Here is a 56,122-nt window from a genome sequence, read left to right on the forward strand (position 1 = left end):
CTATGTAGTGGACTCATAAGTTCTTGTCCAAAGTCTGGCTGAAGCAAGGGCGACGGCCGCGAGATAGGTGACTGCGAGTTTCTCGAAACGGGTGGCGATGCGGCGGAAGTGCTTGAGCTTGTTGAAGTATCGCTCCACCAGGTTCCGTTGCCGATAGATCGCGCGGTCGACGGATCGCTGGACCTTTCGGTCGCGTTGGGTCGGAATGTGGGCAGCGGCGCCGCGCGCCTCGATCCGCGCGATCAGTGCCATCGCGTCATAGCCGCGGTCGGCCACGACATGATCCGTTCGCGTGAGGCTGTCGATCAAGGCAGGGGCCGCCGCCTTGTCGCTGGCCTGACCGGGACTAATCGACAGCCGGATCGGCAGACCCGCCTCGTCCACGACCGCGTTGATCTTGGTGCTCAGTCCGCCACGAGAGCGGCCAATGGCGTGATCCGCGCCCCCTTTTTTGCGCCCGCCGCGTGCTGGTGGGCCCGGATGATGGAGCTGTCGATGAAAGCCATGGATTCTGGGGACTGCGCCGCCAAGGTATTGAAGACATTGACCCAAACGCCAGCCTTGGCCCAGCGGTTGAAGCGGTTGTAGACTGTGGTGTAGGGGCCGTATCGCTCGGGCAGATCGCGCCAGGGCGAACCGGTGCGCAGGATGTGGAATATCCCGTTCAATACACGCCGGTCATCCACCCGCGCCACCCCGCGAGGCTTGTCCGGTAAGAGCGGTTCGATGATCCGCCACTCCACATCGCTCAAATCAAACCGCGCCATGATCCAACCTCCGTTTTGAAGAAGTGAATCACACCCAAAGCCCGATGAGAATCCTGTTTATGAGTACAGAGCCTAGGCGCCGGTCGCCTCCAGTGCTTTCGCGATGCCGCGCAGTTCCGCGAGACCGACGTGGCGACCGACCAGCGGGTAGCCTGGTTGTCCCTGGCGGGCACGGTCATCGGACATGTGCAGGCCATGATCGGGACGGAACGGGATGTCGTGGTCCGCACGGCCCGCATCGCGCCTGCGTTTTTCCTCTGCCCGGATGGCGGCGATGAGAGCGACCATGTCGACGTCACCGTCAATATGACCGCTTTCGTGGAAGGTGCAGGGGCGACCAGGCGTTTCACGATGGACATTGCGCAGATGGATGAAGTTCACACGGTCGCCGAGACGGGTCATCATGCCGGGAAGGTCGTTGTCCTCCCGGGCGCCGAGCGAGCCGGAGCAAAGGGTGATACCGTTGGCGGGGGTGTCCACAGCTTCCATGATGGCCGCATAATCCGCTTCAGTCGACATGACGCGGGGAAGGCCCAGCAGCGGGAACGGGGGATCGTCCGGATGACAGCAGAGGCGGACGCCAAGCTCCTGAGCCACGGGTGCGACTTCGGAGAGGAAATCGATCATATTCTGGCGAAGACGCTCGGGGCTGATACGATCATAGGCAGCGAGATGCGCCTTGACGTCATCGAGGGTCATGTTGTCCGCGGCACCAGGCAGGCCAAAAACGATGTTGCGGGTCAGGTCCGCTTTCTGCTGATCCGTGAGTTCCGCCGCCCGTGTGCCGGCGGCCTCCGTGACTTCCGGCGTAAAATCCGCACCCTCGCGTTTTAGAATGTGCAGATCGAACGCGGCGAAGTCGATCAGTTCGAACCGCATGCAGGTGGCCCCGCCGGAAAGAGCCCAGTCCAGATCCGTCCGGGTCCAGTCGAGAACGGGCATGAAATTGTAGCAAATGATTTCGATCCCAGCGGCGGCAACGTTTCGCATGCTCTCGATCCAGGTGGCGACGTGATCGCGCCACGGGCCTGTTTGACGCTTGATGTCCTCTGAAACGGGGAGGCTTTCGACAACATTCCAGGCGAGACCTGTCGGGCCATCAGGCCCGTTTTCAATGACACGCTGACGCTCCACGATATCCTCCGGTGTCCACAGTTGACCGGGGGGAACGTGATGAAGCGCAGTTACAACGCCGGAAATACCCGTCTGCTGAACTTCGGAAATCGAGATCGGATCTTTCGGCCCGAACCACCGCCAGCTTTCCTGCATTGATTTGTTTCCTCCACCTTTGGCACGGTATCCTTCGGGGGCCACCGTGCTTTTCATTGCCCACTCAGGCTTTATAGGAAATGGGCGCACCGCTGACTAGTATGGTAGCTGGGTTTTTGAATTTTCTGAAGGGACGTGCGGATGCTGGAATTGGCTGGCGACGAAAACCGCCTCGACGCAGGACAATCGATTGGGCCGCAAATTCATGCCCTTCTGCGGGCGCGAATCGTGCGGGGCGATCTTGAGCCGGGAGCTCGGCTCTCGGAATCCGGGATTGCGGCGCGGTTTGGTGTGAGCAGGCAACCGGTGCGTGAGGTGTTCATCAAGCTCGCCGATGAGGGCCTGCTGGAGATCCGGCCTCAACGGGGCAGCGTTGTGCCGCGCATATCGCGTGAAAAAGTTGAGAATGTGCGGTTTGTCCGCGAAGCGGTGGAGGCCGATGTGGTCAGGCTTGCCGCAATACTTTTTACGAATGAACAGAAGGACGTCCTCGACGGTATGTTGACCGAGCAGGAGAACGCCACCGATCAGAATGAGTTCATGGCGCTGGATGACGCATTTCACCGGTTTCTGGCCGAGGGCATTGGCCGCAGTCATGCCTGGAGTGTCGTCGAGGCACAAAAGGTTCAACTCGACCGCGTGCGGTATCTCAGTCTGCAAAGGTTTCCAACGGCGGCGCTAATCGAACAGCACGGAGCCATCATCCGGGCCATACAAGCGGGCAATGCTAAAGAGGCGGAAAAGATCATGCGCGAACATCTGCGCATGGTGTTGGATGATCTTCCCAAAATTGCGGAGCGGAACGCGGAATTCTTCGTTCCGTGAGCCCGGCCCGCCGAGACCGCGTTTACTCCAGGCCCAGCGCCGCGCGCCACTCGCGGGCATAGTTGGCGAGTGCAATCGCGTTGAGGGCCGGGGCGACCTCTTCGGGCTTCGCAAGTGCGTCAGTTGCGCCAAACAGGAGTGCGGCACCGAAGCTGGTGCCGGTAGCCGAACGACTGGCACGGACGGGGCGTCCCGTGGCGGCGGCAAGCATCGTGAGGTACCATGGGTTTTGAGCGAAAGGGCCTTCAACGATCGTGGGGCCGTTTGCGCCGGTGAGATCGAGACAGGTCCCGGTCATCAGGGCGAGATACCAGGACAGGGCAAGCGCGCGTCGGCCGGAGCCGGTCTCGGGTTCAGTTCCACCCGCCCAGCGCATTGGATGCCCCTGGAATGGGCCGGTCGAGGACTCGACGGCAGGCAGCAGCATGAGGCTGTCCACAAGGACGGAATTGACGTCTTCGGTGCTGATGCTGAAGGGGTGACCCTGTTGAATCAGTTCGAACTCACGCCCCCCCATGAAACGGGCCGAAGGTACTGCCTCACCACGGGCATTGACGTTCATGAGGGTGTCGCGGGCGGGATCAAGGGTAACGTCCCGTCCTCCCATGGCCATGACTATGACCCAGGTGCCGGTGGAGACGACGGAAAATGCCCCCTGCTGACCAAGGATGTGTGGATAGAGAGACGCGTTGGAGTCGTGGATACCGCAGGCGACGGGTGTATCCTGCGCAAGGCCGGTTGCGGCCGCAATGTCAGGCAGGATCGGACCGAGAATATCCGTGGATTTTCGCACGGGTGCTATCTTCCCTGAAATGTCCAGCGTATCGATCAGAGCCGAGAGATGGCCGTCGCGGGGAACCCAAAGGTCCGTGTGGCAGCCCATTGAGGTCACGTCGCTGGCGATCACACCGGTGAGACGGTGGGTCCAGTACTGTGGGTAGGTCAGGATATGGGCGGTGCGGGCGTGGAGCGACGGGTCCACCAGGAACTGCCAGTGAAGCTGCGCACCAACATTCAGGCCGTTGGTCAAACGCGGGGAACCGGTTTGAACGAAAGGCGGGCGGATGGCGTCATAGACGTCCGCGCAGGTGCCGGGTCCGTCATGTTCGTAGTCCAGAATCGGGGCAGCCAGATTGCCGTCCGGACCAAGGAGAGCCGCACTCGCGCCGTGGGTGGTGGCGGAAATGGCATCGACACGGTGGCCGCGGTGGAACTGCCGAAGGCCATCGAGCAGGAAGTTCCAGGTGCCCTCCGTATCGAAATGGGGCCACGGCGGTCCGGGCAGCACGTGATTGGGCCGGGTGACTACGGCTATTTCGGTCAAGGTCGGGAGGTCCACCAAAGCGAGCTTGGCATTGGTTTTGCCGATGTCGATGACGGCAATGTGGCGCGGCGCAGTCATGGCATGTGAAATACACGTGGCAGTGCCACTGCGACCGGCTCGTTGTTCGGCGCTGTTTCCGTAACGTCGGCCAATTGCGCCCACCATTTCTTCATAACGGGGTGGTTTGGCAGGTCGTCCATAGTATGACCATCGCTGCGGATCAGCACACCAATCAGCAGGTTGGTTTCCTCGTCGAAGTGGATCGAATAATCGCTGAGGCCCGCCTCGTGCAGCAGCTCGACGAGTTCGGGCCAGATCTCATCGTGGCGGCGTTGGTATTCTTCCCGGCACCCGGGGTTGAGGCGCATACGGAAGACATGCCGTTCGGTCATGGGCGGCTCCGTTTGTTTGCAATCATGCCCGCGATGCGGGGGATCGCGATGACACCAATCAGCAGAAGACCAATAAAAATGGACATGACGATGCCCGGCACGTTCAGGAGACCGAGACCGAACGTTACAAGGCCCATGACGAAAGCGGCAATGACCACGCCAGGGATTGAACCGGAACCACCGAGGATGTTGACACCTCCGAGAACCACCATGGTCACGACCTCAAGCTCCATGCCCTGAGCAATGGACGGCCTCGTGGACCCCAGACGTGAGGTCAGGCAGATGGCAGCGACGCCGGACATGAGGCCGGTCAACAGGAAGAGCATAAACTTCACGCGCTGGACACGGATGCCGGAGAAAAGTGCGCCGGTGGGATTGTTGCCGATGGCATAGACCGCACGGCCGAAATTCGTTTTGTGCAGGAGGATACCGTAGATAATTGCGATTATTGCGAAAAGCACCATTTCAACGGTGATCACCCACCAGACATAGCCCTGCCCGAACCATGAAAAACTGTCCGGGTAGCCGCGGAAGGCACCGTCGCCCAAGATGATGTAACTGATGCCACGGAAAAGGCTCATTGTGCCAATGGTCACCACAATGGAGGGCAGCCCAAGGATTGTGACAAAAACCGCGTTGAAGGCGCCACAAAGCAGGCCCACCGTGAGACCGACGATGACCAGTTCCGGTGTGCCTACTCCGTATTGCAGGGCGAGGCCCATCGCAGTCGAGGTCAACGCGATGATGGACGCGACGGAAAGGTCGATCTCGCCTGAGATTATCAGAAGCGCCATGGCGAAGGCGATCATGGCCTTCTCGGTAAAGTTGAAGGTCGCGTCGCTGAGGTTCCAGGCGTTGAGGAAGTAGGGCGAGGCAAAGCTGTTGAGAATGAAAATCGCCACGGCCACCAGGAGCAGCAGGGCCTCCCAACTGCGCAGGGTTCGGTGGAGGCTGCCATGGAGGCGGTCCGGGATATGGCGGGGCTGCGCGGCGGTGTCGGTCATGACGTGTGCTCCGCTGATTTAAGGATGATGCGGCCCCGGGTTTTGCCGGCGCGGGCATTGAAGGCAACGGCGATCAGGATGGCGCTGCCGGAGATCGCGAGTTGCCAGAAAGGCGAAATATCCACCACGGGCAGTGCGTTTTTGACGACGCCAAGAAAAAGCGCACCAAGGACTGCTCCTGCAACCGTACCGACGCCACCCGCAATGGAGATACCGCCGATGACGCAGGCCGCGACAACCTCAAGCTCAAAACCCCCAGCAATATCCACATAGGCCACGGCATACCGTGCGACCCAGAGATAGCCGGTAAGGCCCGCGAGGGCGCCAGAAAGGACGAAGGCCAAAAACTGCACCTTGCCGACATTGATGCCGGTGTAGACGGCTGCGTGTGGATTCCCACCGACTGCGAAGATCGACCGGCCCAGCGGAGTGCGAGACATCATCAGGCCGAAAACCGCAACTGCTACAACCGCGACCCATGAGAGGACGGGAAGGCCGATGATTTCAGCACGCGGAAAGGCAGTGAAGGACTCGCTCATTTCGTGCGCGTTAATCCATTTGCCGTCGGAAATCAGGAAGATGATGCCGCGGAATATGGTCATGGTCCCGAGTGTGACCACAATGGGCGGAATTGCGAGTTTCCAGACGAGAATGCCGTTGAACGCTCCCATGATGGCCCCAAGAGAGATGGCGATCATCACAATTAGCGGGATGGGCAGCCCCGGCACGGCAACATTGAGCATCGCCACGACCATGCCTGTGAGTGCAAGGTTGGCGGCAACTGAGAGGTCGATGCATCGGGTCAGGATCACAACCATCTGACCCAGGGCCAGGATCATCAAAGGCGCAGTATCATTGAACACGTTGGCCAGATTCGAGGGCGAGATAAACGCCGCGTGCCGGGTGGAGATGAGCAAAAGCAGGAGAAAGATGGCCGCGGCGAGAATGAACTCACGGACGGGGATGATGCGCAGGATCATGGCTCAGGCCCTTTCCAGCTGCGGTTCTGTGGAAATGCCGGCGGCATGACGTACGAGGGTTTCAGGCGTGAGGTCATCATCCTCAAGCTCTGCAACGATGCGTCCATCGCGCATGACGATGGCCCGGTCTGACATTCCGATGACTTCCGGAATTTCCGAACTGACCATAATGACCGAAAGCCCCTCGGCCGCCAGTTCGGCCATGAATTCGTGCACGGCGGCTTTGGAGCCAATGTCGATGCCCTTGGTCGGTTCGTCGAGAATGATAACCTGGGGTTTCGTGGCGAGCCACTTGGCAATGACAACCTTCTGTTGATTGCCACCTGAAAGATTGCCCACGTCCTGATCCAGGGAAGCCGCACGTAGATCCAGCCGGCTGGTGTATTCGCGGGCCAACGCAAATTCCTCCGCCAGTCGCAAAAACCCGTTTCGCGACGTCCGGGAGATGGATGGCAGGGTCACATTCTGGAAAATGGGCAGGCCAATAATGGCACCCTGTTTGCCGCGATCCTCGGGAACATAAACGATGCCGTTTGATACCGCATCCGCGGGGGAGCGGATGACGCGGATCTTGCCGTTGATTTTGCAGACGCCCTTGGAGGGTTTGGTGATGCCAATTAGGGACTGCATGAACTCCGAGCGCCCTGCCCCAACGAGACCATAGAACCCGAGGATCTCGCCGCGCCTGAGCGTGAAATTGATGTCCGCGAATTCGGTTGGGTGGTTGTAGCCGGTAACCTGAAGCACCTCCTCCGTCGCGGTGGAGTTTCGTTCGGGGAAGATGTGATAGATGGAACGGCCAACCATCATGCGGACCAGGTCGTCCTCTTTGATGTCAGCAATACGTCCGTCGCCTACAAATGCACCGTCCCGGAAAACGGTGTAGCGGTCAGCGATACGAAATATCTCGTCAAACTTGTGGCTGATGAAAAGGATGGCCTTGCCCTGGGATTTCAGGGTTTCAATCAACTCGTAAAGCTCGGTGATTTCCTTTTGCGAGAGGGCGGCGGTCGGCTCATCCATGATGACCACTCGGGCGTCCACGGACAATGCGCGGGCGATGGCGACGAGATGGCGGTTGGCGATGCCGAGGTCTTTAAGGCGGGTTCGGGGGTCAAAGGGTGCGCCAATGCTTTGAAGCAGTTTAACGGCCTCGCGCTGCATTTCAGCGCGGTCTATAAAGCCGAGCGGTGTGCGGGGGGCGTGGCCGATGAAGATATTTTCAGCAACGGACAATTCGTCAAACAGAACGGTTTCCTGGTGGATGGCCGTGATGCCTGCGTCTGAGGCGGCGTTGACGCCGTCGAAGGTGACCGGTTCGCCGTCAATCCGGATGGTGCCGCCGTCAGGCCGGTAGATGCCGGTCAGGATTTTTACGGTTGTGGACTTGCCCGCGCCGTTTTCACCGACGAGCGCGGTGACCTCACCGGCGTGGAGGTCGAGCCGGACCGCATCCAGCGCCCTGACGCCGGGGAAGGTTTTGGTGATGGCGTCCATCGATACGACGGGCGCAGTACGCTCGGCCATTGTTCCGGCTTCCATCAAATGGGTTGGATCTGTTTGGCCCGGTGCGCGGTGGCACCGGACCGGACGGGGAAGATCAGAAGATCGACTTGAACTCGTCGATATTGGTCTCATCGTAGATGAAGGGATCGGCCATTGCGCCTTCGGAGTTTTCGTCCAGCGTCAGGGTACCCATACGACCCATGGGAATTTCGGCGCCCGGACCAGCTTCGACACCGTTTGCCGCGAGTTCGTAGGCCAGGGTTGCCGCGGAATAACCGAGATCGATCGGGTTCCAGATCGCGAAGGACTTCGAGGCACCGGATTCAATTGCGCCGGCCATCTCGGATGGCAGACCAAGTCCGGTCACGTTGACCTCACCGACCTTGCCGGCATCTACCACGGCCTGGGCTGCGGCAACGATGCCGACGGATGTTGGTGCGATGATGGCGTCGAGGTCGGGATAGGTCTGCATCAGGCCGGTTGCCTCACGGTAGGACTTGTCGGCGAGGTCATCACCGTAAACCGTCGCCACCACGTCGATGCCGGGATAGTCGCCCATCACCTTGTTCATCTCGTCAATCCAGGTGTTCTGGTTGGTTGAAGTTGTTGTGGCGGACAGCACAGCGACTTCGCCGCCTTCAGGCAGATGGTCGGCGGCGAGTTTGATGATCATGTTGCCAATCAGCGAGTTCGAAGACGGAGCGAGGTGAAGCTGACGCCCTTCCGGGGCCACGCCGCTGTCCCAGCTGATGACGGTAATGCCACGGTTCATGGCCTTTTTGAGGGCTGGAACAAGCGCGTCAGTGTCGTTGGCCGAGATGGCGATCGCATCGACATTCTGGGCGATGAGGGAGTTGATCACTTCGATCTGACCCTCGGCCGTGGTGTCGGTTGGGCCGGTATAGATGATTTCGACGTTGCCGATTTCGGCGGCGGCCTCTTCGGCACCTTTAGCGGCCGCCTCGAAAAAGCCAATGCCCAACGCCTTTGCGACCAGTGCAATGCGAACATTGTCCTGGGCCATTACGGGCGACGCGATCATTGCCGCGGAAAGCGCGACCGACGCCAGCATTTTCTTAACTACACTCATGGTTTCCTCCCTGGAGTGGTTTGGGTTTATTCCGCGGCTCAGGAGACCGCGTCTTCCTTTTTGGACGCACTCGCCGGGACAACGACGAGCGTTATTTCAGCGGATTCGAGCATTGAGGCCGTACGGTCGTCGATGCCCTCGTCCGTAATGATGGTGTCGATCCGTTCAAGTGGACAAAGGATCAGACTGGAACGATTCCTGAATTTGGAGCTGTCGACCAGAACGATCAGTTCATCCGCCTGGCCCACCAGTTTCTGTTCAGCCTGAATAAGCAGCGGGTCCTGTTCCATCAGGCCCATAGGGCCGATACCCTGCGCGCCCATGAACATGCGTCTGGCATAGAAGTTGCGCGCCACATCGTTTTCGAACGGCGACAGGATGATGTTCTGTTCGCGATAGATTGCGCCGCCAGGAAGAACGACCGAGTTCCGACTGTTCTTCATCAGGTGTTCGGCGATGGGAAAGGAGTTGGTAAACACCTGCATCTGACGCGAAGCCAACAGGTGGACCATCTGAAAGGTGGTTGTACCGCCGTTGATGATAATGGGCTCACCATCGTTGCAAAGCTCGGCTGCAGCAGCGGCAATTGCCTGCTTCTCAGCGATGTTGATGGTTTCGTTGTAGGAGAAAGGACGGCCTGCCAGCCCGACAAACGGAGTGGGCTTTACCGGCTCGGCCCCGCCCCGAACGCGGCGCAGGCGCTTTTGCCGGTCCAGAGTGGCGATGTCTCGCCGGATCGTCGCCTCGGACGCACCGGTTAGGGCACAAAGGTCGGCCACCGTGACCAGAGACCGCCCCTGAACGGTCGACAGTATGACGCGATGCCGGTCCTTTTCGTGCATGGTTCCTCCCATTTCGTTGCCCGGAGGGTGACCCAAACCGCCCGCAGCTGTCAATCAACTTTTGTCACAAACCGTCAAAAAACCGCATTAGTGAGCAATTGTGACTGAAAATGATTGACTTCGAGAGGCACCTCCGACAGTTTCACGCACGGAAACGCCCTCATAATATCCTGAAATGGAGTCACCGATGAGCCTTACAGCTTCCCAACAACCTCTTGAAAAAAAATGGGACAGCGCACGCGCCGCCGGAATGGGCGAAGCGGAAAAGCTGCTCTACCGGTCAAACCTCTTGGGATCGGACAAGAGAATCACGAACTACGGTGGCGGCAACACTTCGGCCAAGGTGATGGAGAAAGATCCGCTCACCGGCGACACTGTCGAGGTACTCTGGGTAAAAGGGTCCGGAGGCGATGTCGGGTCCATCAAAATGGACGGATTCGCCACGCTCTATATGGACAAGCTGAACGCCCTGCGCGGGATTTACCGGGGCGTGGAGTATGAGGACGAGATGGTGGGCTACCTGCCCCACTGCACCTTCAACCTGAACCCGCGCGCGGCGTCCATCGACACGCCGCTACATGCCTATGTGCCGCGCAAGCATGTGGATCACATGCATCCCGACGCAATCATTGCAATTGCTGCGGCCAGGGACAGCAGGGCGCTGACGCAGGAGGTTTTTGGGGACGATATCGGCTGGCTGCCATGGAAGCGGCCGGGTTTCGAACTGGGGCTGTGGCTGTCTAACTTCTGCGAGGAAAACCCGAACACGAAGGGTGTGGTTCTGGAGAGTCACGGTCTGTTTACCTGGGACGACGATGCGGAGGCGTGCTACGCGCTGACACTCGAGATCATTCAGAAAGCGATGGACTGGTTTGCCGAGCGCACCGCGGGCAAATCCGCGTTTGGTGGTGCCAAACATGAAAGCCTTGGAGCGGAACAGCGTCGGGAAGTGGCCGGACGCCTGATGCCAGCAATCCGGGGCATGGTTTCCGACCAGCAGCACATGGTCGGGCATTTCACCGACAGCGACGCGGTTTTGGAGTTTGTAAACGCGAAGGACATGACGCGGCTGGCCGCGCTCGGCACGTCCTGTCCCGACCATTTTCTGCGCACCAAGATCCGCCCGCTGGTGGTGGACTTTGACCCCGCCAACCCGGATTTAGACGCGACGCTGGGCGGTTTGACCGGATCGGTAGCGGAGTATCGGGAAGGATACAAAGCGTATTACGAACGCTGCAAACACAATGACAGCCCGGCGATCCGCGACCCGAACGCAGTTGTGTACTTGGTGCCCGGCGTGGGCATGATCACATTTGCCAAGGACAAGGCGACGGCACGAATTTCAGGCGAGTTCTACGTAAACGCGATTAACGTGATGCGCGGCGCAGATGCGGTATCCGAATACCAGGGTCTGCCTGAGCAGGAAGCGTTTGATATCGAATACTGGCTTTTGGAGGAGGCCAAACTCCAAAGGATGCCAAAGCCTAAAACCATGGCCGGGCGTGTTGCGCTGATAACAGGCGGCGCGGGGGGCATTGGCTCAGCCACGGCGGAACGGTACTTGCGTGAAGGTGCCTGCGTGATGCTGGCTGACATAGACGCCGAGGCGATTGGAGAGACCGAGAAAAACCTCGCCGGCCGGTATTCGTCAGATGTTGTACGCACCGTCGTTATGGATGTGACCGATGAGGCCGCGGTGTCGGCGGCATTTGCCAGAACGTCCGTAGAATTTGGTGGTGTCGATCTGCTGGTGTCGAACGCGGGTATCGCAAGTTCGGCACCGATTGAGGACACCAGCCTTGATCTGTGGAACAAAAACATGGACATCCTGTCGACCGGGTATTTCCTTGTGAGCCGGGAAGCCTTCAGGGTGATGAAGGTTCAGGACATGGGCGGGTCCATTGTGTTTGTGGCCTCGAAAAACGGCTTGGCCGCGTCACCGAATGCGTCGGCCTACTGTACCGCAAAAGCGTCGGAGATTCATCTGGCACGGTGCCTCGCGCTGGAAGGCGCGCCACACGGTATTCGCGTGAATGTGGTCAATCCGGATGCGGTATTGCGCGGCTCGAAGATCTGGTCAGGCGACTGGCTGAAGGAGCGTGCCGCAACTTATGGTAAGGACAAGCAAGGCCTTGAAGCGCATTACCGCGAGCGTTCGATGCTGAAGCGCTCAGTGCTGCCTGAGGATATCGCGGAGGCCGCATATTTTCTCGCGTCGGACCTTTCAGCCAAGTCGACCGGCAACATTCTGAACGTGGATGCGGGCAATGTGCAGGCGTTTACGCGCTAAATCTACGGTCGAAGAAAAAAAATTAAAATGGGAGGCACCGACATGATTGGTGGAGATATCGTCGCAGGTGAGAACGACCGCGCAAAGGCGAGCCTGCAGGCGGATTATGACGCGCTTGGGGAACATTTGGACCGGCGCGGCATCGATATCGGCGAAGTTAAGGCAAAAGTCGCCGGATATGGCGTTGCCATTCCGAGTTGGGGCGTTGGCACAGGTGGCACGCGTTTTGCCCGCTTTCCAGGCGCCGGCGAACCGCGCGGTATCTTCGACAAGCTGGACGACTGTGGTGTCATTCAGCAGCTGACACGCGCCACCCCGGCAGTTTCACTGCACATTCCATGGGACGTCGCGCCGGCAGCTGATCTTGTGGCGAAGGCGGAGGAAACTGGGCTGGCGTTCGACGCGATGAACTCCAACACCTTCCAGGACCAGGAGGGACAGGCACTGAGCTACAAGTTCGGCTCCCTGTCTCACACGGATGCTGCGACCCGGGCCCAGGCAGTGGAGCACAATCTGGCTTGCATTGCGCTGGGCCAAGAAATTGGGTCGACAGCTCTAACAATATGGGTTGGGGACGGATCGAACTTTCCGGGGCAGGCGAATTTCACGCGACAATTTGAGCGGTATCTGGAGGCTGCGGGGCAGGTCTATGCGGCGCTCCCCGATGACTGGACGCTGCTGACTGAGCACAAGATGTATGAGCCTGCATTCTATTCGACCGTGGTCCAGGATTGGGGCACAAACCTCCTGATTGCGCAGCAGCTTGGGGAGAAAGCGAAGTGCCTTGTAGACCTTGGGCATCATGCTCCGAACGTGAACATTGAAATGATTGTGGCGCGGCTGAACCAGTTCGGCAAGCTGGGCGGCTTCCATTTCAATGACAGCAAGTACGGAGACGACGACCTCGATACCGGCAGCATCGATCCCTATCGGTTGTTTCTGGTGTTCAATGAGTTGGTCGAGGCGGAGGCCGATCCGGACTTTGCTCCGATGCACATGCTCGACCAGAGCCATAACGTGACCGATCCGATCGAAAGCCTTATGGTTTCCGCGATGGAGGTGCAGCGCGCCTATGCCCAGGCTCTGCTGGTTGACCGAAACGCGTTGAATGACTTCCAGGAAGAGAACGACGCACTGATGGCGACGACGACGCTCAAACGTGGGTTCCGGACAGATGTCGAGCCCATTCTCGCAATGGCACGGATTGAAAACGGCGGGGCGATTGACCCGGTCGCAACCTACCGGGCCTCCGGGTATCGCGCGAAGGTTGCGGGTGAACGTCCGGCAGTCAGCGGCGCGGGCGGCGGGATCGTCTGACGATTCAGAACGGGTTGGGTCAGGTAGCAGCCTGAGATTGGAAGACTGTGAACTCCCGTCCATCCGCGAATTTCGGAAGAGGGTTCGCACTCGTGGATTGGGCGGCACAACGGGGAACCAAACCCAGCGAGTAGTGTTGATTCAGCATGAAAAAACCACACCTCAATCACCTAAGGTCAATCACGGTAGTGTCACCCCGGCCCAAACCCGTCCATTTTCTCCGTGCCGGCAATTCGCAGAAACATCACGGGAGATCAGCACGTGGGTGACGAACTGCAGCAGGGAGAAGCCATCGGCCCGGATGACATGCACGAGGTCGTGCACGAATTGCGGGGTGCCACCAGGGGCGATGAAACTACGCTAGGGGATGTCCTGGAGGAACTGGAGCACGCCTCATTTGTGCCGGTTTTGATGGCGCCTGCCCTCGCGGTGGTTTCGCCCCTATCAGGCATCCCACTGTTTTCCAGCTTTTGTGGCCTAGTGATTGCACTGGTGTCGGCTCAAATGGCGATGGGACGCACATCCCTTTGGTTGCCGGAATGGATCAAGACCCGGAAAATTCCGTCCGGACGCCTCAAAAAGGCAGCGGAAGGTCTCTCGAAACCGGCGAAATGGCTGGACCGTCACACCCATCGACGGCTTGATTTTCTCGTTGCTCCGCCGTTCGACAGGGTTCTCGTTCTGACCTGCATGCTCTGCGGCATGTCGATGACGCTTCTGGAGATCGTGCCCTTTTCATCGTCCATTCTTGGGGCGGCCGTGGTTCTGATGTCGCTCACGCTTCTTGTGCGTGACGGTCTTCTCGCCCTCGCGGCATATGGCTTCATCGGCATCGGTATCGCCGTGGTATTACAGGTTATCCCAGGCTGACGATTAAATGTGGCCCTCGGTCTCGATGTGGATGGTTTCTCCGCAATGTTTACAGTGGACCGCATCCGCGTCGTGCAGCACAAGGCCACATTCCTCACACTCTTTCCTCACCTTCGCCGGGCGAAACAATACCTGAAGAAGCCTGAGGAAGAGGGTTACTCCGAAGATCATGACGGCCACCGCAAGCATGCGTCCCCATGTGCCCGTGAGGATGATGTCGCCAAAGCCCGTCGTCGTTAAGGTCGTCACGGTGAAATAGAGCGCGTCGGCGTAATTGTTAATGTCCGGATTGGTAGTGGCCTGGGACGCGTAAATCAGGCCGGTCATTACGAAGAGAAAAACACCGAGATTGATGGAAGCGAGGATGATTTCCTCATTCTCCCGAAAATAACGGAAGTCCTTTCGCAATTCCCTCAGGAGGTGGTAGGTCCTGAGAAGGCGCAGGGTCCGCAGTATTCGCAGAAAACCCAGCCCCTCTCCGGCGATCGGCGCGAGAAAAGACACGATGGCAACGATGTCGGCCCAGGTCGTGAACCTCAGAAGCAACAACTTCCTACGCCGTTCAATGCCAACCCGCACGGCAAAATCTGCAAGGATGACGACACCAAAGAAAGCATCAAGAATTTCAATGGCTCGGGATGGCGGCAGAAAAGAAGTCACGATCACGAAAAGGATTGTAATCACATCAAATGCCAAGAGCCCGTAACGGAATTTGCGCGCTTCCGGCGTGCTGTTTTCGTAGAGCGGTCTGACCCTGTCCAACACCTGTTTAATCCGTTGTTAGCGGCTACCGAACGGTTGCGGTGTCATACCACATTGTCCGCGACGTAGGCTCCCCGTTCTCCCATTGGCCGTACCGGCCCGGTGGTCGTGTCGCGACGGGTTTTGAGCTCAAGGTTTGCATTGATCTCCGCACCAATAAGAACGGCAAAGGCTGAGGCATAAAACCAGAAAAGCACGCCTACGATCGCACCGAGCGACCCATAGGTCTGATTAAAATTAGCAAAGCGCGATATATATATCGACAGCCCGACGGACATGAGAAGCCAGATGAAGGTCGCGGTCACCGCGCCGTAGGTCACCCACCGTTTTCGGGCTGTGGAACGGTGTGGACCGTAGCGATAGACCGCTCCTATCACAAGAGTTACGGCCATTCCCATGATTAGCAGTGGTGCACCCTGCGCAAGCACACGACCGGTCACGCCGAACTCAAAAAATCGAAGTGTCGCGGGGATGGCAACGACCGTAAGCAGCGCTACAATCACCATGACGATGACCACCAGCGTCAGGCCAAGAGAAAAGAGATACTGAACTATGATGTTGCGATCATCGCGTTCATTGTAGACGATGTTCAAGCCCTCAATCAGCGCCGTCACGCCCGCACGGGCACTCCACAACGCAAACAGGATCGAAACGAGAGTTGTGACCCCCAGCGCACTTCGACCTGCTGAAACGAGCGCATCCACCTGATCCGAAATCATTTGGTACACGTCGGGCGGCAGCAGGGGCTGCACGGCTTCCAGACTGGAGACAACATGGCTCGGGTCGGCGATCAGCCCGTAAATGGCAATTAGTGCGGCTATGGCGGGGAAGATCGCGAGGAAACCGAAAAACGCAACTCCAGCGGATATGATGGAGAGGTGATCGTTGCCGATCCCCTGCAAAACCCGAACCGCCACGTCTTTCCACCCGGATATGGACAGTGAGGACGGGCGGGATGCCTGATGATCATTGGGTTGCTGTGCGGTCGTATCCGTCAATTCCTGCACTCCGGCTTAACTGTTCCCTGAATGTTAACCTGCCAAAAGCCGCAATGGTTCCGATACGCAAACAACTGCGCGCCATCCCGACGGTGAGTTGCGGGCGCGCCGCTAATGTTTAGTATCGCGGCCAATGAATAACGACCAATATGGGAGGGAGTGGATTATGCGGGTTCTATTTACGGGTGGATCTGGAAAAGCCGGACGTCATGCAGTGGAATACCTGCTGGAAAGAGGCCATCGCGTCGTTAACGTTGACAGGGTGCCATTGGATCTTGCCGGCGTGGATAACCGTATCGCCGACGTAACCGATGCCGGGCAGATGTTCGATGTGATGGGCGCCTATGCCGGGTTTGACGAGATGGAGCCGGGAACAGGTGTTCCGCATTTCGATGCGGTGGTGCATTTCGCGGCCATCCCGAGACTGCTGCTGACATCGGATAACGAGTGCTACCGCGTCAATACAATTGGCACGTACAACGTGATTGACGCAGCAGTGAAATTTGGTGTGCGGAAAATCGTGTTCGCGTCGTCAGAGACCACTTACGGCGTCTGTTTTGCCGATGGCGAGCGCAAACCTGAATACCTGCCCGTGGACGAGGAACACCCGGTTGTGCCCGAGGACAGTTACGCCATGTCCAAGGTCGTCAACGAGGTGACGGCCCGCAGTTTCCAGCGGCGGTCGGGTTTCGACATTTATGGATTGCGGATCAACAACGTGATTGAGCCTCACGAATATTCGGAGAAGTTTCCGGCATTCATGGAGGATCCGTCTCTCCGGCGCCGCAACATCTTCGCCTATATTGACGCACGTGATCTCGGCCAAATGGTGGACCGGTGCCTTGCGACAGACGGTCTGGGATACGAGGTCTTCAATGTATCCAACGACGATCATTCAGTTGGACAGACCACGTCCGAGCTCATCAGCCGCTTCTATGAAGGCGTTCCCGCCTGCGAAATGGAAGAACGGGAAACCTTCTATTCCAACCAAAAAGCTAAAGAACTGCTTGGCTTCCAACCGGAGCACGGCTGGCAGCAATATATCGACGGATAGCTCAACTGTTGAAAATGGCGCGACAATCAATTGCCAGTCGCGCCATTTAAACACAGAACTGAATTCAATAGGTCAGAGTCAGCGATTTCAGGAGGACGATCATGGGCGTACTGCGCGACGGTGAATGGCTGACACAGAAGGAATTCGACACCTCGGATGATGGCGCGTTTGAGCGACAGGAATCCCGGTTTAGAAACTGGGTGACGGCGGACGGATCGGCAGGACCCACGGGTGATGGTGGTTTCAAAGCGGAAAGCGGTCGATACCATCTATACGTGTCCCTAGCCTGTCCATGGGCGCACAGAACCCTGATCTTTCGTGCGCTGAAATCGCTGGAGGACCACATTTCAGTGGCTGTCGTTCATCCGCTAATGGGTGCGGACGGATGGACCTTCGAGACCGATGTTGATGGAGCAACCGGAGACCGGCTGCTTGGCAAATCCCTGCTTCGCGAGGTCTACCTCGAAGCGGATCCTAACGCGACGACCCGTGTGACCGTGCCGGTATTGTGGGACAAAAAAACCAATACGATCGTATCGAACGAGAGTTCCGAAATCATTCGCATGTTCAATTCGGCATTCGACGGTATTACTGGAAACACTCTTGATTTCAGGCCGGAGGAACTCGCCCCGGAAATCGACGAGGTGAACGACCGCGTGTATCCAAACCTCAACAACGGCGTTTACCGGTCAGGCTTCGCCACCAGCCAGGCAGCCTATGATAGTGCCGTTCGCGATGTGTTCGAAACCCTCGACTGGATGGAAGAGCGGCTTTCAGGACAACGCTATCTGGCGGGCAACCAGGTGACTGAGGCGGACTGGCGCGCGGTTACAACCCTGTTTCGGTTTGACCCTGTCTATCACGGTCATTTCAAATGCAACCTGAGACGCCTTATCGACTATCCCTCGGTCTGGGCTTACGCGCGGGAACTTTATCAGGTGGATGGGATCGCGGGGACGGTGGATTTCGACCACATCGTGCAGCACTATCACCGCAGTCACGAGAGCATCAATCCACACCGCATCGTGCCGATCGGCCCGGAACTGGACTGGAATGAACCGCATGGCCGCGACGACATGACTGCGGTGTGAGGCACAGTCAGGCGGACTTTCGCGTCGACAGGTGTCTGTTCCCGTAATGCTCCACCATTGCGGTCATGTCCGACAGGCGTGAGGTCGGCGTCAGACAGCCACGAACGTTTGGCAGGAGTTCGAAAACCGAACTTCCGGAGAAAAACCCACTGGCCGTGACGGCCAGTATGGGGATGTCCGGATCCCTGTAGGTTGCAAAATCAGCGACAAAATGAGCCTCGAAATTCGGCATCTCCAGATCAAGGACAATTACGCCATACTCATTAACCCGCAGCGCCTCAAACGCGGCTGACATTTCGGACACGACCGTGCAATCATGACCCTGGCGGGTCAGGTGACCAGCCCAGATCCATGCCAGATCGAAATTATGCCCTACTACAAGTATCTGCACGTAACAGCTCGCCCCATATCCAAAAACGGCCGACCCCGGAACAAGCGTCCGGGGAGACACGAAACCGCCTCCCATAGGTTGACAGTGTACACGAACTCAAACTTTTCGCGTACCTGACACTAACGGCCAATTTTGCTAAAATTTGGTGAACCTTTGAGATAACTTCGCAGATGCAACCACGGGTTGTTTTTAGGCCTCCTGAAACCTTATTTATGCTCGCACAGCGTATTTGAAGCCTCAATCCGAACGGAAATTGTAAAAACTGCTGCTGTTTCGGCTCTAATCTCACATTTTTTCCTCCGGTTGCACCGCCCCCAAAATCGTCAGAACGTCCCTTACACGCGGGCGTGAAAGAAAACCGGCGGAATTTTGCCTGTCGCAACGGAAGGAAAATCGGAGTACCGAGGAATGTGGAGTTTGTGGAGAACAATCAAACCGGCCTAAATTTTTTACAGGGAGAAAACCATGACAGATGATATCGTAATTTTGGGCGGGGCCAGAACCGCCATTGGTACCTTTGGTGGAAGCCTCTCATCGACGCCACCTATTTCTCTTGCGGCGACAACAGCGAAAGAGGCTATGAACCGCGCGGGTGTTGAGCCCGGTATGATCGGAAATGTCGTCTACGGCCACGTCATCAACACCGGCCCACGGGACATGTATCTCTCACGCGCCGCTGCAATTGAGGCAGGCATTCCAGACAAGGTCCCGGCGATGAACGTCAACCGGCTCTGCGGTTCAGGTGCGCAGGCCATCGTCTCAGCGGTTCAGTCACTTCAGCTTGGCGATGCAGAGTTTGCCCTCGCTGGTGGCGCCGAGAACATGTCGCTCTCGCCATACATTCTGCCCGCAGCCAGATTTGGTCAGAAAATGGGCGACGCCGGTGCCGTCGACATGATGGTTGGCGCACTCAGTTGCCCGTTCGGCACCGGCCATATGGGTGTGACGGCGGAGAACGTGGCAAATGAACACAATATCAGTCGTGAGGATCAGGACGCGTTTGCGCTGGAATCCCAGACCCGGGCGGCAAAAGCCATTGAAGAGGGAAGGTTCGAGAGCCAGATCGTGCCGGTTCAGGTCAAAGTGAAGCGGGAGATGGTCGAATTTAAGGTCGACGAGCACCCCAAGAGCACCAGCCTTGAGAAACTCGCCGGTTTGCGCGCCGCCTTCCAGAAGGACGGTTCGGTGACCGCCGGTAACGCGAGCGGAATAAACGACGGCGCGGCATCGGTGGTTCTGGCCTCCGCCAATGCGGCGAACTCGGCCGGCCTGAAACCTGTCGCAAGGGTTCTGGGCTATGCGCTGGCTGGCGTACGACCCGAAGTGATGGGAATCGGACCAATTCCAGCTGTCGAAAGCCTTTTGAAGCGAACCGGATTGGAGATCGGTGACTTTGCCGTGATTGAGAGTAATGAGGCGTTCGCTGCGCAGGCCCTTGCCGTTAGCCGTGGACTTGGGTTCGACCCCAACGTCGTCAACCCGAACGGCGGTGCAATTGCCCTCGGTCACCCGGTTGGCGCAACCGGAGCGCTGATCACCATCAAGGCGCTTTACGAGTTACAGCGTATCGGCCGCGGCAAGGCGCTGGTAACAATGTGCATCGGCGGTGGACAGGGCATAGCACTCGCCATCGAAAGCCTGTAGGACAGCGCTCCCGTCCGGTTCCGACCTGGGGCCGGACGCGTAACTTTACGGGGTAAGTGATGGCAACGGTTCTGTCTGGAAAATCGGTGGTGGTAACGGGTGCGGCGAACGGCATTGGGCTTTCCACCGCCCGCAGGTTTGTTCAGGCTGGCGCCTCGGTCATGATGGCCGATATCGACGAGGACAAGCTGGAGCGGGAGGTCGAAACCCTTGAGTCCGAGGGGTACGACGGACAGGCGCAGTTCTTTCATGGTGATCTGAGAGAAAAGCTGACGCGCACCAATTTGGTGGCTGCCACGGTCGATGCCTTCGAAGACATTCACGTTCTGGTTAATGCAGCCTGGCTGATCGCGTCGGGGGATCCGCTGAACCCGAAAGAAGACCAGTTCGACGAGATCATGCAGCAAAACGTCACGGCCAACCTTCGCATGAGCCAGATTGTGGCGAAACGCATGATTGAATACGCCGAAGAGGAGACGCCCTCCCCTTCCGACCGGTGCATCCTGAACATCAGTTCGATCTACGCCCAGCGCAGCATGCCGGAATTCATGTCCTTTTCGGTCGCCTCCGCTGCGGTCAACCAGTTGACCCGCTGCATGGCGACGACACTGGCCAAGCACGGTATCAGGGCCAACTGCGTGGCCCTGGGAGGCGTTTTCGGGGATTCTCTAGGGATAGCCATGCCCGAAGTGGATGACCTGAAGGACGCAATTCGCGATGTAACACCCCTCGGTCAGGCTGACGGATATCGCGATGCGGCCCATACCGCAGTTTTCCTGGCTTCACCGGGATCACGGTTTACGACAGGACAAATTCTGACGGTTGATGGCGGACGGGAGTTGATCGACCCCCTCGATGCGGCGGTCGAACTGAGCGGAGACCAATGAACGGACGGCCCGGGACGATGCCGGGCCGTGTATCTGAAACCGGGATCAGTCAGCCCGGCTGTCGGTATCTTCGTCCTCATCCTCGTCCGAGGAAAAACCTGAATTGCTGAAGAGACTTTCCGCGTCGTGTTTGGCATTCGCCGCGTCGCGCTCATCGTCGTCTTCCTCACCCTCATTGCCCAGCGTGAAGTTTTCCAGACCCGCCATGCTCGAAGGCATGCGCGGCTCGGCGTCCATCGAGAGCGACTGTTCCGTCGAGACGAGTTTCATGCGCTCGTCATCCGACATTACGCCACCCTCGGCGCCCTGTTTTTTGACGGCCTTTGCAACCGCGGCATCAAGCTCGATCTGCTTGCACATGCCCAGTGCGACGGGGTCCACCGGCTGGATGTTGGCAATGTTCCAGTGCGTCCGCTCACGGATCGACTGGATCGTCGGTTTCGTCGTGCCAACAAGCTTGGAAATCTGACCGTCGGACAGCTCGGGATGAAACTTGACCAGCCATGCAATAGCCGCGGGACGGTCCTGGCGCTTGGAAAGCGGAGTGTAGCGCGGACCCTTACGCTTTGTTTCGCCTTCAGCGGCCGGGTTGTGCATCAACTGCAGCTTGCCACGGGGGTTTTCCTCGCAGCGTTTAATTTCGTCGGCCGTCAGCTGTTTATTGTCGATGGGGTCAAAGCCCTTAATTCCCTGGGCGACCTCTCCATCAGCAATACCGTTGACCTCAAGCTCGTGCAGACCACAGAAATCAGCGATCTGTTTGAAGCTCAAAGTTGTGTTGTCCACCAGCCACACGGCGGTCGCTTTTGCCATCAATGGTAGTGCCATCGGTCGGTTTCCTCATTCATCAAAAACGCGTTGCGCCCCCTAGGTGAAACCCGGGTGCGCCTTGGCGCGAAGATCGGTTTTCGTGGGGAGTATTGCGCGCTATATAGGCGTCATGAAACCAATGTTAAAGTTTTTTTTGATTGCAGCCGCGTTGAGTGCGGTTCCGCGGGCCACTGTGGCGCAGGGATACGACTATTTCGTCATGGCCCTGACATGGACGCCAAGCTTCTGTGAAACGGCGGATCCGGACCGCAACCGGGAACAGTGCGATCCGTCCCGCGATCTTGGATTCGTTTTGCACGGCTTGTGGCCTCAATACGAGGATGGCTGGCCCGAATACTGCGAAACCTCGGAGCGGGATCCGTCCCGCAGTGAAACGGGAGCCATGGCCGATATCATGGGATCGGGCGGGCTAGCCTGGTATCAGTGGAAGAAACACGGGCGCTGTTCCCGCGTTTCGGCAGAGAACTATTTTAAGGCATCCCGATACGCCTACAACTCCATTTCCAAACCCTCAGGTCTGTCCCCGGAAATGACGACTGATGAACTGGAACGGGCCTTTATTCAGGCAAATGACGACCTGAACCACGATTCCATGGTCGTCACCTGTCGCGGCGATCTGATCCGTGAGGTCCGTATCTGTCTCGACCTTAAGCTGCGTCCGCGCGACTGCTCCCAGGATGTCCTTCGGTCCGCATGCTCCTATCGCGGCGATTTGGAACTGCCTCCAATCCCTTAGAAACCGGCTTCAGGCGCCGCTGCCGTCGTCGCGGTCAAACCATCGGAAAATGTAACCAGCCGTGATTCCGACGAGAACCACGCGAACCAGATGATGGCAGGCGACCAGTGCTGTGTCGAAATTGAGCGCCAATGCAACAAGGCCCATCTCCGCCAGACCGCCGGGCGAATAGGCCAAAACGAGAAGAAGCACGTTAATTCCAGTCAGCAGATGCAAAATCCACGCAAAAAACACCGTCATGGACAGTAGAATAACCGTGGAGCCGAGACACAGGACAAGTGTCTTTCCCACCTGCCGGAAAGTTTGACCGAAGAAACGGCAGCCAATCGTGGTGCCCAGGCCGACCTGTGCGGCGATCACCAGCTCCCGAGGGATCTCAAAATCGCTAAGATCGGAAATGTGCAAGGTTGCACTGACCAGCATCGGTCCGAGCAAAAAGGCCGCCGGGAGCTTCAGGTAATGCCCAAGAGCAACACCCGCGACACATGTCCCGGTCATCCAAATGGCGGTCTGCCATGACAGATCGCTTATCCTGAAGACCTCATCGTCGGGGCCCCCAGAGCCCAACTGACCCTCGACGAAAAACAGTTGGATCACTCCGGATACAATGAACACAACGAGAAGTATGCGTGCGGAATGAATAAGGGCTATGCGTTGCGGGTCAGCCCCCTTGGCCTCGCCCAACAGAGTCATTTCGATGAGACCACCGGGCATTCCGCAGAAATAGGCGGTTTTGAAGTCGTAGCCGCAAACACGATGAAAATACCAGACACAGGCCGCTCCGGCCGTCAGCATAAAAACCGCCAGACCGGCCAGAGGCAGGATCCAATCCGAGGCCCGCAACAGAACATCGCTGGGGAACCCTGCGCCGAGGAGCGTGCCAATAACCGCGGAAAGCGGAGGACGCACCCATCTGGGTGTCCCAACCGGCATGCGGGCGAGCGCGGCGATGGTTGAGGCTGTAATCGCGCCCAGCATCCACGGGAGGGGCAGGTGCAGCAGGTTAAAAATCAGCCCTCCGGTCGCGCCACAAAGGACTGCGAGGAAAAGACGCGCCGATATTTGCAGCCCTGATGTGACTGGCATTCAATTTCCGTTCCCTGAGCGGGGTCCGGCGGGCCCAGGCCTGGGTCGCCGTATATATTCCTGTTTTGTGCGACAGGCGCCCCGGTCGAACAATCCTGACACGTGGGAACGCCCGACCGTCGTCGCTGCTTTTGGGCAGTTGTCAGCGACAATAACGCGCCACGCAAGCCAAAATATGTCGATGCTTGCGAGTTGCGAATTGCAACATCAAAGGATTTGCGCAGGCGAAAATAGTGCTATGCAGTCGGTATGGCACGTATTTCACCGTACTGGATCTGGTTTTTGCTCGCTTTGCCTGCCTTTGGAATGGCCTGGGATTTGGTCAGGTCCAGCAATCCGCGAATATTCCACATCCTGGTGCATCCATCAGGTGAGTTTTCCGCAAGGTTTTTGATCATCGCACTTATGGCCACGCCCCTGTGCATGCTCCTTAAGGGCTGGCGCGGGCCTCGCTGGCTAATGAGGAACCGAAGGTATTTTGGGGTAGCCGCGTTCGCCTATGCGGCCCTGCATACGATTTTCTATCTGGTCGACAAGGGAACCGCGGCAACCGTAATCGGTGAGTTGCCCCGTTTCTACATCTGGACCGGCTGGCTGGCGTTCGCCGTATTTATTCCACTTGCCGCGACCTCGATGGATTATTTCGTAAGGGTCATGGGACCGAACTGGAAAAAGCTGCAGCGCTGGACATATGGTGCTGCCGTTCTGACGCTGCTTCATTGGGCGTCGATACACGGGTGGAAACATCCCGCAGCCGCGCTGATTCATTTCGGCCCACTGGCTCTTCTTGAGGGATATCGAATTTGGTACAGATATCTCAGACCCCGTCAGTCCGCAGTGTAGCAGGGAACGGCACCCGCAACAGTGGATCACCTGTCGGAGAAGTATTCATCGATTGATAGGCAACAGACTGGCAGGCCAAAGACTTGTGATTGGACTCCTGATACTCATCAACGTGCGGTTCCCGTATTTTGCTGCACTAGTAATTCCGGTCCCGACGACTGCTGAGGTGGTTTTATTGCTCGCGATTCTATCCGGAGTGATGATGCCGCTTGCCGGTTTTTCAAGCAAATTGATCCGGACACGGCCTGGCATGGCCGATTGAGCCATCGCTACGGGCTTATTCGCGTACAATCCAATGACGGACTGGACCCCCGGGCCGGTGCGGGTCTATAGGCGGGTGGTAGCAGATGGGGAATGCACAGTCATGGAACCGACCAAAGAAGGCCTGCGTCTGGCCGACGAAGTTGCGCAGCGCCACGGCGTAAGCACGGACGCCGTCGTCACGCTCATGCGCTCTCTGGCCTCCGGCGGCGGCACGCAGGCCCAGTTCAGCCATCCGGAGCTTGGCGGCATGGGGCAGTGGTCACTCAGCGGCATGACAATGGTTGGCGACATGTTCAACAATGCGCTGAAAGCGAAGGTGGATGCCCTTTGTACGGACCTCTCCCAGGTCGTAAGGGAAGCTGGAGTGTTCAGGCCGTCCGGCCCCACAACTCAGGGTCAGACACAGTCGGGGGGCCAGCCTGGGGTCAGCCTGTTCATTTCCGGTGGCAACTGGTGGCCTGAGGAATTGGGCGCACCATCCTCCTCCGGTTCTCAAAACGATCTTCGTTACGCATTTTTTCCGTCGACCCGGCGACTTGCCGTCGAGGTTGGAGGTCAAATGACAGTGTACGACACGGCTGATCACATGATCTCCGGCGTCTCGCAGCAGCAAAGCGGAGACCAGTCGCTGACGTTCACCAGCCAGTTCGGTCTGGTGCGGCTGGCGGATCTGAAGATTGTTGATGCTCAGGGCGACGCAAACGACGAGCCTGAAGTGGTTTCTACAGCGACGGTTGCCGACGTTCCAACGGACGTGACCGCTCCGGCACCCGCAACGCCACAGGAAACACCAAGCAGGTCGGATGAAGAGGATGTGTTCGCGAAACTTGAACGCATAGCCAGCCTTCACCAAAAAGGTATTCTAACGGATAGCGAGTTCGAATCCAAGAAAGCGGAACTTTTGGCCCGAATTTAGCAGGTTCCCGCTTTCCTGGTTGTAGTTCAGCCCGGCGCGGTACAGCCCTGTACTTCAACAGCTCGATCGGCATCCAACACGGTCACTCGCAGACTGCTGCGATCAAGCAAAACGCCGTTTCCGTCCAAACCATCAATGCGCGCCCGACTGGTCACGTGATGCCCCTCGGTTTTCGTATCGGCAAAATCAATCCAGACCATCGGGTCGGGAGCCTCAACCACCACGTACTGCGCGTCATTCTGAGAAGCCGCAAATTCGATACTGGTGGCCAACGAGAAACCTTTATCCGTAGGAACAATGTTGCAGGTGGCCTTCAAAACTCCACCTTCGGCAGCCGACTGAGCACGTTGCGAGAGAGCTTTTTCGATTCCCTCCCTGCCCTGTGAGACCGAAGCAACATCGATCTGGCCATTCAGATCGACGGTTGCCGGGATACATATTTCGCTGCAAAGCCCGTAGTCGATGGCAAGCGAAATCTCGATAGGAGTTGCAGAATCGATCGGCACCAGCCGAACGGGAAGCACCAGTTCCTCCTCGAACACGAACGATACAAAACCGAAAGTTTCGAGAATTTCAGGCCGGGGCCACTCAAATGTCACGCTTTTAAGGTTCGAGGAACCGGACCAGTCAAATTCCCACGGGATACCCACTTGGCCTGGGACCCGCCAGTACGTGTGCCAGCCAGGCTCCATCTCAAAACGCAATGCCGCCACATGACTGCCATCATCCTGCTGCCACCCGGAAAGAAACGCCGCCGACGCGATCTGACTGGGGTCCTGCGCCAAAACTGGACCGGACAGAACCGTTAGGGAGGCCAATGAAATCTGAGCGATATTGAACATTTGTATCCGCGACGCTTTTCCCGCCCGCCACCATACGGGTTTGCCCCCCGGCGAAAAGTAACAAAACCGAAATTCGCGCAGCCGTGAACAAACCGTCAGCGAAGAGCCGGCGTTGTCTGAGCGAACAGAAAAAATTGAAGGGGAACAGTGGCTCAGGTCGCTTGAATTCCCAAGGGATCGGGACCATTCTCCAGTGATGCAAGGTATTGAAGCCAGTTTTCTCGAAGGACAGCTTCTTATCGCGATGCCCGGTATGGGCGATCCGCGGTTTGAGAAATCTGTCGTGTTTGTCTGCTCCCATTCGGATCAGGGCGCAATGGGTCTTATTGTCAACAAACCGGCGCCTGATCTGAGATTTGATACGCTGCTCGAGCAACTGGATATCACCTCAACAATCGACCTGAGAAACACGCCGGTGCATTTCGGCGGACCCGTTGAACACGGACGTGGCTTTGTGCTGCACACCCCGGATTATGCGGTGGATGGCGGCAGTATACAGGTCAATACCGGGTTTTCGATGACGGCAACGCTCGACATTCTCAGGGACATGGCCGTGGGACGCGGACCGGACTTGTCTCTTCTGGCGCTTGGATATTCGGGATGGGGACCTGGACAACTTGAAAGTGAAATCCGGCAGAACGCCTGGCTCACCGCGTCGGCCGATCAGGAGCTCGTGTTCGGAGGGAACAGTGCCGGCAAATGGGACGCCGCTCTTCGCTCGCTGGACATTGATCCGCGTCTTCTTTCAGGCGGCGGCGGAAGCGCCTGATCCCTGCCCTACAAGTAAATCACACTCAAATTTCAGGAGCGGACTACATGCCGGCTGAAACACGGAAATCCTGGGTTCTGGACAGCAGACCCCAGGGGCGACCCACACTCGGGAACTTCAGGATGGAAGAACAGCCGCTTGAGGAACCCGGGGACGGGAAATTTTTGGTGCGAACCATCTGGCTGTCACTCGATCCCTATATGCGCGGCAGGATGAATGAGGGAAAGTCTTACGCACCGCGGGTAGAACTTGGCGAGGTCATGACGGCGGAGTGCGTCGCGGAGGTCATATCCTCCAAACACCCTGACTATAAAGTTGGAGAAATCGTAAGTGGACAGTTCGGCTGGACCACACATGCGATTTCTGACGGAGAACAGGTGCGCAGGCTTGATCCGGAGGCCGCACCACTGGGGTCTGCGCTGGGCATACTGGGCATGCCGGGCATTACGGCCTGGACATCACTCAACGTGCTGGCTGAGGCCATGCAAGGGGAAACAATCGTTGTATCAGCCGCTACGGGCGCCGTCGGAACGGTTCTGGGCCAATTGGCAAAGCTGAAAAAGCTACGGGTGATCGGCGTAGCCGGCGGCAAGGAAAAGTGCGAATGGGCGGTTGAAAACCTGGGATACGATGTCTGCATTGACCATCACATGGCTGCGGACGAACTCGCGGAGGCCATCCGCGCGGCGGCTCCTAACGGCGTCGACATCTACCATGACAATGTCGGGGGAAAGACCCTCGAGAGCGTTGTTCCGGCGATGAACGACCACGGTCGAATTGTCGTGTGTGGCGTTATCGCCTGGTACAACGGCGAAGGAATTGCTGATGCGATGCCGCTTCCAAAGGTCTGGAGTAACATTCTCGTCAAGCGGCTTAAGGTGCAGGGGATGATCGTCTTTGACTATTTCGATCGTTACTCCGAGTTTCTCGAAGAGGTCGCCCCCCTTGTCAAATTCGGGCAACTGTCATGGCGTGAAACGGTTGTTGAGGGAATTGAGAACGCGCCCAATGCGTTCCTCGGACTGTTTGATGGGAGGAACTTTGGGAAACTGCTCGTTCGCGTGGGCCCAGACCCGTCGGAGGCAGGCAACTAGTCTTTGGGAGCGGCGGCCCGTTGCAACCTGTCGTTAATCGCCAGACCAAGGCCGGTTTTCGGTATTGAGGCGACCGCTATGCTTTTCCCGCCTTCCGTTTTCGCAAGAGCGTCAAGTTCGCGAAGGTGGGAAAACAGGTTGGCTGCGGCCTCCACCATATCGCCAGAGACCGACAGGTTCAGGCCTCGATAACCCGTTTGGTCGGGTCCAAACCCCAGCCAAATTTCATCGTCCTGCGGCGCGGATGCATTGATTCGCATTCCTGCGTCTGGCGAGTAATGCGAAGTCATCTGGCCCGGCGCGGTTATATCACCCCCCTTGAAACGCTGCATCTCCTGCCCGAGACAGGCGGCGATCGCCTCCACCGGGAGGCCACCGGGTCGCAGAAGGACGGAAATGTCGCCGTCAAAACCAACGATCGTCGATTCCAGACCGACCTCACACTGCCCTCCGTCGACGACAGCGGCGATGCGGTGACGCAGCCCATCCAGCACGTGGTCTGCCGAGGTTGCACTCACCCGCCCTGACGGGTTAGCGGACGGAGCGGCCAAGGGGCCACCGAAGGCATTCAGAAGTTCCTGAGCGAGAGGGTGGGCTGGAATGCGAACGGCCACCGTGTCCAGACCGGCTGTAACCAGATCCGAAAGTCCCGTATCCGGCTTTCGCGGAAGCACAAGCGTCAGTGGCCCCGGCCAAAATGCCTGGGCCAAATCGCGGGCACTATCGGAAAATGACGCAATCGTTTCCGCGATTTCGAGGTTGGCCACATGGGCGATCAGCGGATTAAAGGAAGGGCGGTTTTTCGCCTCAAATATTCCAGCCACGGCGCGATCGTTGCAGGCGTCCGCGCCAAGGCCGTAAACCGTCTCCGTAGGGAAGGCCACGGGATCACCGGATTTCAACAGCGATACGGCCGCCCTGATCCCGCGCGGACCATCGGATAGTTTCACCGTATTGTAATCCACCATTTTGTGTCCCGGTCCTGTTCAGGTTTACGCCGCGTTTAACTTGCCGCAGCAGGAACTGCACCCTAAAGTCCCGTTCCGGCGATTGACTACAGTCAAACCCGCAAAACTGGAAGCGGCATGTTGCCACAAACGTCAGCCCAGTGAGGAAACCCATGACCTATCGTGCTCCGACAACTGAAATGCGGTTTTTGCTGGATCACGTGCTCGACGCCGGGAAGCTCCCGGAAACAGACCGTTTTGCGGAAACCACGCCAGATCTCGTCGATGCCATTCTCAGTGAAGCCGCGAAGCTTTGCGAAGGTGTGCTGGATCCGTGCAGGCGCGCCGGTGATTTGTCTCCGGCCGAACTGACAAACGGTGTGGTGCAAACCTCGCCCGGGTTTGCGGAAGCTTTCGCCGCGATTGCTGAAGGGGGCTGGTCAGGGATTTCGGCGGACCCGGAATATGGTGGCATGGGGCTGCCAATTACCGTGACATCATGCGTCAACGAAATGATGTCCTCGGCCAACCTCGCGCTTTCCCTCTGCCCATTGCTCACCCAAGGGCAGATTGAGGCCCTGGAACATCATGCCAACGACGAGATCAAAGCGATCTATCTGCCCAAACTGATTTCAGGCCAATGGACAGGCACCATGAACCTGACCGAACCTCAGGCCGGATCAGATGTCGGAGCGCTGCGCACAAAGGCAGAACCGGATGACGATGGCTCGTACCGGATAACGGGTCAGAAAATTTACATCACCTGGGGCGACCACGACATGGCCGAGAACATCAGCCATCTGGTCCTTGCGCGCCTGCCGGATGGAAAACCTGGTCCGAAAGGAATTTCGCTGTTTGTGGTTCCCAAGTTCATACCTGACGAGGATGGAAAACCGGGGGTCGCCAATACCGTGCGCACGGTTTCCCTTGAGGAAAAGATGGGGATCCACGGCAGCCCAACCGCGGTGTTGAGCTTTGAGGATGCGAAGGGATGGATGGTGGGCGAGCCGCATCAGGGCATGGCGGCCATGTTCACAATGATGAATAACGCACGTCTTGGCGTAGGCATGCAGGGCGTGGCTCAGGCCGAGGCCGCGATGCAGGCCGCGGTTGCGTATGCCAGAGATCGGGTTCAGGGCAGACCGCTTCAGGGTGACGAGAAAACCATCATAGGCCATGCGGATGTACGGCGGATGCTGGCCCGAATGGCCGCATTAACCGCGACCGCACGTGCCATCGGCCTCGACTGCGCCGTTTCCATCGACATGGCGACCGCTACCGGCGATCCGGACTGGAAAGCCAGAGCCGCATTTCTGACGCCGATCGCCAAGGCATTCGGCACGGATACAGGGTGCGAGGTGGCTGATCTCGGAGTGCAGGTTCACGGCGGCATGGGCTACATAGAGGAAACCGGTGCCGCTCAGTACCTGCGTGACGCCCGGATCACCCCCATTTACGAAGGCACCAACGGTATCCAGGCGATGGATATGGTAGGGCGCAAGTTGATGGATGGCGGGAAAGCGGCCATGGCTCTGCTTGGCGAAGTTCAGCGTACGGCGGCGGATGCCTGTGAGGCGGGTCAGCAGTTGAAAATGGCGGCGAACATGCTGAGCGAAACAACGGAATGGATGGTCGCGAGCGAAGCCAATCAACGGTTTGCGGGTGCCGTCCCCTATCTGAGGGCTTTCGCTTTGGTCCTCGGGGGGCATTACCTTTTGAAAGCCGTCGCGGCTGACGAAAGTCGTCTACCGCTCGCCCGCTACCACGTGGCGCAACTCCTGCCGGAAGTGACCGGTCTTTGCGCACAGGCGAGAGGTGGAACCGACCTGCTTTACGCACTGGACTTTCCAGCCTGATGGACCGTCCTGTAGAGGTTGTTGATTACCCATTCACGTCGCCACCGGCCAGCGGTGAAGCGGTCGAGATTCAGGATGGTCTGTTATGGATGCGTGTTGGACTTCCCATGCGTCCGAGCCATTTGAACATTTATGCGTTTGACGAGGGCGACAGCTGGACCATCGTTGACACTGGAATGAATGTCAAAAGCGTGCGCGCCGAATGGCAGGCGCTCCTTGTTGGTCCACTTGCTGCCAAACCGGTCGGTCGCGTTATCCTGACGCATTATCACCCCGACCATGTGGGCCTCGTTGGGTGGTTTCAGAAGGAACACGGCGCGGAACTATGGTGCACCCAGGCGACGTGGCTCTTCGCCCGAATGCTAACCCTTGATGTGCAGACCGAATATACGAAGGAAACAATCGCGTTCTGGAAGGCCGCCGGGATGGACGAGGACATTCTCGCGGAGCGGCAGTCGTCCAAGCCTTTCTGCTTTGCGGATGTGGTTTATCCAATGCCCCTTGGGTACCGCAGGATTTATGACAGCGAAACTGTCAGCATAGGCGACAAACAGTGGACGGTACGGATGGGCCAGGGACATGCCCCGGACCAGGCGACGTTTTGGGGCGTGGACCATGACCTTGTTCTGGCGGCAGACCAGGTACTCCCGAGAATCACACCCAACCTTGGAGTATACGCCACCGAGCCGGAGGCGGATTCTGTAGGTGCGTGGATTAAATCATGTAAGCATCTGCGCGAATTTGCCCGTGCCAATCAACTGGCACTGCCCGGACATCAAATGCCCTTCACGGGGCTGGACGCACGGCTTGATCAACTGGTGGTAATACAGACCGACGCGCTGGAAGAACTGTTGGAGTATCTGGCCGAACCGAGACGGGCTTCGGACTGTTTCGACGTACTTTACGGACGCCGGATAGGCAAAAGTGAGTACGGACTGGCGCTTGTAGAAGCGGTGGGACACCTAAACCACCTCCACCAGACAGGACGCGTAACCCGTTCGAAAAACGAAGACGGTGCGTGGCTTTGGAAAGCGGTCGGCGACTGACCGGTTTAGCCATACCCAAAATGCTTCATCAGCCTGCCGGCTTTACCCTCTGAGAACATGGAAGCTTCCGAAGGCGAAAGCAGTTCGCGCCATTGACCGCGGCCGTCGAAAATCGGTTGGTTGATTTGCCAGTTTCGGCGGTTGCGGTGTTCCTCACCTTTCTCGCCGGTGCCTTTTTTCAATTGGTCCACCCCAAACCAAAGACGTTCGGTCTTATGGAACTCCAGCATTTCCTGCGCCCAGGAAATACTGGCAAACTTGCATATGGCCTGTAAATTCTGTTCCGGGTTCGCGACGAGATCCTCATACCGTTGCACGTGGACGTCAGGAGATCCGATGTGACGCAAGAGCGCGCTGTTTTCATGAACCCAACGCTCCAAACCATCCTCAACCGTGCCACTTCGACGAACGAGGGAAGCGGCTACATCGCGACCATCCCGAACCATGACAACGAACCGCGCACCCGGGACGACCGAACGAATTCGTTTGATACGCAGGAGATGCCGCGGAGTTTTCTCGGCAAAGTGCGTCTTCCCGGAAGCCTTTGCCTCTTCAACGAGCGCTTTCCAGGTGCTTTCTTCGGCATCACGCCGCATGAAAGCCCTCGTTTCTCTTAAGGGAATGAAAACGTCCGGGTGGCTGGCAAACATGTTCGCTACCAGCGAAGTACCGCTGTGCCCGCAACCGCAGATAAACGTGTAGGTTTTCATTCGCCTGCCCTGACTGTTCAGTTCCGGGTAGACGTAGGCGCAACCATGATGTCAACCTGAATAGGCGATGAAATTTTTCGACTGACAGCGGACGGAGCTTCGATTAAACAGCTTTCGAGCGCGATGCGCAGTTAACGACACTGTTTCAGGAGTTTGACCATGGCCGAACACAAGCATGGCGAAATGGATATCAGCGTACAGGAAAAGACCTTCGAGGGGTTCATCAAGTTCTTTACCTATCTTTTCGGAAGCGCGATTGCGGTTCTCATCTTTCTCGCGATCTTCAACTCCTGATCCGACCGGTCAAACCAATTCACCCCGGAGCATTTAGACGTGAGGTTGTTTCTGGTCCTTACGGTTTTTACACTATCCGGGTGTGAATTTTATCGAGAAGCCTCGCCCGAGGACATTTCGCGTGCTGTCTATTCAAGCGCCGAACCGGCTTCGATCACACTGATCTCCATGGTGAAGAACCGGGACGACCGGTCGGCCCATTCGGCGCTTTTGATAAATGGATCACAGCAGGTCCTGTATGATCCGGCCGGAACTTTCCAGCATCCCGACCTGCCCCGCAGCGGTGATATCCACTATGGAGTGACACCGCGTTTCCTCGACTACTACGAGAAATATCACGCGCGGTTTTCCCATTACGTGCAGTCTCAAACGGTTGAGGTCGATCAGGCTACGGCGAACCGAATACTCGCGAACGCGCAGGCCAAAGGAAAATCACCGAAGATGTTTTGCGCCGTGGCAGTGGCGGACGTAATCAATTCCGAAGACCCCTTTCGCGGGGTGAATGTCACAATGTTCCCGGAAGGTTTGAGACGTGACTTCGCGGAGATCCCCGGAGTTCAGGACAGTTTCGTCTACGAATACGACGAGGGGCAAAACCGCGCCTGGGAGACTGAGACCGCCGCAGTCAACTGAGCGGACACAGCCCAGCGAGGCTTTTCATGTGCCAGGCCAGTACCGCGTTGCTGGAAAGGACGGGTTTGCCCAGCGCCTGCTCCAGCCGTGGAATTACATCGAGCGTCTGGAGATTGGTGCATGAAAGGAAAATGGCATCGGTTTCCGGGCCGCGATCAAGAGCCATTGCGGCTTCAACGATGGACCTGTCGGTGATGCGGGCGACCACACCCTCAACTCCGATATTGAACGAGCCGAATACCGGGGTCTCAATACCCTCATCCGCGAGAACCCGACGCAAATGTTCGCTGACCGGTTCCACATAGGGAGACAGGATGGAAAGACTTTTGATTTCCTGCGTTCGGCAGGCGGCAACAAGCGCGCTCAACGGATTTGTCACGTGACGGGTTTCGCAGCCGGCCCGCACAAGTTCGGCCACACGGTCCGCTCCAATTACCGCTGACCCTGAGGTACAACCATAGCCGACCACATCAAACCGCACTCCGCTCGGGAACAGTTTGACAGCGGAAGCCATGTGGTTCTTCATTGAGGCCAACGCGGCTTCGGTGACCTCGTCTTCGCTGTGAACACGACTAACAAGGAGCGCGGATTGTTCAGGAGGTAACAACCTGCGAAAATCGTGCTCTATGGTTTCATCCGAACGCAAAACCACGAGCCCGAGGCGATGCGCACCACCGGCGGTTGGGCCCTCCTCAAACCGAAATGCGTCCAAACGCCTGCCCCTACTGCCACCACCTGAACCCGATCCGGCGACGCATCCATCCGCCGAGACTGAAATGGTCGCGCGGGATCAGAAGTATCAAGGCAGTGAACGCCACAAGCACGGCCAGGTCAATCACCTGATTTCGGTTTATGGGAAACCCGTTGTCGTTCAGCGCAAACGGATCGAGAAACCCTTCCCAACGTCGCGTTACAGTGAAGAAATGCATCAACGCGAGGCCCACGTAACTGAAGTAGCGCAGAAAACCGACAGCAACCAGGAAACAGAGGGCAATTTGAAACGTGCCGGTAGCATAAATCTGCGCGAAGGAGAGTTCGACATCATCAAAACGCCTGGCCAGACCCTGATACTGTCCCGGCGTTATTATCTTATGCGCGGCCCAGAGAAAAATGAACCACGCGAGGCCGATACGCATGATCAGGGTCGCCAGGCCATCGATCCTGTCCTGAAGCCCCAGCGGCTTTGCGATAACCAGCACTTTTCCCATAGTCTTACCCATTGTGTGTCCACCTGTTTCTTCACTACGGGCGAAAACCGGGTTTGTTACCGTTCGTGCTAATGTCAAAGAAAAACCGCGCGGCCCCGATGGGTCGCACGGTTTCTTAGTCGGATGACTCCGTTGTCGGTGCGACCATGTCAGCCGCTGCGTGACCTCGCGGTCAGATCGTCAGAGCAAACCTTCGCGCTGCATTTTCTTGCGAGCGAGCTTACGGGCACGACGTACGGCCTCTGCTTTTTCACGGGCTTTCTTGACGGACGGTTTTTCGAAATGCTGCCGAAGCTTCATTTCGCGGAACACGCCCTCACGCTGGAGCTTCTTCTTGAGAGCCCGGAGCGCCTGATCGACGTTGTTGTCACGAACCATTACCTGCACGGATGTTCACCACCTTTCCGTTGTTAAGAGTGTTTCGATTTCTCGATGGAATGGCCTATATATAGAAACAGACCGTGTCTGTCCACATCCAAGGTCAGAGACCAACCGCAGGAGTGACAAAAATTGTCCGATACCGACACTTTGCCGCCACAGACGGATCAGTCCATCAAGGATTCGCTGGTCGAAGCAGCCCTTCTTCATGTCGTTTTCGACGGCTGGAGCCAGGATACACTGAACGCGGCCGCCGAGGATATTGGTGTCGCGCCGTCCACTGCCAGAGCGTTATTCCCCAGAGGCGGTGTTGACCTTGCGCTCGCTTTTCACCGATCCCGCGACGCAATACTCGCTAAGGAACTGGCGCAGCATGATGTAAGTGGCATGCGATACAGTGAACGTGTCGCTCATGCCGTATTTCGCAGGCTTGAGATCGTGGCGGATGCCCGCGAGGAGGTGCGCCGTGCATCATCCCTGTTTGCCCTGCCCCAATATCTGGGCGATGGCGCAAAAGCTGTTTGGGAAACCTCGGATACCATCTGGAACGGGCTCGGAGACACATCCACGGACCACAACTGGTACACAAAGCGTGCGACGTTATCGGCGGTGTATTCTTCCTGCGTTCTCTACTGGCTGGGCGACGACAGTGAAGGCTTCGATGCTACCCGTGCCTTTGTGGGCCGTCGGATCGATGACGTCATGCGAATCGAAAAAGTGAAGGCAAAAGTCAGGGAGAACCCTTTGGGAGCCGCCCTGATGAAAGGCCCGAATCGTATTCTTGACCGCATTCAGCGCCCTGGTGATACTGCCCGCTCCAGGTTGCCTGGCTGGATCAGAAATGACACCTGATCCCAAATCAAACCGGACTTGAGGAGACGGGAATGACGATTGGAACGGCCTGCGCCACCTGGTTTGATGGCAGGTGGAACGAGGGCAACACTCCGGTATTGGGTGCAGCGGATCATGGAGCCTGGCTCGGCACTATGGTTTTTGACGGCGCCCGGTCCTTTGAAGGGGTGGTTCCCGATCTCGACCTGCATTGCGGCAGGGTGGTCCGGTCGGCGGAAATCATGGGCATGAAGGCCCCGCTGGAATCGGGAGAAATTGAGGAACTTATTCTCGAAGGCGTGGACCGATTCGAAAATGAGACCGCGCTTTATCTACGGCCGATGATCTGGTCACGTGAAGGGCTTGCCAATCTGATTGAACCGAATCCGGAGGAAACCGCTCTGGCCATCTGCCTTGAGGCCCTTCCACTGGCGGGACTGGGCGACGTTGCCCTGACCCTGTCGCCGTTTCGCCGCCCGCCGCCAGATGCCGCGCTGAACGAGGCCAAAGCCTCATGTCACTACGCCAACAACGCGCGTGTCATTCGGGACGCCAGACAACGTGGCTTTGCAAATGGAATCTCTCTGGATCAGGAGGGGCATGTCGCGGAAACCGGCTCCACCAATCTTTTCATTGTCCGTGACGGGGTCGTGGAAACTCCGGCACCCAACGGCACATTCCTCAACGGTATCACGCGCCAGCGCGTCATCGGCCTTCTGCGCGATGACGGCGTGGACGTCCGGGAAGTATCCCTGACACCTGGTGACCTTACGGAAGCCGACGAGATGTTTGTGACTGGCAATGCTAATAAGGTCACGCCGGTGACCCGCTATGAACAGAAACAGTTCTCAGGGACGGCGATGGGCCAGAGGGCGCGAAATCTCTACTGGGAGTTTTCCCATCAGACGAGGAGCGCCGCATGAACCTGCCAGCTACGATGACCGCCGTGGAAATCCGTGAGGCCGGCGGCCCGGACGTACTCACGCCAACCACCCGTCCCGTCCCGGTTCCGGGGTCAGGCGAAATTCTGATAAAAATACATGCGGCAGGTGTTAACAGACCGGATGCCCTGCAGCGTGCAGGTCAATACGCCCCTCCTCCAGATGCGTCCGACCTTCCCGGGCTGGAAGCAGCCGGCGAAGTCGCTGCCGTGGGTCCAAATACCCATAAGTGGAAGGTCGGCGATCGTGTAACTGCCCTTCTACCTGGTGGGGGCTACGCGGAATACGCCGTGACCCATCAGGACCACGCCCTGCCCGTTCCGGCAGGTATGGACATGGTTCAGGCGGCTGCGCTGTGTGAGACCTTTTTTACTGTCTGGACCAACGTGTTCCTGCGGGGCGGCCTCAAGGCGGGTGAAACGTTCCTCGTTCATGGCGGGTCGTCAGGGATCGGAACAACCGCAATCCAGCTGGCATCAGCTCGTGGCGCACGGGTTTTCACGACAGCAGGTTCCGAGGAAAAATGTGCGGCCTGTCGGGAGTTGGGAGCCGAACTCGCAATCAACTACCGGGAGGCCGACTTCGTCAAATCGGTTAAGGAAGCGACCGACGGAAGAGGCGTCGATCTGATCCTCGACATGGTCGGCGGGGACTACATCGCCCGAAACATCAAAGCACTCGCACCGGACGGTCGTCTCGTGATGATCGCATTTTTGTCGGGACCGGTCGCAGAGATAAATTTTGCCCATGTTATGGCGAAACGGCTTACGATCACCGGCTCGACCCTTCGACCCCAATCCGTCGACGCCAAGGCCGCCATCGCCGATGATCTGACGCGCGAGGTATGGCCGCTCCTGGAAGCGGGCCGGATCGCCCCGGTGATGGACCAAAGTTTCGCGCTGGAAGATGCGGCCAAAGCCCACGAGCATATGGAAGCCTCGGCGCATATTGGAAAAATCGTGCTCAATGTCGTCCGATCCGACGCCGGGAGCATCTAAATCCGCTCAAGCTCGCCGCTCAACGCGTTCAGCGTCCGTGGTCGATACAACGGGTTTTTCTTCCAACGCTTTATGGCCGAACCGGCGAGAGATGCGATGGAGCGCGGGCCGGAGCGGTCTATTTGCTGCAGGTGAAGCAGTCGTGAAAACAGACCGTCCGGCCTTTGGAAAGGCGCGGCAAAATCGCGGTCACTGCTCCATGCCGAAACCACCTTCGGATCAAAGCTTAACCCGGCCTCAGCCGCACCGGCCGCAACCCAAAGCAGCGCGTCGTTGGAAAGAAAACGGTTGGGACCTCCACCACCCACACTGCCGTGATCTCCGGGGAACCAGCACTGGTGATACCCTGCGCCTCCTCCCCCCAAACGGTCAAGGTTGTCCCACAGGGTGGGTAGAAATGTGCGGCGACGTTCATCAATTGCGACCGCATGACGGGCCTTTTTCACGTATTTTGACAGCGACGTATCGTGGAATTTTAGTCCCGCGTTGACAGTCGACGCCCAACCGAAGCTTTCGGGGATACCCAACGCACCCACAGTGTCCCAGACACCGAGAAAAGCGATTGAGGGAGGCTCGGCGCCATTGCTGGAATAAAGCTGCCGAAACTCGACAGATTGCGCGCTTTTGGGATGCGCGCGTGCATCCGTGCTCTGATAGAGTGCGACGGCTTCCGGTAGCATGTGAAGGTGGTCCGGCTGTAAAATGCCACAGTTTCGGATCATGCCTGCAAGTGATCTTGCGGTGAACGCACCACGCGAAAAGCCAAACAGAAAAATGGCGTCGCCTGGCGCGTAGTTGAAAATCAGAAAACGATATGCCTCAAGCAGCGTTTCCATAAGTCCAATGCCAAAAACCCCGCCAAGCACCACGTCAAGCGTGCGCGTGACACGGCCGTTGCCGCGGGTGCCTACGCCGTTGACGTGACAAACGACCTGATCACAGCCGTCTTCCCCCTGAGGCACGACAGCTCGTGCGAGTTCCAAAACATTGGTTGGGTGGGTTGCGTCGGACCGGGACCACGTCCCGTCACAGGCAATTACAATTCGTTTCATCTAAAAGCACCCCGACCACGCCCGGAACACGGGAGCCGCCGGATACGGGGGCAGTCTTCTGTTAAATTCTCGGAAAATGGCCCCGGACGGGAGCGACACAGGAACTCGTATCGTAAAAAGGTTTCAATTTTCTATGTATCTGAATGGTTTCGGTACTGCGGCTCTGGCGTTTTCGGGGATGTCCTGACAGTTTCCCGTCATCAGACGCCTTGAAACGCCAAGCCGGAGAAACAATGGTCCAAAGACACTTCATGCAGTGCGATGTTTTCTCGCAGCAGCCCACCCGGGGTAACGCACTCGCGGTGGTTCTGGATGGCGAAGGCCTGACGGACGCGCAAATGCAGGAGTTTGCCGCGTGGACCAACCTCGCCGAAACCACGTTTGTCTTTCGCCCTACGGTTCCGGATGCGGATTATCACGTGAGGATTTTCACCACTGAGCATGAAATGCCGTTCGCCGGGCATCCGACACTGGGGACATGTGCGGCTTGGTTGAAATCGGGAGGCAGGCCGTCGTTGCCCGGAGTCGTCAGGCAACAATGCGGTGTGGGGATCGTGGAGATACATATCGACCGCGAGGTCCCGGCGTTCAGGGCTCCACCCACGGTCATACTGGACCTGCCGGGACAGTTCCGTCTGAATGCCATGAACGCGCTTGGCATTGCCGACGGCGCCGTTTTGAACGCCGCCCGCCTCGACAACGGTCCAGTCTGGAATGCTCTGGAGCTTGCGACGGCCGAGGAGGTGCTGCATCTCAATCCGACCGCCGACTTCCGTTCCGTAGACGTGCCGATTGGTGTATTCGGCACCCATCAGGATGCCTCGGAGGCAAGATATGAGGTCCGGGTCTTCGTACCGGGTGCGGGCATGGTTGAGGATCCGGTGACGGGCTCATTCAACGCGGCACTCGCCCATTGGCTGCAGTCTCAGGGCAGGATTGAGGGCGGGCACCTTGTGCATCAGGGTGCCGCCGTAAACCGTGCCGGGCGCATCCATGTTAACGTGGATAACGGCGACGTTTTCATCGGCGGGGAGACCAGCTTCCTGATCGAAGGCACGGTTGATCTCTGACGCCAATGGCGTTTGTGCGCAAGAACCTTTGTCGACTGCGCAACAACCCTGTTATTGCTACTGACACCGGCGTTGCTATAACCGCGGCTCAACCTCACCATCCGAAGTGATATTCATCATGCAAGAAGAGTTCTACCGCATAAAACGTCTGCCTCCCTACGTGTTCGCTGAAGTGAACCGTTTGAAAGCGGAATACCGAGCGGAAGGCATGGATATTATCGACTTCGGCATGGGCAATCCGGACATGAGTACGCCGAGCCACATCGTCGAGAAACTCGTCGAAACGATCCGTAAACCGCGCACGCACCGGTATTCCTCCTCAAAGGGAATTCCTGGGCTGCGCCGGGCTCAGGCCGGGTATTACGAGAGGCGGTTTGGCGTCAAACTGAACCCCGAGACCGAGGTCATCGCTACGCTTGGCTCCAAGGAGGGTCTGGCCAATCTGGCCATGGCAATTACCGCACCCGGCGACGTGATGCTGGTTCCCAACCCCTCCTATCCGATCCATCCTTACGGATTCATGATTGCCGGCGGAACGCTGCGGCATGTCGCGACGTTGCATGACGGTGTCTTCAATCCTGATGAATACATGCGGTCCTTGCATCGCGCCGTGCAGCATTCGGTACCCAAGCCAGTGGCGCTGGTTGTGTCTTTCCCCTCCAACCCGACGGCTCAGCTCTGCGATCTTGATTTCTATCGAGAGCTCGTTGCATTCGCGCGAAAAAACGAAATTTGGGTTATGTCTGATCTGGCGTATTCGGAGATGTATTTCGACGGAAACCCGCCACCCAGCGTACTTCAGGTTGAAGGAGCCCGTGACGTAGCCGTTGAGTTTACGTCCCTGTCAAAGACTTATGCGATGCCGGGCTGGAGAATGGGCTTCGCGGTCGGAAATGAACGTCTGATTGGCGCCCTTACCCGTATCAAATCCTATCTCGACTACGGTGCGTTCACTCCAATTCAGGTTGCTGCCGCCGCCGCGCTGAATGGGCCGGATGACTGCATTGCGGAGATTCGCGCGACATACAAATCAAGGCGGGATGTACTCGTGGACGCAATGGGACGGGCTGGATGGGACATTCCTCCGCCCCCCGCAACCATGTTCGCATGGGCTCCCCTGCCCGAAGCGTTTGCGGATATCGGGTCGATGGCATTCTCCAAAATCCTCCTGAAAGAAGCCGAAGTCGCGGTTTCGCCGGGCGTGGGATTTGGCGAGTACGGCGAAGGATACGTACGCCTCGGTCTGGTAGAAAACGAACAGCGCATTCGCCAGGCAGCACGGAGCGTACGCAGGGTATTACAGAACGCGGATGCCCTCGTCGACAAGTATCGCGCGGAACACGCGGAGGCCGTCGGAGCATAATCCGCTGGAAACACGGTACCGACGAAAGCCAACCTGCGAAATTTAACGCCTCAGCCTCTCGACGTGTCAGGGGCTGACGGTTAAACAGCGCGAATTATTTATTCGGAGCAGACGCATGTCGAACCCTCTTCGCCTAGGTGTGGCCGGACTGGGAACCGTTGGAACCGGTGTAGTCAAAATCGTACAGAGACATGGCGACCTTTTGGCCTCCCGGTGTGGGCGCCCGGTGGAAATTACCGCCGTGTCCGCCCGTTCACGGTCCAAAGATCGTGGCGTAGACCTGAGCACATATGCCTGGGAAGACGATCCGATGGCACTTGCCGCACGTGATGACGTCGATGTCTTCGTGGAACTTATGGGCGGCGAGAACGGCCCGGCTCTGGATGCTGCGACGAAAGCGCTGCAAGACGGACGCCATGTGGTTTCCGCGAACAAAGCAATGCTCGCCCGACACGGACAAAAACTTGCTTTGGCAGCAGAGAAATCCGGAGTGTCACTGCGCTTTGAAGCGGCAGTCGCCGGGGGCATCCCTGTGGTAAAGGCATTGACCGAGGGACTGGCCGGGAACCAGATCACGCGCGTGATGGGCGTTATGAACGGGACCTGCAACTATATCCTGACGGAGATGGAACGCACCGGTCGCGCATATGGCGACGTTCTCACCGAAGCGCAGCAGCTTGGTTATGCCGAAGCGGACCCGACCTTCGATGTAGGTGGTTTTGATGCGGCACAAAAACTCGCTCTGCTCGCGGCAACCGCATTCGGCAGTCAGGTCGACTATGACGGGTTGGACATTGAAGGTATCGATCGCGTCAACTTGGCCGACATTGAGCACGCATCGGAGCTCGGCTACCGGATCAAACTGCTTGGCGTTGCGAACAATTCATCAGACGGTGTCGACGCCCGGATGAAGCCCTGCCTCGTCCCTGAGAATTCCGCAATCGGCAAGCTGGAGGGCGTGACCAACATGATCGTAATCGAAGGTGATTCGATTGGTCAGGTGGTTCTAAGCGGGCCGGGTGCGGGCGAAGGCCCCACGGCTTCGGCCGTTCTCGGTGATATCACCGACATCGCCCGTGGGCTGAACATCCCGGCATTTGGCGTACCAGCCGACAGGCTCAAACCGGCCAAACGTGCGGCTGCAAGCCCAAAAGCGGCCTACTACCTGCGCTTTCTGCTCACGGACGCTCCTGGCGCACTTGCCCGTGTAGCAACCGTGCTCGGGGAAGGCGGGATTTCGATCGACCGCATGCGTCAGGTACAGCACGCCGGTCCCCAGGCTCCCGTCCTGATCGTCACGCATGATACCGTCAGGTCCACCCTCGATAAGGTACTGCAGGTCATAGCGGATCTCGACGTATGCCTCGCCCCGCCGGTAGCCATCAGAATCGAAGATGTCTGACAGATGTATTGTTCGCCCATCGGAACCAGGCGACGTACCCAAGATTCAAACCATATACGCAACCCACGTTCTGACCGGGCTGGCAACATTCGAGGAAGTGCCGCCCTCAGTTCGGGAGATGTCCGCCCGCCGCCAGAAGACCCTGGATCTGAAACTTCCCTATCTGGTGGCGACAGTTAATGGCGAGGTCGTGGGCTACTGTTATGCTGGGCCGTATCACACTCGTCACGCCTATCGGTTCACGCTGGAGGATTCGATCTATCTCGATCCAGCGATAAAGGGACGTGGTGTCGGATCAGCTCTGCTTAAGGAACTGATCCGCGAGACGACTGAACTGGGTTACCGCCAGATGATCGCCGTGATTGGTGATACCGACAATGAAAGCTCAATTGGGCTGCACCGGAAGTTTGACTTCCAGCACGTTGGTGTCCTTGACCGCGTTGGCTTCAAATTCGGCCGATGGGTGAATGTCGTGCTCATGCAACTGGCGCTTGGTGCCGACCACAACTAGCTTCTATCCAGCCAGCATTGCCGGAAGCGTCAGGGAAATGGCCGGAATAAAGGTCGTCAGGATGAGCGCCAGAAGAATCGCCAGGTAAAAGGGCCAAATTGTCCTGACCGCCTTCTCGATCGGAACCTTGCCGATTGCGCACCCAACAAACAGACACGCGCCGACCGGAGGAGTACACAGGCCAAGGCCAAGGTTCATCATCAACACCATGCCGAACTGAATCGGGTCCATACCAAGTTGCGTCGTCACCGGCAGGAAGATCGGCGTGCAGATCAAAATCAGCGCCGCCATGTCCATGATCATTCCCAGTACGAGCAGCATGCCATTGATCAGCAGCAGCAGCAAAATCGGGTTTTCCGAGATGCCGAGCAGGAAATCCACCATCAGCGATGGAACCTTGTAGAACGTCAGCATGTAGGCAAACGCCGATGCACAGGCCACAAGGATCAAAACCATCGAGGTGGTTTTGACCGAACGCGCCACCGCAATCTTGAAGTTTTCCCATGTCAGGGCGCGGTAAACTATGATGGTAACCAGTACGGCGTAAATCGTTCCAAAAGCACCGGATTCCGTCACAGTGAAGATACCGGACAGGACGCCACCGACAATAATGACTGCAGTGAAAAGCCCAGGCAAAGCCGCGAGGAAGTGTATCGCCAGCACCTTCCAGCCCGGGAATGGCTCTGACGCATATCCACGCTTGACCGCTACAGTATAAGCTGCGGTAGCGAGACACAGGCACATCAAAAACCCTGGAACAACCCCAGCCAAAAACAGTGATGATATTGAAATTCCGCCGCCGGCCGCGACGGCGAAGAGGATCATGTTGTGGCTGGGAGGAATAAGAATCCCCGCAAGTGATGAGGTTACGGTCACGTTGACAGCATAGTCCTCATCATAACCCTTCTCCTTCATCACCGGCACCAGGATGGATCCAAGTGCCGAGATATCAGCTACGGCGGAGCCCGAAATCCCCCCGAACAGCATTGAGGAAAACACGTTCACGATACCAAGGCCACCACGGATGCTACCGACGGCCGACGATGCAAAACGCACCAGCCTAATGGCAATTCCGCCATGGAACATCAGCTCTCCGGCAAAGATAAAGAAGGGAATTGCCATGAGCGAGAATACGGAGACACCGGAAATCACCCGCTGAATGCCGATCAGTACGGGCAGCCCCTCAAACCAGATTGCTGAAAACGCGGCGATGCCAAGGGCAAAAGCGACCGGCATACCGATGACCACACCGATAAAGAAGATCGAAAAAAGGAGAAGAAGACCCATGAAGCGGTTACCGGTGCTGTCGTGAATTTTGATTGCTGGAGCAGGTGCACATTGCGCTGCCTGAGAGTGTCGAACAGGTGTGACCGTTCATTCCACGAGGTCCATTTCGTCCTCGATTCCCCGCGCCATACGCAGGAGGTGACCAATGCAAAACAACAGCATCAGGCCGCCGCAAATAGTGATTGGCACCGCACGCAGTCCTTCGGGGAGATGGATTAGCGGGATCTCGGTGGACCACTTGAACATTGTGAGCTGAAATCCCGTCCAAAGAAGAACCAGACCAAAACCGCCCAGCGCAAGATTGGTGATCACCGCGCAAATAATTCGAACGGGTTTGGGGCTGAGTTCCCGGAAATAGGAAACACCAAGGTGGGTGTTTTCGTGAATTCCGACGGCCGCACCGAGAAACGTGATCAACACAATCAGGAGCAGCGAAACCTGTTCAACCCACGTTGGTGTCGAATTAAGGACGTATCGCCCGTAAACCAGCCAACCGAAGATGACCGTCAGGAATACGAGCGAAACGCCAGTGATGATCCGGCAGACCTTTGCCAGCAGGTCCAGAAACCGGTCAAACCGGTTTCCTTCCCCAGCAAATCCATTGCTGTCCATTTGGATCAGTCAGTGTTCTGGATCAGCTCGACGAGCGGAACGAGATCAGGATTGCTCGACAGATAGTTGTCGTAGACGGGCTTCATGGCTTCCTGGAATGCCGCCTTGTTTTCGATCTCGTTGAACTGAACACCGGCTTCCATCACCTTGGCTCGGCTCGCCTCGGCCCGCTCGGCCCAGAGCTGACGCTGCAGATCCGCGGATTCACGGGCGGCCTCGGTGACGGCCTCCTGATCCTCGGGAGAAAGCGAAGCGAAAACATCTGCGTTGATGCAGACGCATTCCGGGATGATCAGGTGCTGGGAAAGAGAGTAGTACCCGGCAACCTCAAAGTGACCGGTGGACTCATACGAGGGCCAATTGTTCTCAGCACCATCCACCACTCCGGTTTTCAGGGACTGATATACCTCCGCAAACGCCATCGGGGACGGGTTGCCGCCGAGGGCGGAGATCATGCCGGAATAGAGGTCATTGTTCATCACACGAACCTTCATTCCCTCAACATCGGCGGGTTCGGTGATGGGCTTCTGTGAATTATAAAACGACCGCGCGCCGGAGTCGTACCATGCCAAGGCAACAAGGCCTTTTTCAGCCATGCCATCGGAGATCAGCTGACCACCCTCGCCATCAAGAACGCGGTGCATGTGCTCCATGTCCTTGAAAATGAAGGGAAGTGAAACAACGTTGGCCTCGGGAGCGATTGGTCCAATGGGGCCAAGATTGAAGTTGCCAATCTCAAGCGCGCCAATCCGCACCTGCTCAATGGCGTCGGGCTGACTGCCAAGAGTTCCCGAATGGTACATCGTCAGCGTGAGCCGGCCGTCGGTTTTCTCAGCGAGCAGCTCAGCAAATTTATCCATCCCGGTAGTATTCGGGTAACCTTCGGGGTGAATGTTCCAGCCGCGCCACTCCGCATTGGCCACTCCGGCCGTTGCCATCAAAGCGGCGGCAGCCACATACCCAAGCAGGGATTTTCTGAAAACTGTTGTCATTTGTTCCTCCAATGTCGTTCGGCGGAAACCGCCATCCCTATGTTCTGTTCTTTTGGGACGGCCGGATCGTAGGATTATCTTGCATACAAGACAAGAACTGTTTCGCAGATGTATGGAATATTAAAAGGAGTCGGTTTTCCGGATGTATCTTCGTCCGATTTGGTTTGGTGCCAACCGGCAAAGTAGCTTGCCCATCGAAACGCCAATCGCATAATAGACAGTGACCGATCTTATTAGGAAGGCTCTCTGATGTCCGATATCAACGAATTTGCTGATCGTATGCTGTCTCTCGGTTTGGCCCGTGTGTCCGAACAGGCAGCCGTTGCCTCAGCAAAGCTCGTAGGCAGCGGTGACGAAAAAGCGGCGGATCAGGCTGCAGTTGACGCGATGCGAAATCAGCTGAACCTTCTCGATATTCAGGGGGTTGTGGTCATCGGTGAGGGCGAGCGCGATGAGGCGCCGATGCTCTTCATCGGTGAGGAAGTGGGAACCGGCAACGGTCCGGCAGTGGATATTGCGCTGGATCCACTGGAAGGCACCACACTGACAGCCAAGGACATGCCCAACGCGCTGGCGGTGATTGCGATGGGACCTCGCGGTTCGATGCTGCATGCACCCGACGTTTACATGGACAAACTGGCAATCGGCCCTGGCTTCCCCACCGGTGTCGTCTCCCTGGACATGACACCGACCGAACGCGTGAATGCTCTGGCTGCCGCTAAGGGCTGCGAGCCGCGGGACATCATGGTCTGTGTGCTGGAGAGGCCGCGCCATGAGGATCTCGTAGCAGAGTTGCGTGCAACCGGTGCCCGTATACGTCTGATCACCGACGGTGACGTGGCAGGTGTCATTCACTGTGCCGAAACGGGCAAGACCGGCATCGACATGTACATGGGTTCCGGCGGAGCCCCTGAAGGTGTACTGGCTGCCGCAGCGCTGAAATGCATGGGCGGTCAGATGATGGGGAAACTCCTGTTCCGCAACGACGACGAGTGCGGACGAGCAGAAAAAGCCGGCATCACTGACTTCGAGAAAATCTACACCCGGGACGAAATGGTAACCGCAGATGTCATTTTTGCGGCAACCGGCGTCACTGATGGCTCCATCGTAACCGGCGCGCGTCGTGATGGTGATTACCTTGAGACGGAAACCATCCTGATGCGTTCGAAGACCGGATCCGTGCGGCGCATCCACTATCGCCAGACGATCAAATAGGTTCCGGTTGACGCGCCCGCGTACCAGAAAAGAGAAAACGTCCATCGTCTTCATGTCAATATGGAGCGTGGTCTGGCTGGGGATGATGATCATCGTCCTGTTCAGCATGATGCAAATGATCATGGCCGGTGAAATGGCACCGGCCCTTTTCATGTTTGTTTGGCTGTGTTGCGCTGGATTCGGCCTGTACAAGGGCATCCAGGGTTTGAAAAAGCTGCTATTGTTCGGAAAAAGCCCAGGAAAGCCCACATCAAACCAAACCTGGAATGACGATGTTTCCGACCAGGATGCGTGAAGCGGAGAACACTCCACATTGAACACACCGCTACCAAAATACGCCGGTCAGGCTGAGGAAGCCTGGCTCGGTGTTGAACGATCCCTGAACGGAAAATTCTGGAGGGGACCGAGCATGTCTCAGGAACGTCTGGCTGAAGTAATTGGTCAGAACACCGGGTTGCCGGGAATCGTTTGCAGAATTCTCGCATCCCGGAACGTTAGCCCTGATGGTGCGATGAGCTATCTGTCACCCTCTCTGCGTGAACTCATGCCCGACCCTTCCGGTATGCGCGACATGGATTTGGCCGCGGAACGCTTTTGGGCCGCTGTAAAGGGGCGTGAGCGCATTGCGGTCTTCGCTGACTACGACGTCGACGGCGGGTCAAGCGCGGCGCTCCTGCTCTGCTGGTTGCGCGCAACGGATTTGAACGCAACGCTCTACGTGCCGGACCGTATTGACGAGGGATACGGCCCCAACGTTCCAGCGATGCGGAAACTGGGCTCGGAGCATGATCTGATCGTCTGCGTTGACTGTGGAGTTCTCAGTCACGAACCAATTGCGGCCGCCGGGTGCGATGTTATCGTTCTTGATCACCATCTCCCCGGGGAGACGCTGCCGGAAGCGCATGCGGTGGTGAACCCCAACCGTCACGATGAGGTTCTCGACCTCGGATACCTCTGCGCGGCCGGGGTCGTGTTTATGATGCTGGTCGCTGTCAATCGTTTGATGCGTCAGGAGGGTGTATCCGGTCCGAAACTCATGGGATTACTCGACCTCGTCGCGCTCGCAACGGTGGCTGATGTGGCACCGCTGGTTGGACTGAACCGGGCACTAGTCAAACAGGGTCTGGCAATCATGGCGCAATCCCAAAGGCCGGGGTTGCAAGCACTGGCCCGTGTGGGCAAGTCGACATCCGCGCCAGACACCTACTCTTTAGGTTTCATCATCGGCCCACGCATCAATGCCGGTGGGCGGATCGGCGCGGCCGATCTGGGCGCGCGCCTGCTGTCCACCGCTGAACCGCATGAGGCTGACGCTCTTGCGGAACGTCTGAACACCCTTAACCTCGAACGACGACGCATTGAAGCGGAAGTACTGGAACAGGCCAAAGCCCAGGTGCGCCAGCGTGGCGCGGACGGACCACTGGTTTGGGCAAGCGGTGAGGGCTGGCACCCTGGCGTGGTCGGCATCGTCGCGTCCCGTCTGAAGGACGCGTTTGGAAAGCCTTCCATTGTGATTGGCCTTGATGGAGACGATGGCAAAGGATCCGGGCGCTCCGTAACCGGTGTTGATCTCGGAGCGGCCATCGGCACGCTTGTCAGCGAAGGTCTTCTGCAAAAAGGCGGCGGTCATAAAATGGCCGTGGGTCTCAGCATTCACAGGGACGGCATAGAACCCGCCATGCAACGCCTCTCTGATCTCATGTCGGAAGCCGGAGCGGACCGGCCCGGGCAGAAGGTGTTGGATGTAGCGGGGCTTGTCACACTGCAGGGTGCGACCGTGGAACTTGCCGAGGGCATCAAAAGTGCGGGGCCTTACGGTGCCGGATCACCTGCACCGATTGTGACCCTGTCGGACGTAAGCGTCATTAGAAGCCGAATCGTCGGAGAAAACCATCTCGCGGTGACCTTTGGCGATATTCAGGGTGGGCGACTCGATGGAATTGCCTTCCGTGCCCTCGAATCGGAAATGGGCCAAATGCTTGCGCAAAAGAGCCAAAATCGCTTCCATGTGGCCGGTCGACTCGAGCGCGACGACTGGGGCGGACGCTCGAAAGCAAAATTCTACATCGAAGATGCGGCTCTTTCTTAAACTCATGCAAAAAAGTGTAAAATCGGGCTTGATCCCCCCGCCAACCAGGGTTAGACAACGCTCCGTCACGCGCCCTTCGTCTATCGGTTAGGACGCCAGATTTTCATTCTGGAAAGAGGGGTTCGATTCCCCTAGGGCGTGCCACTTCCCTTAAGTTCGCAAACGTTCATCGGCCTCTTGGCCGGTTTGTGAATTTATTGTGGCACCGTGTGCAATCTGTTGCCTTGAATCAGTTTTTTCCGCATTTGTCTCCAACCGGGCTCCCCGGAGGCCCGCCCACCAGGTTGCGGAACTACCATGAAAGTCGACAGAAATCTGGCCCGCGACATCAGCTACGCCAGTGCGGTCGGATCGAGGACCGGAAGAGCCGTGATTCGATCGCTTGAGAACCTCACCGGACGCCTCAAACTCATCAAAATGGCCCAGGATTACGAACTGGAAATGGCGAAGGGGCGCGATTTCTGGGAAATCATTCCCGAGCGCTACGGTCTGTCCCTGAACGTTCAGCGTGGAAGCCTTGCCAACATTCCCCGTACGGGCCCGCTGGTTGTCATCAGCAATCACCCATACGGGATCCTGGATGGCCTTATGCTGGGCAACATGCTTTCCCAAACCCGGGGCGACTTTCGCGTAATCGCTCACCACGTTTTCAGAAAAGCCTCCGAACTCAACCGCGTGATTCTTCCCATAGCCTTCGACAACTCGAAGGAGTCGAGAGAGATCAATCTTGCCACACGCAAACAGGCATTGCGTTTTTTGGCTGAGGGCGGGTGCATGGGTATTTTCCCCGGCGGCACCGTATCCACGGCGCTAAAGCCGTTTGGTCAGCCTGCCGATCCGGAGTGGAGGCGCTTCACCGCCCGCATGATTGTTAAGTCCAACGCAACCGTTGTTCCCATTTTCTTCGCTGGCCACAACAGCAGGCTTTTCCAGGTTGCGAGCCACATCTCCGTGACACTGCGCCTGGCGTTGCTGATCAACGAGTTTCGCGGGCGTGTGGGCGGACCGGTGGACGTGGCAATCGGTGAGCCCATTCTGCCGGACGACATGGCTCCCTATTCGGGTGACGCGGCCAAACTGATTGACCACCTACGGACCAAAACCTATGACTTGGACCCGACAGCCAGTGGACAGCACCACTACGGCTATGACTGGGAAACGGCGGTTTAGTATCATTCCTATCGGGGTTTTTGACAGCGGACTGGGCGGCCTGACCATTCTTCGAGCTTTACGAATGGCACTGCCGCAACAGGATTTCGTTTACCTTGGTGATCAGGCCAACGCTCCGTATGGCCACAAGGATGCAGCACATATTCGCGAACTCACGGTTCAGGGAATAAAATGCCTTTTCCGGGCCGACTGCAGTCTGGTGATCCTCGCCTGCAATACGGCTTCGGCGGTGGCCCTGCACGACATCCAGACAGAATGGCTCGACCCTTCACAACGACGGGTTTTGGGTGTTTTCGTTCCAATCATTGAGCATCTGACCAGCCGGGACTGGGGAGACAACTCTCCACCGACGCATACGGGCCTGCGGGACGTCGCATTATTCGCGACGCCGGCAACGGTGGCCTCCGGCGCTTTTTCACGTGAGTTGCGGTTCCGAGCGAGGGATGTGCATGTTGAGGCGCAGGCCTGCGAAGGACTTGTTGCGGCCATCGAGGCTGGAAACATGCAAGACGCGATTGAACTCGTGAAGCGTCATGTGGACGCCCTGCTGAAACGGCTGCCGGCACCTCAGTGTGCGGTACTTGGATGCACCCATTATCCCCTGGTTGCGGAAGCATTTCAAAAGGCACTGCCCCCCGAAACCAGATTGACCTCACAACCGGATCTCGTCGCGGCCAGTCTGAAAAGCTATTTGATCAGGCACAGGGAATTCGCAGGCGGTTCGGGCAAGTTCCGGTATTTGACAACCGGACATCCGGCAACGGTGTCTTCTTCCGCAAAAGTGTTTGCTGCCGATCCGACGGACTTTGAGACGGCGGATTACGCAGACGCAACGACACCTCGTTGAACTGCACACAGGAATGGCCTAAATCGGCAATTCCGGGTGATACAGGGGTATGCAGAGACATGGATCAGCAATTCAGAATCGCGATACTGGGCGCAAGCGGGTACACGGGCGCTGAACTCGTGCGCCTGATCGCCAACCATCCCGGCATGACCATCAGCGCTCTCACGGCGGATAGACGGGCAGGCCAGACAATGGCTTCCGTTTTTCCGCATCTGAGACATCTCGACCTTCCGGTTTTGACGACTATCGAGGAAGTCGATTTTGGTTCCGTCGATCTCGTGTTTTGCGCACTGCCCCACGCCACAACCCAGCAGGTGATCTCGAAGTTGCCGGGCAGTTTGAAGACCGTTGACCTGTCCGCCGATTTCCGACTGCGTGACACCTCCGTTTACGCGGAGTGGTATGGGCATGAACACCTGGCGCCGGAACTGCAGAAAGAAGCAGTCTACGGCCTGACGGAATTTTATCGTGAAGACATCAAAGCCGCCCGTCTTGTGGCCGGAACCGGCTGTAATGCCGCTACGGGTATGTATGCGATCCTGCCGCTGTTGAAGGCCGGTGTGATTGATCCTGAAAACATCATTATCAACCTTGCGACCGGGGTTTCCGGTGCCGGCAGGTCCCCCAAGGAAGGGATGCTGCATTCTGAGGTATCTGAAGGGTTCAGACCTTACAATGTTGCCAAACACCGCCACATGGCCGAATTCGATCAGGAATTCAGTCGCGCTGCCGGGCGAGACGTCCGGGTGACTTTCGTTCCCCACCTGTTGCCACAAAACCGAGGAATTCTCGCTACCGTTTACGTACGCGGCGAAGCTGACCCAATTCACGCGGCTCTGAGCGACACATACCATGAGGAAAAACTGATCACCGTTCTTCCTCAGGGAGAGGTTCCAGCGACGCAGCACGTCAGAGGGTCCAATCAGGTACATATCGGTGTGGTGGCTGACCGCCGTCCCGGATGGACCATGGTTTTCTCGACCCTCGACAACCTGATGAAAGGCGCATCCGGGCAGGCCATGCAGAACGCCAATCTCATGCTGGGCCTACCGGAAACCATGGGGCTTACCGCTGCGCCACTCTTTCCGTGAACGGAAGGATCACAAGTCGTTTCATTGGTATCTGCCGCACCTTATGGGCGGCAATTCAGGGATTTAATTGCAATGATGGGGCCGCGATGGCAGGCTTTGTTGCCTTCTCCGCCTTTCTCTCGCTTTTTCCGTTCCTGATCTTCGCGACCGCCCTGATCAGTTTCCTGCTTGGCTCCACGGATTCCGATCGAATTCTCAACGCGCTCTTTGATATCGCACCGGAGCATGTCGCCCGAACGATTGAACCGGTCATCACGGACGTACTGACAAGCCGCAACACGGACATACTTACCTACTCCGCCGCCTTCGCGATCTGGGTCGCCTCGAACGCGGTGGAATCAATCAGGGTTGCTTTTGACCGCGCCTATTCCGTAACCAAACCGCGCGGCTACATCTTCAACAGATTGAAAGCAATCATGATGGTTTTTTTTGGTGCTGTTGTCGCAGCTCTTTTGGGCGTTTCAATCATCCTGAGCCCATTACTGCTTCGACTCGCGGAACAGTACTCGCATGTGGAAATCCCCCTGGTGGCGGGATACCTGACCTACGGATTCGGCATACTTGTTTTCGTTGGAACCCTCTACATGACCCACAGGGTATTACCGGGACGGAGCATGAAGAAGATCAATATCTGGCCGGGTGTTCTGGTCACCACACTGATCTGGGTCATTGCCGCGAGCGGTTTCTCCGTCTACCTCAGCTATGCACCAAGCTATACGGTGACCTATGGAACGCTCGCAGGAGTGATTATCACACTGATGTTTTTCTACCTTACGGGTGCTACCTTCATCTACGGGGCTGAATTTAACGCGGCCATGGAACGTGCAAGACTGGGTAAAACTGAAGATACGGGCGTGGGCAACACATGGCAGTAGGGCTTAAAAAACGTCGCCGCATTCAACTCGTCATTATCGGCACGGTAATGCTTGCCATCTCGGCTGGTTTAATTGGATTCGGCCTGCGTGATGGCATTGAGTTCTTCCGCAGCCCAAGCCAAATCGCGGAACAGCGTCCCGACCCCGGTGAACGCTTTCGTGTAGGAGGGCTTGTTGTCGAAGGAAGCCTCCAACGCGGCAGCGGAGAAACGGTGGCTTTCACGGTGACTGATGGCGCGGCAGAAACAAGGATAACCTATCAGGGAATCCTTCCAGATCTGTTCCGGGAGGGTCAGGGCGTCATCGCTCTGGGCTCAATGGACAATGACACGTTTGTTGCGAGCGAGGTCCTCGCAAAACACGATGAAAGCTACATGCCACGGGAAGTCGCGGACGCCCTGAAGGAACAGGGACTTTTCAGGCATGGAGAGGGCATTGATGGCGGCGGCAGCTAAAGGCTCACCTACACGCCCATAAATCCAATTTTAGCCTAATTGAACAATAATCCCGGTCTATTTCCATAAAACGGGATTATTACAATGCACTCAGTTGAGAGCATCGCGACCGAAATTGTGCGTCGCGAAGGCGGGTTTGTCGACGACCCCGACGATCCAGGTGGCGCCACAAATTATGGCGTAACGATACACACCATGCGCCGCCTCGGATTGGATCTGAACAATGACGGAGCGATAGATTCCGATGATGTCCGCGCACTTTCGCGCGACGAGGCGATCCGGATTTTTATACGGCACTATTTTCAAGGCCCGAAAATCAACCTTCTACCTGCTCCCCTCCAGGCGAGCGTATTCGACATGCAGGTCAACGCCGGCAGCAACGGGGTGAAGATCCTGCAACGGTTGCTGAACGCATTCGAAGCCAGCCTTTCAGCCGACGGAATCATTGGCCCCATGACGGCAGAGGCAGCAACGAAGGCCCTAGAAAAGGCACCCGATCACCTTGTGGACGCCTACGGAATTGAACGGCGGAACTATTACTACCGCCTGGCCGATCAACGCCCTGCGAGCCGAAAATACGCCCGCAGGCGCGATGGCGGAAAAGGTGGCTGGATCACCAGAGCCGAAGAATTCATCTCGGAACGCTTCCATTTCACACCCACGGAACACCTGCGGAGGACAGCAGCATGGGATTGATCGGCAACATCCTGAGCCTCGGAAGAGGCACGGAACGTCTGGGCAAAGTTGTGGAAGGCGTGGCGGAAGTATTTGTGGGAAACCGGGCCAAACGCGAAGAAGCCGAGTTCGAGAAATTCGAAATCGCCCTCAAACAGTATTCAGACGAGTTCAAGATGCCATCGGAAGGCCCGTTTGACCGTTTCGTCAATGCGCTCAATCGAATGCCACGCCCGCTACTCGCTTTGGGGACACTTGGGTTGTTTGGGTATTCGATGATCGATCCGCCCGGGTTCTCGTCGCGAATGCAGGGCCTGAACCTGATCCCGGAGCCGCTTTGGTGGCTGCTTGGGGTGATCGTCTCATTCTATTTCGGCGCGCGCGAAATGCACCATTTCAGGTCGCAGCGACAGCAGAATGTGGTGGTTACTTCACCTTCAACCGCCGTCACGACCGAAGTGGTACGATCGGAACCGAACACTCAGCCGCCGCAGACCCGGAGCACCCACCTCGGACTTTTCTCCAACCGAAACCAAAACACCATCGACCCCAACCATAACGCCGCACTGGAGGAATGGCGCAGGCTAAACGCCTGACGGTCACCGCCGCCGGTGTAAAACTGGCACCCAAGTGATTTGCCCCCGGCCGCTTTTGCCATCATAAGACGGGGAAAGCGGCCAGCAATCGCCAGAGCGGAGAACTTGGATGATAGTTGAACTCGGTCACCTGTGCCTGATCCTCGCGTTTGTGGTGGCGATCATCCAAATGGTCATACCCATGATCGGTGCGGGCAAAGGCTGGTCGGACTGGATGCGCATTGCCGTTCCAGCCGCCTCCATCCAGTTCATTCTGACCCTGTTCTCATTCGCGGCGCTTATGTACGCCTTCGT

Annotated in this window: 59 protein-coding genes and 1 tRNA gene (1 of these 60 cut by a window edge); 36 read left to right on the forward strand and 24 right to left on the reverse strand. The window is 57.4% G+C overall.

Annotated elements, in window-relative coordinates; all coding sequences use genetic code 11:
* Together ACP15P_RS20545 and uxuA are read right to left on the reverse strand one after the other, a co-directional pair.
* Positions 1-767 (reverse strand): IS5 family transposase gene (locus ACP15P_RS20545; RefSeq protein ID WP_424929249.1). Its coding sequence is split into 2 segments (ribosomal slippage): positions 1-443 and positions 443-767, totalling 768 coding nucleotides; the frame shifts between segments, so codons are not numbered across the junction.
* A 72-nt stretch (positions 768-839) separates the two neighbouring features.
* On the reverse strand, positions 840-2,036 hold the full coding sequence (gene uxuA / locus ACP15P_RS20550) for a mannonate dehydratase (protein ID WP_424930357.1): 1,197 nt from the start codon (positions 2,034-2,036) through the stop codon (positions 840-842).
* A gap of 141 nt (positions 2,037-2,177) precedes the next feature.
* Here uxuA and ACP15P_RS20555 point away from each other — a divergent pair, with 141 nt between their 5' ends.
* Positions 2,178-2,861: a GntR family transcriptional regulator gene (locus tag ACP15P_RS20555; RefSeq protein WP_424930358.1), complete on the forward strand. Its 684-nt coding sequence runs from the start codon at positions 2,178-2,180 to the stop codon at positions 2,859-2,861.
* A gap of 22 nt (positions 2,862-2,883) precedes the next feature.
* On the opposite strand, the gene ACP15P_RS20560 is transcribed toward ACP15P_RS20555, so the two are convergent.
* The 7 genes from ACP15P_RS20560 to ACP15P_RS20590 form a co-directional block, all read right to left on the reverse strand.
* Positions 2,884-4,263, reverse strand: coding sequence for an FGGY-family carbohydrate kinase (locus tag ACP15P_RS20560; RefSeq protein WP_424930359.1), 1,380 nt, complete (start codon positions 4,261-4,263; stop codon positions 2,884-2,886).
* Positions 4,260-4,577 (reverse strand): L-rhamnose mutarotase, encoded by a 318-nt coding sequence (locus ACP15P_RS20565; protein WP_424930360.1) that lies wholly within the window; start codon positions 4,575-4,577, stop codon positions 4,260-4,262. Before ACP15P_RS20565 ends, ACP15P_RS20560 begins: the two co-directional genes overlap by 4 nt.
* A complete protein-coding gene (locus ACP15P_RS20570; protein WP_424930361.1) occupies positions 4,574-5,581 on the reverse strand; it encodes an ABC transporter permease in 1,008 nt (335 codons plus the stop codon). The genes ACP15P_RS20565 and ACP15P_RS20570 overlap by 4 nt, the downstream gene beginning before the upstream one ends.
* Complete coding sequence (locus ACP15P_RS20575; RefSeq protein ID WP_424930362.1) at positions 5,578-6,561, reverse strand: ABC transporter permease; 984 nt, start codon at positions 6,559-6,561, stop codon at positions 5,578-5,580. Before ACP15P_RS20575 ends, ACP15P_RS20570 begins: the two co-directional genes overlap by 4 nt.
* A 3-nt stretch (positions 6,562-6,564) precedes the next feature.
* Positions 6,565-8,088: a sugar ABC transporter ATP-binding protein gene (locus ACP15P_RS20580; protein ID WP_424930363.1), complete on the reverse strand. Its 1,524-nt coding sequence runs from the start codon at positions 8,086-8,088 to the stop codon at positions 6,565-6,567.
* A gap of 73 nt (positions 8,089-8,161) precedes the next feature.
* Positions 8,162-9,157 carry a rhamnose ABC transporter substrate-binding protein gene (rhaS, locus tag ACP15P_RS20585; protein ID WP_424930364.1) on the reverse strand — a complete coding sequence of 332 codons (996 nt, stop codon included), beginning with the start codon at positions 9,155-9,157 and terminating at the stop codon, positions 8,162-8,164.
* Positions 9,158-9,195: 38 nt separating this feature from the next.
* Entirely contained in the window at positions 9,196-9,999 is an 804-nt protein-coding gene (locus ACP15P_RS20590) for a DeoR/GlpR family DNA-binding transcription regulator (protein WP_424930365.1), read from the reverse strand.
* Positions 10,000-10,186: 187 nt separating this feature from the next.
* Here ACP15P_RS20590 and ACP15P_RS20595 point away from each other — a divergent pair, with 187 nt between their 5' ends.
* The 3 genes from ACP15P_RS20595 to ACP15P_RS20605 all read left to right on the forward strand — a co-directional run bounded on the left by ACP15P_RS20595 (position 10,187) and on the right by ACP15P_RS20605 (position 14,476).
* Positions 10,187-12,289: a bifunctional rhamnulose-1-phosphate aldolase/short-chain dehydrogenase gene (locus ACP15P_RS20595; RefSeq protein WP_424930366.1), complete on the forward strand. Its 2,103-nt coding sequence runs from the start codon at positions 10,187-10,189 to the stop codon at positions 12,287-12,289.
* 42 nt (positions 12,290-12,331) lie between these two features.
* A complete protein-coding gene (gene rhaI / locus ACP15P_RS20600) occupies positions 12,332-13,606 on the forward strand; it encodes an L-rhamnose catabolism isomerase (RefSeq protein WP_424930367.1) in 1,275 nt (424 codons plus the stop codon).
* A gap of 261 nt (positions 13,607-13,867) precedes the next feature.
* The gene (locus tag ACP15P_RS20605; protein WP_424930368.1) at positions 13,868-14,476 is read left to right on the forward strand and encodes an exopolysaccharide biosynthesis protein; all 609 of its coding nucleotides are present in this window, start codon (positions 13,868-13,870) and stop codon (positions 14,474-14,476) included.
* A 3-nt stretch (positions 14,477-14,479) separates the two neighbouring features.
* Here ACP15P_RS20605 and ACP15P_RS20610 read toward each other — a convergent pair whose 3' ends face one another.
* Entirely contained in the window at positions 14,480-15,241 is a 762-nt protein-coding gene (locus tag ACP15P_RS20610) for an ion channel (RefSeq protein WP_424930369.1), read from the reverse strand.
* A gap of 41 nt (positions 15,242-15,282) precedes the next feature.
* Positions 15,283-16,236 (reverse strand): YihY/virulence factor BrkB family protein, encoded by a 954-nt coding sequence (locus ACP15P_RS20615; RefSeq protein ID WP_424930370.1) that lies wholly within the window; start codon positions 16,234-16,236, stop codon positions 15,283-15,285.
* A 166-nt stretch (positions 16,237-16,402) separates the two neighbouring features.
* Here ACP15P_RS20615 and ACP15P_RS20620 point away from each other — a divergent pair, with 166 nt between their 5' ends.
* Together ACP15P_RS20620 and ACP15P_RS20625 are read left to right on the forward strand one after the other, a co-directional pair.
* On the forward strand, positions 16,403-17,290 hold the full coding sequence (locus ACP15P_RS20620; protein WP_424930371.1) for an NAD-dependent epimerase/dehydratase family protein: 888 nt from the start codon (positions 16,403-16,405) through the stop codon (positions 17,288-17,290).
* 101 nt (positions 17,291-17,391) lie between these two features.
* The gene (locus tag ACP15P_RS20625) at positions 17,392-18,381 is read left to right on the forward strand and encodes a glutathione S-transferase family protein (protein WP_424930372.1); all 990 of its coding nucleotides are present in this window, start codon (positions 17,392-17,394) and stop codon (positions 18,379-18,381) included.
* Between the two features lie 7 nt (positions 18,382-18,388).
* Here ACP15P_RS20625 and ACP15P_RS20630 read toward each other — a convergent pair whose 3' ends face one another.
* Positions 18,389-18,772: a hypothetical protein gene (locus tag ACP15P_RS20630; RefSeq protein WP_424930373.1), complete on the reverse strand. Its 384-nt coding sequence runs from the start codon at positions 18,770-18,772 to the stop codon at positions 18,389-18,391.
* Between the two features lie 465 nt (positions 18,773-19,237).
* Between ACP15P_RS20630 and ACP15P_RS20635 the strand changes: the two genes are divergently transcribed.
* Entirely contained in the window at positions 19,238-20,416 is a 1,179-nt protein-coding gene (locus tag ACP15P_RS20635) for an acetyl-CoA C-acyltransferase family protein (RefSeq protein ID WP_424930374.1), read from the forward strand.
* A 59-nt stretch (positions 20,417-20,475) separates the two neighbouring features.
* Entirely contained in the window at positions 20,476-21,303 is an 828-nt protein-coding gene (locus ACP15P_RS20640; RefSeq protein WP_424930375.1) for an SDR family NAD(P)-dependent oxidoreductase, read from the forward strand.
* 45 nt (positions 21,304-21,348) lie between these two features.
* Here ACP15P_RS20640 and ACP15P_RS20645 read toward each other — a convergent pair whose 3' ends face one another.
* Positions 21,349-22,131, reverse strand: a complete 783-nt coding sequence (locus tag ACP15P_RS20645) for a DUF1013 domain-containing protein (protein WP_424930376.1) — start codon at positions 22,129-22,131, stop codon at positions 21,349-21,351.
* A 121-nt stretch (positions 22,132-22,252) separates the two neighbouring features.
* Between ACP15P_RS20645 and ACP15P_RS20650 the strand changes: the two genes are divergently transcribed.
* On the forward strand, positions 22,253-22,870 hold the full coding sequence (locus ACP15P_RS20650; protein ID WP_424930377.1) for a ribonuclease T2 family protein: 618 nt from the start codon (positions 22,253-22,255) through the stop codon (positions 22,868-22,870).
* A gap of 9 nt (positions 22,871-22,879) precedes the next feature.
* Here the strand turns inward: ACP15P_RS20650 and ACP15P_RS20655 are convergent, their stop codons facing one another.
* Positions 22,880-23,956 carry an AbrB family transcriptional regulator gene (locus tag ACP15P_RS20655; RefSeq protein ID WP_424930378.1) on the reverse strand — a complete coding sequence of 359 codons (1,077 nt, stop codon included), beginning with the start codon at positions 23,954-23,956 and terminating at the stop codon, positions 22,880-22,882.
* Positions 23,957-24,205: 249 nt separating this feature from the next.
* Between ACP15P_RS20655 and ACP15P_RS20660 the strand changes: the two genes are divergently transcribed.
* Together ACP15P_RS20660 and ACP15P_RS20665 are read left to right on the forward strand one after the other, a co-directional pair.
* Positions 24,206-24,799, forward strand: coding sequence for a protein-methionine-sulfoxide reductase heme-binding subunit MsrQ (locus ACP15P_RS20660; protein WP_424930379.1), 594 nt, complete (start codon positions 24,206-24,208; stop codon positions 24,797-24,799).
* Positions 24,800-25,163: 364 nt separating this feature from the next.
* Complete coding sequence (locus ACP15P_RS20665; RefSeq protein WP_424930380.1) at positions 25,164-25,979, forward strand: SHOCT domain-containing protein; 816 nt, start codon at positions 25,164-25,166, stop codon at positions 25,977-25,979.
* A 26-nt stretch (positions 25,980-26,005) separates the two neighbouring features.
* On the opposite strand, the gene ACP15P_RS20670 is transcribed toward ACP15P_RS20665, so the two are convergent.
* Positions 26,006-26,821: a protein-disulfide reductase DsbD domain-containing protein gene (locus ACP15P_RS20670; protein WP_424930381.1), complete on the reverse strand. Its 816-nt coding sequence runs from the start codon at positions 26,819-26,821 to the stop codon at positions 26,006-26,008.
* 196 nt (positions 26,822-27,017) lie between these two features.
* Between ACP15P_RS20670 and ACP15P_RS20675 the strand changes: the two genes are divergently transcribed.
* The gene (locus tag ACP15P_RS20675; RefSeq protein ID WP_424930382.1) at positions 27,018-27,590 is read left to right on the forward strand and encodes a YqgE/AlgH family protein; all 573 of its coding nucleotides are present in this window, start codon (positions 27,018-27,020) and stop codon (positions 27,588-27,590) included.
* 47 nt (positions 27,591-27,637) lie between these two features.
* On the forward strand, positions 27,638-28,684 hold the full coding sequence (locus ACP15P_RS20680; protein WP_424930383.1) for an NADP-dependent oxidoreductase: 1,047 nt from the start codon (positions 27,638-27,640) through the stop codon (positions 28,682-28,684).
* Here ACP15P_RS20680 and ACP15P_RS20685 read toward each other — a convergent pair.
* Positions 28,681-29,652: an L-threonylcarbamoyladenylate synthase gene (locus ACP15P_RS20685; protein WP_424930384.1), complete on the reverse strand. Its 972-nt coding sequence runs from the start codon at positions 29,650-29,652 to the stop codon at positions 28,681-28,683. The genes ACP15P_RS20680 and ACP15P_RS20685 overlap by 4 nt on opposite strands.
* Before the next feature lie 152 nt (positions 29,653-29,804).
* Between ACP15P_RS20685 and ACP15P_RS20690 the strand changes: the two genes are divergently transcribed.
* Together ACP15P_RS20690 and ACP15P_RS20695 are read left to right on the forward strand one after the other, a co-directional pair.
* On the forward strand, positions 29,805-31,487 hold the full coding sequence (locus ACP15P_RS20690) for an acyl-CoA dehydrogenase (protein WP_424930385.1): 1,683 nt from the start codon (positions 29,805-29,807) through the stop codon (positions 31,485-31,487).
* Between the two features lie 89 nt (positions 31,488-31,576).
* Positions 31,577-32,533: an MBL fold metallo-hydrolase gene (locus tag ACP15P_RS20695; protein WP_424930386.1), complete on the forward strand. Its 957-nt coding sequence runs from the start codon at positions 31,577-31,579 to the stop codon at positions 32,531-32,533.
* 5 nt (positions 32,534-32,538) lie between these two features.
* Here the strand turns inward: ACP15P_RS20695 and ACP15P_RS20700 are convergent, their stop codons facing one another.
* Entirely contained in the window at positions 32,539-33,243 is a 705-nt protein-coding gene (locus tag ACP15P_RS20700; protein ID WP_424930387.1) for a sulfotransferase family protein, read from the reverse strand.
* 159 nt (positions 33,244-33,402) lie between these two features.
* Between ACP15P_RS20700 and ACP15P_RS20705 the strand changes: the two genes are divergently transcribed.
* Positions 33,403-33,537 carry an aa3-type cytochrome c oxidase subunit IV gene (locus ACP15P_RS20705; protein ID WP_424930388.1) on the forward strand — a complete coding sequence of 45 codons (135 nt, stop codon included), beginning with the start codon at positions 33,403-33,405 and terminating at the stop codon, positions 33,535-33,537.
* A 39-nt stretch (positions 33,538-33,576) separates the two neighbouring features.
* Positions 33,577-34,170, forward strand: coding sequence for a hypothetical protein (locus tag ACP15P_RS20710; RefSeq protein ID WP_424930389.1), 594 nt, complete (start codon positions 33,577-33,579; stop codon positions 34,168-34,170).
* On the opposite strand, the gene ACP15P_RS20715 is transcribed toward ACP15P_RS20710, so the two are convergent.
* The 3 genes from ACP15P_RS20715 to rpsU all read right to left on the reverse strand — a co-directional run bounded on the left by ACP15P_RS20715 (position 34,163) and on the right by rpsU (position 35,765).
* On the reverse strand, positions 34,163-34,684 hold the full coding sequence (locus ACP15P_RS20715) for a maleate cis-trans isomerase family protein (protein WP_424930390.1): 522 nt from the start codon (positions 34,682-34,684) through the stop codon (positions 34,163-34,165). The genes ACP15P_RS20710 and ACP15P_RS20715 overlap by 8 nt on opposite strands.
* A 208-nt stretch (positions 34,685-34,892) precedes the next feature.
* Positions 34,893-35,390: a hypothetical protein gene (locus tag ACP15P_RS20720; RefSeq protein WP_424930391.1), complete on the reverse strand. Its 498-nt coding sequence runs from the start codon at positions 35,388-35,390 to the stop codon at positions 34,893-34,895.
* Between the two features lie 168 nt (positions 35,391-35,558).
* Positions 35,559-35,765 carry a 30S ribosomal protein S21 gene (rpsU, locus tag ACP15P_RS20725; protein WP_424930392.1) on the reverse strand — a complete coding sequence of 69 codons (207 nt, stop codon included), beginning with the start codon at positions 35,763-35,765 and terminating at the stop codon, positions 35,559-35,561.
* Between the two features lie 123 nt (positions 35,766-35,888).
* Between rpsU and ACP15P_RS20730 the strand changes: the two genes are divergently transcribed.
* Genes ACP15P_RS20730 through ACP15P_RS20740 form a run of 3 tightly spaced genes read left to right on the forward strand, consistent with a single transcriptional unit; the run spans position 35,889 to position 38,526 of the window.
* Complete coding sequence (locus tag ACP15P_RS20730; protein ID WP_424930393.1) at positions 35,889-36,608, forward strand: COQ9 family protein; 720 nt, start codon at positions 35,889-35,891, stop codon at positions 36,606-36,608.
* 32 nt (positions 36,609-36,640) lie between these two features.
* Positions 36,641-37,510 (forward strand): branched-chain amino acid aminotransferase, encoded by an 870-nt coding sequence (locus tag ACP15P_RS20735; protein ID WP_424930394.1) that lies wholly within the window; start codon positions 36,641-36,643, stop codon positions 37,508-37,510.
* Positions 37,507-38,526, forward strand: a complete 1,020-nt coding sequence (locus tag ACP15P_RS20740) for an NAD(P)H-quinone oxidoreductase (protein WP_424930395.1) — start codon at positions 37,507-37,509, stop codon at positions 38,524-38,526. Before ACP15P_RS20735 ends, ACP15P_RS20740 begins: the two co-directional genes overlap by 4 nt.
* On the opposite strand, the gene ACP15P_RS20745 is transcribed toward ACP15P_RS20740, so the two are convergent.
* On the reverse strand, positions 38,523-39,578 hold the full coding sequence (locus ACP15P_RS20745; RefSeq protein ID WP_424930396.1) for a DUF2235 domain-containing protein: 1,056 nt from the start codon (positions 39,576-39,578) through the stop codon (positions 38,523-38,525). The two genes, ACP15P_RS20740 and ACP15P_RS20745, sit on opposite strands and share 4 nt — an antisense overlap.
* A gap of 233 nt (positions 39,579-39,811) precedes the next feature.
* On the opposite strand from ACP15P_RS20745, the gene ACP15P_RS20750 reads away from it, so the two are divergent.
* The 4 genes from ACP15P_RS20750 to ACP15P_RS20765 all read left to right on the forward strand — a co-directional run bounded on the left by ACP15P_RS20750 (position 39,812) and on the right by ACP15P_RS20765 (position 43,924).
* Entirely contained in the window at positions 39,812-40,648 is an 837-nt protein-coding gene (locus tag ACP15P_RS20750; RefSeq protein ID WP_424930397.1) for a PhzF family phenazine biosynthesis protein, read from the forward strand.
* A gap of 118 nt (positions 40,649-40,766) precedes the next feature.
* The gene (locus ACP15P_RS20755; protein WP_424930398.1) at positions 40,767-42,011 is read left to right on the forward strand and encodes an LL-diaminopimelate aminotransferase; all 1,245 of its coding nucleotides are present in this window, start codon (positions 40,767-40,769) and stop codon (positions 42,009-42,011) included.
* Between the two features lie 115 nt (positions 42,012-42,126).
* Positions 42,127-43,413: a homoserine dehydrogenase gene (locus ACP15P_RS20760; RefSeq protein ID WP_424930399.1), complete on the forward strand. Its 1,287-nt coding sequence runs from the start codon at positions 42,127-42,129 to the stop codon at positions 43,411-43,413.
* A complete protein-coding gene (locus ACP15P_RS20765) occupies positions 43,406-43,924 on the forward strand; it encodes a GNAT family N-acetyltransferase (RefSeq protein ID WP_424930400.1) in 519 nt (172 codons plus the stop codon). The genes ACP15P_RS20760 and ACP15P_RS20765 overlap by 8 nt, the downstream gene beginning before the upstream one ends.
* Before the next feature lie 3 nt (positions 43,925-43,927).
* On the opposite strand, the gene ACP15P_RS20770 is transcribed toward ACP15P_RS20765, so the two are convergent.
* The 3 genes from ACP15P_RS20770 to ACP15P_RS20780 form a co-directional block, all read right to left on the reverse strand.
* Positions 43,928-45,211: a TRAP transporter large permease gene (locus ACP15P_RS20770; protein ID WP_424930401.1), complete on the reverse strand. Its 1,284-nt coding sequence runs from the start codon at positions 45,209-45,211 to the stop codon at positions 43,928-43,930.
* An 87-nt stretch (positions 45,212-45,298) separates the two neighbouring features.
* Positions 45,299-45,823, reverse strand: coding sequence for a TRAP transporter small permease (locus tag ACP15P_RS20775; RefSeq protein ID WP_424930402.1), 525 nt, complete (start codon positions 45,821-45,823; stop codon positions 45,299-45,301).
* A gap of 5 nt (positions 45,824-45,828) precedes the next feature.
* Positions 45,829-46,815 (reverse strand): TRAP transporter substrate-binding protein, encoded by a 987-nt coding sequence (locus ACP15P_RS20780; RefSeq protein WP_424930403.1) that lies wholly within the window; start codon positions 46,813-46,815, stop codon positions 45,829-45,831.
* A gap of 249 nt (positions 46,816-47,064) precedes the next feature.
* Between ACP15P_RS20780 and glpX the strand changes: the two genes are divergently transcribed.
* The 12 genes from glpX to ACP15P_RS20840 all read left to right on the forward strand — a co-directional run.
* Complete coding sequence (gene glpX, locus ACP15P_RS20785) at positions 47,065-48,030, forward strand: class II fructose-bisphosphatase (protein WP_424930404.1); 966 nt, start codon at positions 47,065-47,067, stop codon at positions 48,028-48,030.
* Between the two features lie 82 nt (positions 48,031-48,112).
* A complete protein-coding gene (locus ACP15P_RS20790; RefSeq protein ID WP_424930405.1) occupies positions 48,113-48,325 on the forward strand; it encodes a hypothetical protein in 213 nt (70 codons plus the stop codon).
* Between the two features lie 114 nt (positions 48,326-48,439).
* Positions 48,440-50,119 carry a single-stranded-DNA-specific exonuclease RecJ gene (gene recJ, locus ACP15P_RS20795; protein ID WP_424930406.1) on the forward strand — a complete coding sequence of 560 codons (1,680 nt, stop codon included), beginning with the start codon at positions 48,440-48,442 and terminating at the stop codon, positions 50,117-50,119.
* A 69-nt stretch (positions 50,120-50,188) separates the two neighbouring features.
* Positions 50,189-50,263: transfer RNA gene (locus ACP15P_RS20800), tRNA-Glu, on the forward strand.
* 153 nt (positions 50,264-50,416) lie between these two features.
* A complete protein-coding gene (locus ACP15P_RS20805) occupies positions 50,417-51,289 on the forward strand; it encodes a lysophospholipid acyltransferase family protein (RefSeq protein ID WP_424930407.1) in 873 nt (290 codons plus the stop codon).
* A 4-nt stretch (positions 51,290-51,293) separates the two neighbouring features.
* Entirely contained in the window at positions 51,294-52,136 is an 843-nt protein-coding gene (gene murI / locus ACP15P_RS20810) for a glutamate racemase (protein ID WP_424930427.1), read from the forward strand.
* A 59-nt stretch (positions 52,137-52,195) separates the two neighbouring features.
* A complete protein-coding gene (argC, locus tag ACP15P_RS20815) occupies positions 52,196-53,227 on the forward strand; it encodes an N-acetyl-gamma-glutamyl-phosphate reductase (protein ID WP_424930408.1) in 1,032 nt (343 codons plus the stop codon).
* Positions 53,224-54,102 (forward strand): YihY/virulence factor BrkB family protein, encoded by an 879-nt coding sequence (locus ACP15P_RS20820; RefSeq protein ID WP_424930409.1) that lies wholly within the window; start codon positions 53,224-53,226, stop codon positions 54,100-54,102. The genes argC and ACP15P_RS20820 overlap by 4 nt, the downstream gene beginning before the upstream one ends.
* On the forward strand, positions 54,093-54,557 hold the full coding sequence (ccmE, locus tag ACP15P_RS20825; RefSeq protein WP_424930410.1) for a cytochrome c maturation protein CcmE: 465 nt from the start codon (positions 54,093-54,095) through the stop codon (positions 54,555-54,557). The genes ACP15P_RS20820 and ccmE overlap by 10 nt, the downstream gene beginning before the upstream one ends.
* Before the next feature lie 84 nt (positions 54,558-54,641).
* Positions 54,642-55,253 (forward strand): holin-associated N-acetylmuramidase, encoded by a 612-nt coding sequence (locus ACP15P_RS20830; protein ID WP_424930411.1) that lies wholly within the window; start codon positions 54,642-54,644, stop codon positions 55,251-55,253.
* Positions 55,244-55,828 (forward strand): holin family protein, encoded by a 585-nt coding sequence (locus ACP15P_RS20835; protein WP_424930412.1) that lies wholly within the window; start codon positions 55,244-55,246, stop codon positions 55,826-55,828. Before ACP15P_RS20830 ends, ACP15P_RS20835 begins: the two co-directional genes overlap by 10 nt.
* Positions 55,829-55,937: 109 nt before the next feature.
* Positions 55,938-56,122 carry the beginning of a heme lyase CcmF/NrfE family subunit gene (locus ACP15P_RS20840; protein ID WP_424930413.1) on the forward strand. 1,801 nt of this gene lie beyond the right edge of the window, so only the first 185 of its 1,986 coding nucleotides appear in the window; the start codon lies at positions 55,938-55,940; its stop codon lies beyond the right edge, outside the window.

The sequence above is a fragment of the Amaricoccus tamworthensis genome (assembly GCF_049800875.1).
Lineage (GTDB): Bacteria > Pseudomonadota > Alphaproteobacteria > Rhodobacterales > Rhodobacteraceae > Amaricoccus > Amaricoccus tamworthensis.

Coding starts and splice junctions, on each gene's coding strand:
- ACP15P_RS20645 (WP_424930376.1), bottom strand. CDS start 22,131: ATGGCACTACCATTGATGGCAAAAGCGACCGCCGTGTGGCTGGTGGAC.
- ACP15P_RS20715 (WP_424930390.1), bottom strand. CDS start 34,684: ATGGCTTCCGCTGTCAAACTGTTCCCGAGCGGAGTGCGGTTTGATGTG.
- ACP15P_RS20780 (WP_424930403.1), bottom strand. CDS start 46,815: ATGACAACAGTTTTCAGAAAATCCCTGCTTGGGTATGTGGCTGCCGCC.
- ACP15P_RS20665 (WP_424930380.1), top strand. CDS start 25,164: ATGGAACCGACCAAAGAAGGCCTGCGTCTGGCCGACGAAGTTGCGCAG.
- ACP15P_RS20835 (WP_424930412.1), top strand. CDS start 55,244: ATGGGATTGATCGGCAACATCCTGAGCCTCGGAAGAGGCACGGAACGT.
- ACP15P_RS20735 (WP_424930394.1), top strand. CDS start 36,641: ATGACGATTGGAACGGCCTGCGCCACCTGGTTTGATGGCAGGTGGAAC.
- ACP15P_RS20830 (WP_424930411.1), top strand. CDS start 54,642: ATGCACTCAGTTGAGAGCATCGCGACCGAAATTGTGCGTCGCGAAGGC.
- ACP15P_RS20580 (WP_424930363.1), bottom strand. CDS start 8,088: ATGGCCGAGCGTACTGCGCCCGTCGTATCGATGGACGCCATCACCAAA.
- ACP15P_RS20805 (WP_424930407.1), top strand. CDS start 50,417: ATGAAAGTCGACAGAAATCTGGCCCGCGACATCAGCTACGCCAGTGCG.
- ACP15P_RS20765 (WP_424930400.1), top strand. CDS start 43,406: ATGTCTGACAGATGTATTGTTCGCCCATCGGAACCAGGCGACGTACCC.
- ACP15P_RS20560 (WP_424930359.1), bottom strand. CDS start 4,263: ATGACTGCGCCGCGCCACATTGCCGTCATCGACATCGGCAAAACCAAT.
- ACP15P_RS20565 (WP_424930360.1), bottom strand. CDS start 4,577: ATGACCGAACGGCATGTCTTCCGTATGCGCCTCAACCCCGGGTGCCGG.
- ACP15P_RS20635 (WP_424930374.1), top strand. CDS start 19,238: ATGACAGATGATATCGTAATTTTGGGCGGGGCCAGAACCGCCATTGGT.
- rhaI (WP_424930367.1), top strand. CDS start 12,332: ATGATTGGTGGAGATATCGTCGCAGGTGAGAACGACCGCGCAAAGGCG.
- ACP15P_RS20675 (WP_424930382.1), top strand. CDS start 27,018: ATGCAAGGTATTGAAGCCAGTTTTCTCGAAGGACAGCTTCTTATCGCG.
- argC (WP_424930408.1), top strand. CDS start 52,196: ATGGATCAGCAATTCAGAATCGCGATACTGGGCGCAAGCGGGTACACG.
- ACP15P_RS20760 (WP_424930399.1), top strand. CDS start 42,127: ATGTCGAACCCTCTTCGCCTAGGTGTGGCCGGACTGGGAACCGTTGGA.
- ACP15P_RS20660 (WP_424930379.1), top strand. CDS start 24,206: ATGGCACGTATTTCACCGTACTGGATCTGGTTTTTGCTCGCTTTGCCT.
- uxuA (WP_424930357.1), bottom strand. CDS start 2,036: ATGCAGGAAAGCTGGCGGTGGTTCGGGCCGAAAGATCCGATCTCGATT.
- ACP15P_RS20770 (WP_424930401.1), bottom strand. CDS start 45,211: ATGGGTCTTCTTCTCCTTTTTTCGATCTTCTTTATCGGTGTGGTCATC.
- ACP15P_RS20740 (WP_424930395.1), top strand. CDS start 37,507: ATGAACCTGCCAGCTACGATGACCGCCGTGGAAATCCGTGAGGCCGGC.
- ACP15P_RS20775 (WP_424930402.1), bottom strand. CDS start 45,823: ATGGACAGCAATGGATTTGCTGGGGAAGGAAACCGGTTTGACCGGTTT.
- ACP15P_RS20685 (WP_424930384.1), bottom strand. CDS start 29,652: ATGGTGGATTACAATACGGTGAAACTATCCGATGGTCCGCGCGGGATC.
- ACP15P_RS20655 (WP_424930378.1), bottom strand. CDS start 23,956: ATGCCAGTCACATCAGGGCTGCAAATATCGGCGCGTCTTTTCCTCGCA.
- ACP15P_RS20680 (WP_424930383.1), top strand. CDS start 27,638: ATGCCGGCTGAAACACGGAAATCCTGGGTTCTGGACAGCAGACCCCAG.
- ACP15P_RS20670 (WP_424930381.1), bottom strand. CDS start 26,821: ATGTTCAATATCGCTCAGATTTCATTGGCCTCCCTAACGGTTCTGTCC.
- ACP15P_RS20705 (WP_424930388.1), top strand. CDS start 33,403: ATGGCCGAACACAAGCATGGCGAAATGGATATCAGCGTACAGGAAAAG.
- ACP15P_RS20555 (WP_424930358.1), top strand. CDS start 2,178: ATGCTGGAATTGGCTGGCGACGAAAACCGCCTCGACGCAGGACAATCG.
- ACP15P_RS20570 (WP_424930361.1), bottom strand. CDS start 5,581: ATGACCGACACCGCCGCGCAGCCCCGCCATATCCCGGACCGCCTCCAT.
- ACP15P_RS20720 (WP_424930391.1), bottom strand. CDS start 35,390: ATGGGTAAGACTATGGGAAAAGTGCTGGTTATCGCAAAGCCGCTGGGG.
- glpX (WP_424930404.1), top strand. CDS start 47,065: ATGTCCGATATCAACGAATTTGCTGATCGTATGCTGTCTCTCGGTTTG.
- ACP15P_RS20650 (WP_424930377.1), top strand. CDS start 22,253: ATGTTAAAGTTTTTTTTGATTGCAGCCGCGTTGAGTGCGGTTCCGCGG.
- ACP15P_RS20745 (WP_424930396.1), bottom strand. CDS start 39,578: ATGAAACGAATTGTAATTGCCTGTGACGGGACGTGGTCCCGGTCCGAC.
- ACP15P_RS20750 (WP_424930397.1), top strand. CDS start 39,812: ATGGTCCAAAGACACTTCATGCAGTGCGATGTTTTCTCGCAGCAGCCC.
- ACP15P_RS20690 (WP_424930385.1), top strand. CDS start 29,805: ATGACCTATCGTGCTCCGACAACTGAAATGCGGTTTTTGCTGGATCAC.
- recJ (WP_424930406.1), top strand. CDS start 48,440: ATGTCTCAGGAACGTCTGGCTGAAGTAATTGGTCAGAACACCGGGTTG.
- ACP15P_RS20625 (WP_424930372.1), top strand. CDS start 17,392: ATGGGCGTACTGCGCGACGGTGAATGGCTGACACAGAAGGAATTCGAC.
- ACP15P_RS20790 (WP_424930405.1), top strand. CDS start 48,113: ATGATGATCATCGTCCTGTTCAGCATGATGCAAATGATCATGGCCGGT.
- ccmE (WP_424930410.1), top strand. CDS start 54,093: ATGGCAGTAGGGCTTAAAAAACGTCGCCGCATTCAACTCGTCATTATC.
- ACP15P_RS20595 (WP_424930366.1), top strand. CDS start 10,187: ATGAGCCTTACAGCTTCCCAACAACCTCTTGAAAAAAAATGGGACAGC.
- ACP15P_RS20575 (WP_424930362.1), bottom strand. CDS start 6,561: ATGATCCTGCGCATCATCCCCGTCCGTGAGTTCATTCTCGCCGCGGCC.
- ACP15P_RS20620 (WP_424930371.1), top strand. CDS start 16,403: ATGCGGGTTCTATTTACGGGTGGATCTGGAAAAGCCGGACGTCATGCA.
- ACP15P_RS20700 (WP_424930387.1), bottom strand. CDS start 33,243: ATGAAAACCTACACGTTTATCTGCGGTTGCGGGCACAGCGGTACTTCG.
- ACP15P_RS20695 (WP_424930386.1), top strand. CDS start 31,577: ATGCGTGTTGGACTTCCCATGCGTCCGAGCCATTTGAACATTTATGCG.
- ACP15P_RS20755 (WP_424930398.1), top strand. CDS start 40,767: ATGCAAGAAGAGTTCTACCGCATAAAACGTCTGCCTCCCTACGTGTTC.
- ACP15P_RS20590 (WP_424930365.1), bottom strand. CDS start 9,999: ATGCACGAAAAGGACCGGCATCGCGTCATACTGTCGACCGTTCAGGGG.
- ACP15P_RS20640 (WP_424930375.1), top strand. CDS start 20,476: ATGGCAACGGTTCTGTCTGGAAAATCGGTGGTGGTAACGGGTGCGGCG.
- rhaS (WP_424930364.1), bottom strand. CDS start 9,157: ATGAGTGTAGTTAAGAAAATGCTGGCGTCGGTCGCGCTTTCCGCGGCA.